This window comes from Roseovarius aestuarii (assembly GCF_019966515.1).
Taxonomy (GTDB): domain Bacteria; phylum Pseudomonadota; class Alphaproteobacteria; order Rhodobacterales; family Rhodobacteraceae; genus Roseovarius; species Roseovarius aestuarii.
In genome coordinates this window covers 399,744-456,242 of the sequence record NZ_JAIMIB010000001.1, presented here as the reverse complement: position 1 = coordinate 456,242, position 56,499 = coordinate 399,744, and the positions used below count along the sequence as shown (strand labels likewise).

Annotated in this window: 58 protein-coding genes (1 of these 58 cut by a window edge); 32 read left to right on the top strand and 26 right to left on the bottom strand. The window is 58.1% G+C overall.

Annotation, left to right across the window (positions count from 1 at the left end; genetic code table 11):
• The first annotated feature begins 236 nt into the window (after positions 1-236).
• The 4 genes from LC334_RS02200 to LC334_RS02185 are packed head-to-tail and all read left to right on the top strand — an operon-like array spanning position 237 to position 5,509.
• Entirely contained in the window at positions 237-1,229 is a 993-nt protein-coding gene (locus LC334_RS02200; protein ID WP_085798578.1) for a hypothetical protein, read from the top strand.
• On the top strand, positions 1,226-4,048 hold the full coding sequence (locus LC334_RS02195; RefSeq protein WP_085798577.1) for a CotH kinase family protein: 2,823 nt from the start codon (positions 1,226-1,228) through the stop codon (positions 4,046-4,048). Before LC334_RS02200 ends, LC334_RS02195 begins: the two co-directional genes overlap by 4 nt.
• A gap of 1 nt (position 4,049) precedes the next feature.
• On the top strand, positions 4,050-4,811 hold the full coding sequence (locus tag LC334_RS02190) for a polyphosphate polymerase domain-containing protein (RefSeq protein WP_176237597.1): 762 nt from the start codon (positions 4,050-4,052) through the stop codon (positions 4,809-4,811).
• 14 nt (positions 4,812-4,825) lie between these two features.
• On the top strand, positions 4,826-5,509 hold the full coding sequence (locus LC334_RS02185; RefSeq protein ID WP_085798575.1) for a DUF4956 domain-containing protein: 684 nt from the start codon (positions 4,826-4,828) through the stop codon (positions 5,507-5,509).
• Positions 5,510-5,590: 81 nt separating this feature from the next.
• Here LC334_RS02185 and LC334_RS02180 read toward each other — a convergent pair whose 3' ends face one another.
• Positions 5,591-7,387 (bottom strand): ABC transporter ATP-binding protein, encoded by a 1,797-nt coding sequence (locus LC334_RS02180; RefSeq protein WP_223412845.1) that lies wholly within the window; start codon positions 7,385-7,387, stop codon positions 5,591-5,593.
• 236 nt (positions 7,388-7,623) lie between these two features.
• Here LC334_RS02180 and LC334_RS02175 point away from each other — a divergent pair, with 236 nt between their 5' ends.
• Positions 7,624-9,303 (top strand): amidohydrolase, encoded by a 1,680-nt coding sequence (locus LC334_RS02175; protein ID WP_085798573.1) that lies wholly within the window; start codon positions 7,624-7,626, stop codon positions 9,301-9,303.
• Between the two features lie 37 nt (positions 9,304-9,340).
• Here LC334_RS02175 and LC334_RS02170 read toward each other — a convergent pair whose 3' ends face one another.
• From LC334_RS02170 to LC334_RS02110, 13 genes are all read right to left on the bottom strand, one after another.
• Positions 9,341-10,243 carry an ABC transporter permease gene (locus LC334_RS02170; protein WP_085798572.1) on the bottom strand — a complete coding sequence of 301 codons (903 nt, stop codon included), beginning with the start codon at positions 10,241-10,243 and terminating at the stop codon, positions 9,341-9,343.
• Positions 10,236-11,243, bottom strand: coding sequence for an ABC transporter permease (locus LC334_RS02165; protein WP_085798571.1), 1,008 nt, complete (start codon positions 11,241-11,243; stop codon positions 10,236-10,238). The genes LC334_RS02170 and LC334_RS02165 overlap by 8 nt, the downstream gene beginning before the upstream one ends.
• 469 nt (positions 11,244-11,712) lie before the next feature.
• A complete protein-coding gene (locus tag LC334_RS02160) occupies positions 11,713-11,943 on the bottom strand; it encodes a hypothetical protein (RefSeq protein WP_085798570.1) in 231 nt (76 codons plus the stop codon).
• 12 nt (positions 11,944-11,955) lie between these two features.
• Positions 11,956-13,395, bottom strand: coding sequence for an ammonium transporter (locus LC334_RS02155; protein WP_085798569.1), 1,440 nt, complete (start codon positions 13,393-13,395; stop codon positions 11,956-11,958).
• 307 nt (positions 13,396-13,702) lie between these two features.
• Positions 13,703-14,980: an aspartate aminotransferase family protein gene (locus LC334_RS02150; protein ID WP_085798568.1), complete on the bottom strand. Its 1,278-nt coding sequence runs from the start codon at positions 14,978-14,980 to the stop codon at positions 13,703-13,705.
• Between the two features lie 12 nt (positions 14,981-14,992).
• Positions 14,993-16,096, bottom strand: coding sequence for a mandelate racemase/muconate lactonizing enzyme family protein (locus LC334_RS02145; protein ID WP_085798567.1), 1,104 nt, complete (start codon positions 16,094-16,096; stop codon positions 14,993-14,995).
• 4 nt (positions 16,097-16,100) lie between these two features.
• On the bottom strand, positions 16,101-17,207 hold the full coding sequence (locus tag LC334_RS02140; protein ID WP_085798566.1) for a mandelate racemase/muconate lactonizing enzyme family protein: 1,107 nt from the start codon (positions 17,205-17,207) through the stop codon (positions 16,101-16,103).
• A complete protein-coding gene (locus tag LC334_RS02135; RefSeq protein ID WP_085798565.1) occupies positions 17,204-17,488 on the bottom strand; it encodes a cupin domain-containing protein in 285 nt (94 codons plus the stop codon). The genes LC334_RS02140 and LC334_RS02135 overlap by 4 nt, the downstream gene beginning before the upstream one ends.
• On the bottom strand, positions 17,485-18,597 hold the full coding sequence (locus LC334_RS02130) for a mandelate racemase/muconate lactonizing enzyme family protein (protein ID WP_085798564.1): 1,113 nt from the start codon (positions 18,595-18,597) through the stop codon (positions 17,485-17,487). Before LC334_RS02130 ends, LC334_RS02135 begins: the two co-directional genes overlap by 4 nt.
• Positions 18,594-19,724, bottom strand: a complete 1,131-nt coding sequence (locus tag LC334_RS02125; protein ID WP_085798563.1) for a mandelate racemase/muconate lactonizing enzyme family protein — start codon at positions 19,722-19,724, stop codon at positions 18,594-18,596. The genes LC334_RS02130 and LC334_RS02125 overlap by 4 nt, the downstream gene beginning before the upstream one ends.
• Positions 19,721-20,320, bottom strand: a complete 600-nt coding sequence (locus tag LC334_RS02120; RefSeq protein ID WP_085798562.1) for a dimethylsulfonioproprionate lyase family protein — start codon at positions 20,318-20,320, stop codon at positions 19,721-19,723. Before LC334_RS02120 ends, LC334_RS02125 begins: the two co-directional genes overlap by 4 nt.
• Positions 20,317-21,402, bottom strand: coding sequence for an alcohol dehydrogenase family protein (locus LC334_RS02115; RefSeq protein ID WP_217809095.1), 1,086 nt, complete (start codon positions 21,400-21,402; stop codon positions 20,317-20,319). The genes LC334_RS02120 and LC334_RS02115 overlap by 4 nt, the downstream gene beginning before the upstream one ends.
• Positions 21,399-23,861, bottom strand: a complete 2,463-nt coding sequence (locus LC334_RS02110; protein WP_085798561.1) for an FAD-dependent oxidoreductase — start codon at positions 23,859-23,861, stop codon at positions 21,399-21,401. The genes LC334_RS02115 and LC334_RS02110 overlap by 4 nt, the downstream gene beginning before the upstream one ends.
• Positions 23,862-23,932: 71 nt before the next feature.
• On the opposite strand from LC334_RS02110, the gene LC334_RS02105 reads away from it, so the two are divergent.
• From LC334_RS02105 to LC334_RS02025, 17 genes are all read left to right on the top strand, one after another.
• Positions 23,933-24,820: a MurR/RpiR family transcriptional regulator gene (locus LC334_RS02105; protein WP_085798560.1), complete on the top strand. Its 888-nt coding sequence runs from the start codon at positions 23,933-23,935 to the stop codon at positions 24,818-24,820.
• Entirely contained in the window at positions 24,817-25,899 is a 1,083-nt protein-coding gene (locus tag LC334_RS02100) for an aromatic ring-hydroxylating oxygenase subunit alpha (RefSeq protein WP_085798559.1), read from the top strand. Before LC334_RS02105 ends, LC334_RS02100 begins: the two co-directional genes overlap by 4 nt.
• Positions 25,889-26,542, top strand: a complete 654-nt coding sequence (locus LC334_RS02095; RefSeq protein ID WP_085798558.1) for a DsbA family protein — start codon at positions 25,889-25,891, stop codon at positions 26,540-26,542. The genes LC334_RS02100 and LC334_RS02095 overlap by 11 nt, the downstream gene beginning before the upstream one ends.
• Complete coding sequence (locus tag LC334_RS02090; RefSeq protein WP_139836269.1) at positions 26,536-27,354, top strand: aspartate racemase/maleate isomerase family protein; 819 nt, start codon at positions 26,536-26,538, stop codon at positions 27,352-27,354. The genes LC334_RS02095 and LC334_RS02090 overlap by 7 nt, the downstream gene beginning before the upstream one ends.
• Before the next feature lie 48 nt (positions 27,355-27,402).
• Positions 27,403-28,143 (top strand): sulfotransferase-like domain-containing protein, encoded by a 741-nt coding sequence (locus tag LC334_RS02085; RefSeq protein WP_085798557.1) that lies wholly within the window; start codon positions 27,403-27,405, stop codon positions 28,141-28,143.
• Between the two features lie 61 nt (positions 28,144-28,204).
• On the top strand, positions 28,205-29,647 hold the full coding sequence (locus tag LC334_RS02080; RefSeq protein WP_085798556.1) for an aldehyde dehydrogenase family protein: 1,443 nt from the start codon (positions 28,205-28,207) through the stop codon (positions 29,645-29,647).
• A 76-nt stretch (positions 29,648-29,723) separates the two neighbouring features.
• Complete coding sequence (gene ppk2 / locus LC334_RS02075) at positions 29,724-30,554, top strand: polyphosphate kinase 2 (protein WP_085798555.1); 831 nt, start codon at positions 29,724-29,726, stop codon at positions 30,552-30,554.
• Positions 30,555-30,639: 85 nt separating this feature from the next.
• Complete coding sequence (locus LC334_RS02070; RefSeq protein WP_085798554.1) at positions 30,640-31,029, top strand: carboxymuconolactone decarboxylase family protein; 390 nt, start codon at positions 30,640-30,642, stop codon at positions 31,027-31,029.
• A gap of 126 nt (positions 31,030-31,155) precedes the next feature.
• Positions 31,156-31,989 (top strand): BKACE family enzyme, encoded by an 834-nt coding sequence (locus LC334_RS02065; RefSeq protein WP_085798553.1) that lies wholly within the window; start codon positions 31,156-31,158, stop codon positions 31,987-31,989.
• 365 nt (positions 31,990-32,354) lie between these two features.
• On the top strand, positions 32,355-33,485 hold the full coding sequence (locus LC334_RS02060) for a porin (RefSeq protein ID WP_085798552.1): 1,131 nt from the start codon (positions 32,355-32,357) through the stop codon (positions 33,483-33,485).
• Positions 33,486-33,581: 96 nt separating this feature from the next.
• Positions 33,582-34,415 (top strand): sulfotransferase domain-containing protein, encoded by an 834-nt coding sequence (locus tag LC334_RS02055; RefSeq protein WP_085798551.1) that lies wholly within the window; start codon positions 33,582-33,584, stop codon positions 34,413-34,415.
• Positions 34,396-35,277 (top strand): sulfotransferase domain-containing protein, encoded by an 882-nt coding sequence (locus LC334_RS02050; RefSeq protein ID WP_317850387.1) that lies wholly within the window; start codon positions 34,396-34,398, stop codon positions 35,275-35,277. The genes LC334_RS02055 and LC334_RS02050 overlap by 20 nt, the downstream gene beginning before the upstream one ends.
• Positions 35,278-35,385: 108 nt before the next feature.
• Entirely contained in the window at positions 35,386-35,892 is a 507-nt protein-coding gene (locus tag LC334_RS02045; RefSeq protein ID WP_085798550.1) for a hypothetical protein, read from the top strand.
• Between the two features lie 598 nt (positions 35,893-36,490).
• Positions 36,491-36,748 (top strand): spike base protein, RCAP_Rcc01079 family, encoded by a 258-nt coding sequence (locus LC334_RS02040; RefSeq protein WP_085798549.1) that lies wholly within the window; start codon positions 36,491-36,493, stop codon positions 36,746-36,748.
• 122 nt (positions 36,749-36,870) lie between these two features.
• Entirely contained in the window at positions 36,871-37,188 is a 318-nt protein-coding gene (locus LC334_RS02035) for a hypothetical protein (RefSeq protein WP_139836268.1), read from the top strand.
• An 11-nt stretch (positions 37,189-37,199) separates the two neighbouring features.
• Positions 37,200-38,636: a hypothetical protein gene (locus tag LC334_RS02030; RefSeq protein WP_085798547.1), complete on the top strand. Its 1,437-nt coding sequence runs from the start codon at positions 37,200-37,202 to the stop codon at positions 38,634-38,636.
• Positions 38,636-39,409, top strand: a complete 774-nt coding sequence (locus tag LC334_RS02025) for a hypothetical protein (RefSeq protein WP_085798546.1) — start codon at positions 38,636-38,638, stop codon at positions 39,407-39,409. The genes LC334_RS02030 and LC334_RS02025 overlap by 1 nt, the downstream gene beginning before the upstream one ends.
• A 10-nt stretch (positions 39,410-39,419) precedes the next feature.
• On the opposite strand, the gene pcaD is transcribed toward LC334_RS02025, so the two are convergent.
• The 5 genes from pcaD to LC334_RS02000 are packed head-to-tail and all read right to left on the bottom strand — an operon-like array spanning position 39,420 to position 43,911.
• Entirely contained in the window at positions 39,420-40,211 is a 792-nt protein-coding gene (gene pcaD, locus LC334_RS02020; protein WP_085798545.1) for a 3-oxoadipate enol-lactonase, read from the bottom strand.
• Positions 40,211-41,413: an endonuclease/exonuclease/phosphatase family protein gene (locus tag LC334_RS02015; RefSeq protein ID WP_085798544.1), complete on the bottom strand. Its 1,203-nt coding sequence runs from the start codon at positions 41,411-41,413 to the stop codon at positions 40,211-40,213. The genes pcaD and LC334_RS02015 overlap by 1 nt, the downstream gene beginning before the upstream one ends.
• Entirely contained in the window at positions 41,410-42,396 is a 987-nt protein-coding gene (locus LC334_RS02010) for a threonine ammonia-lyase (protein WP_085798543.1), read from the bottom strand. Before LC334_RS02010 ends, LC334_RS02015 begins: the two co-directional genes overlap by 4 nt.
• A complete protein-coding gene (locus LC334_RS02005) occupies positions 42,393-43,226 on the bottom strand; it encodes an alpha/beta fold hydrolase (RefSeq protein ID WP_085798542.1) in 834 nt (277 codons plus the stop codon). The genes LC334_RS02010 and LC334_RS02005 overlap by 4 nt, the downstream gene beginning before the upstream one ends.
• Complete coding sequence (locus LC334_RS02000; RefSeq protein WP_085798787.1) at positions 43,219-43,911, bottom strand: haloacid dehalogenase type II; 693 nt, start codon at positions 43,909-43,911, stop codon at positions 43,219-43,221. Before LC334_RS02000 ends, LC334_RS02005 begins: the two co-directional genes overlap by 8 nt.
• A 203-nt stretch (positions 43,912-44,114) precedes the next feature.
• On the opposite strand from LC334_RS02000, the gene LC334_RS01995 reads away from it, so the two are divergent.
• A complete protein-coding gene (locus LC334_RS01995) occupies positions 44,115-44,543 on the top strand; it encodes an FKBP-type peptidyl-prolyl cis-trans isomerase (RefSeq protein ID WP_085798541.1) in 429 nt (142 codons plus the stop codon).
• A 166-nt stretch (positions 44,544-44,709) separates the two neighbouring features.
• Here the strand turns inward: LC334_RS01995 and LC334_RS01990 are convergent, their stop codons facing one another.
• The 3 genes from LC334_RS01990 to irrA all read right to left on the bottom strand — a co-directional run bounded on the left by LC334_RS01990 (position 44,710) and on the right by irrA (position 46,685).
• A complete protein-coding gene (locus tag LC334_RS01990) occupies positions 44,710-45,048 on the bottom strand; it encodes a hypothetical protein (RefSeq protein WP_139836267.1) in 339 nt (112 codons plus the stop codon).
• A gap of 181 nt (positions 45,049-45,229) precedes the next feature.
• Positions 45,230-46,219, bottom strand: a complete 990-nt coding sequence (locus tag LC334_RS01985) for an NADPH:quinone reductase (protein WP_085798539.1) — start codon at positions 46,217-46,219, stop codon at positions 45,230-45,232.
• A gap of 46 nt (positions 46,220-46,265) precedes the next feature.
• Positions 46,266-46,685 carry an iron response transcriptional regulator IrrA gene (gene irrA / locus LC334_RS01980; protein WP_139836266.1) on the bottom strand — a complete coding sequence of 140 codons (420 nt, stop codon included), beginning with the start codon at positions 46,683-46,685 and terminating at the stop codon, positions 46,266-46,268.
• A gap of 170 nt (positions 46,686-46,855) precedes the next feature.
• Between irrA and fabA the strand changes: the two genes are divergently transcribed.
• The 3 genes from fabA to LC334_RS01965 are packed head-to-tail and all read left to right on the top strand — an operon-like array spanning position 46,856 to position 49,417.
• Positions 46,856-47,365 carry a bifunctional 3-hydroxydecanoyl-ACP dehydratase/trans-2-decenoyl-ACP isomerase gene (fabA, locus tag LC334_RS01975; RefSeq protein ID WP_085798537.1) on the top strand — a complete coding sequence of 170 codons (510 nt, stop codon included), beginning with the start codon at positions 46,856-46,858 and terminating at the stop codon, positions 47,363-47,365.
• Between the two features lie 24 nt (positions 47,366-47,389).
• Positions 47,390-48,619 (top strand): beta-ketoacyl-ACP synthase I, encoded by a 1,230-nt coding sequence (fabB, locus tag LC334_RS01970; protein ID WP_085798536.1) that lies wholly within the window; start codon positions 47,390-47,392, stop codon positions 48,617-48,619.
• Between the two features lie 6 nt (positions 48,620-48,625).
• Complete coding sequence (locus LC334_RS01965) at positions 48,626-49,417, top strand: enoyl-ACP reductase FabI (RefSeq protein ID WP_085798535.1); 792 nt, start codon at positions 48,626-48,628, stop codon at positions 49,415-49,417.
• Between the two features lie 75 nt (positions 49,418-49,492).
• On the opposite strand, the gene LC334_RS01960 is transcribed toward LC334_RS01965, so the two are convergent.
• A complete protein-coding gene (locus LC334_RS01960; protein ID WP_085798534.1) occupies positions 49,493-49,996 on the bottom strand; it encodes a DUF4262 domain-containing protein in 504 nt (167 codons plus the stop codon).
• 140 nt (positions 49,997-50,136) lie between these two features.
• Here LC334_RS01960 and LC334_RS01955 point away from each other — a divergent pair, with 140 nt between their 5' ends.
• Positions 50,137-50,394, top strand: a complete 258-nt coding sequence (locus LC334_RS01955; RefSeq protein ID WP_085798533.1) for a hypothetical protein — start codon at positions 50,137-50,139, stop codon at positions 50,392-50,394.
• A 246-nt stretch (positions 50,395-50,640) separates the two neighbouring features.
• Positions 50,641-51,141 (top strand): MarR family winged helix-turn-helix transcriptional regulator, encoded by a 501-nt coding sequence (locus LC334_RS01950; RefSeq protein WP_085798532.1) that lies wholly within the window; start codon positions 50,641-50,643, stop codon positions 51,139-51,141.
• Between the two features lie 5 nt (positions 51,142-51,146).
• On the opposite strand, the gene LC334_RS01945 is transcribed toward LC334_RS01950, so the two are convergent.
• The 3 genes from LC334_RS01945 to LC334_RS01935 are packed head-to-tail and all read right to left on the bottom strand — an operon-like array spanning position 51,147 to position 53,019.
• Positions 51,147-51,887 carry a DUF1194 domain-containing protein gene (locus tag LC334_RS01945; RefSeq protein WP_085798786.1) on the bottom strand — a complete coding sequence of 247 codons (741 nt, stop codon included), beginning with the start codon at positions 51,885-51,887 and terminating at the stop codon, positions 51,147-51,149.
• Positions 51,887-52,594: a DUF1194 domain-containing protein gene (locus LC334_RS01940; protein WP_306372151.1), complete on the bottom strand. Its 708-nt coding sequence runs from the start codon at positions 52,592-52,594 to the stop codon at positions 51,887-51,889. Before LC334_RS01940 ends, LC334_RS01945 begins: the two co-directional genes overlap by 1 nt.
• The gene (locus LC334_RS01935; protein ID WP_085798785.1) at positions 52,591-53,019 is read right to left on the bottom strand and encodes a VOC family protein; all 429 of its coding nucleotides are present in this window, start codon (positions 53,017-53,019) and stop codon (positions 52,591-52,593) included. Before LC334_RS01935 ends, LC334_RS01940 begins: the two co-directional genes overlap by 4 nt.
• 197 nt (positions 53,020-53,216) lie before the next feature.
• Between LC334_RS01935 and thyX the strand changes: the two genes are divergently transcribed.
• The 4 genes from thyX to LC334_RS01915 all read left to right on the top strand — a co-directional run.
• Positions 53,217-54,122: an FAD-dependent thymidylate synthase gene (gene thyX, locus LC334_RS01930; protein ID WP_085798784.1), complete on the top strand. Its 906-nt coding sequence runs from the start codon at positions 53,217-53,219 to the stop codon at positions 54,120-54,122.
• Positions 54,123-54,562: 440 nt separating this feature from the next.
• Entirely contained in the window at positions 54,563-55,141 is a 579-nt protein-coding gene (locus tag LC334_RS01925; RefSeq protein WP_085798530.1) for a TIR domain-containing protein, read from the top strand.
• 498 nt (positions 55,142-55,639) lie between these two features.
• A complete protein-coding gene (locus LC334_RS01920) occupies positions 55,640-56,086 on the top strand; it encodes a CAP domain-containing protein (RefSeq protein ID WP_085798529.1) in 447 nt (148 codons plus the stop codon).
• 76 nt (positions 56,087-56,162) lie between these two features.
• Positions 56,163-56,499: the 5' portion of a ribokinase gene (locus LC334_RS01915; protein ID WP_085798528.1), read on the top strand. 530 nt of this gene lie beyond the right edge of the window; only the first 337 of its 867 coding nucleotides appear in the window; the start codon lies at positions 56,163-56,165; its stop codon lies beyond the right edge, outside the window.

The following is a 56,499-nucleotide window of genomic DNA, read 5'->3' as shown; positions in this document are numbered from 1 at the left end:
GCCCGATTTCGCCAGTGTCGACCGGGGCAGGTCAGGTGCCTTCAAACTCTCGTTGGTGAACGGATGCATCTCAGAACCGGCGCCTTCAGAGATAGCTGACATGCAAACGAATATGAGACCTGTAATCTCCATATTCCCGTTCATCGTAGGCTAAAATGCCCTGTTCAACCTCACTAAAGTGAGTTAGTAGCGGCAAATTAAATCCTGATCGTAAACCAATGTCTGGAAGAAATGAGATGGCCGTTAGCTTTAGGCGCCTGCTATTGATCGTCAATGGCATTCTTATTTTCACCGCTTTTGTTATTACACTGATTTTTGCCGTCGCATTTACGTATCCGGCGGGGCTTAAGGTTTTTGGAAAGTTCTACACGTCGACCTATATGAACATAGGTAGCTCGCGCGCGAACCGCGCGATTGATGCATTGCAGGACGGCAATACGCGAAAGGCTTTCGCGTTGCTTAGTAGCTGGGAAGACTATCGGGAAGGTGACCGGTATTTCGCCCTCAAGAGAAATGTCGCCCTTGCCCTTGCGCGAAACCTCGAAGCGAGCGGAGCCTATCAGGAAAGCGCCGATGTCATCGCACCTTTCGTAGAAGAAGATGACCGAGATCTAGTCTCGTTCATCGTCTGGGCCAACGCGGCGATGGAACTGGAAGACCTGAAGGAAGATGCGGCCGCCCGGATCACGGATTACTGGGCCCGCTTTCCCGCCAGCCAAAACCTCACCGAACTTTATTTTCGCAAGGTCTACGCGTGGGATGATCCCGCACACGCCCGCAGACTTGTTGACAGCCACGGATATCTGAACACGGCTGTCGGACGAGGCTGGGAGTTGTTCTGGGCAACCGATAAGGGGTTCTCGCCCAATAGCCGCAAGCAGCTTGAATTTGATCTGACCGGGTCGAAGATGACGACGACCATTGAGCTGCCGAAGGGAGTGTTGAAACTGCGCCTTGACGCGCCGCCCGGTCAGAAGCTGCAGATAAGCGACCTCAAAATCCACCTGCAGAATGACCCTTCAAAAGCGGTAGCGGAAAACAGCTTCGCATTTAATATGATAAGTTCCGAGGGTGGTGTTCTGAAAACAAGCGGTGGCAACGATCCCTTTATCGTCATTGATACAAGCGAGTTGGCCTCAGAGTCGCCCGATCCCATGACCCTGGTTATTTCGATGGACGTGGAAAACGTGTTTTCCGCCTGGCTGCGAAAGAGGGTGGAAGCACTATGAAACATTTGACCTTCCGCGACTGGGCCAAGAAAATTGTACTGTGGAGCTGGCTGGTTACGCTGCCCATCGTCGTCATCGGCGGCTACACCCTTCATCAGACATGGAAACGGTTTGATACATTTGATGTGCGCTATACGACACATCGCATGAGCATTCAGCTGCGCCCCTATCTGGAATATCAGATCGCCTCTGTTAAACGAAAGATCGGGTCAGTGTTTACGTCCGAGGCCGAGACCGAACTGCCCATCATTCAGCTATCAATCGAACGGCGTGCTTTCGCGACGCTTGAGAAGCACATGCCGCAATCGGGATTTGAGTATGTCAAAGGCACGCTGATGTACGAGGATGGGCCACGTACGGTAAAGGTCCGCTATCGCGGCGACACTGATTACCACTGGGCATTCTTGAAAAAGTCGTTCCGGGTAAAAACCAAGAAGGATGATTTGTTTCAGGGCATGCGGGCTTTCAACCTGATGGCGCCGAAGTTTCCCGAGCAGATGAATAACTATCTGGGCTATAAGCTTGCAGAGCAGATGGGACTTCTTGGTCCAACATCGTCGCTTGTGCGGGTTTTCGTAAACGGCCAGGATCGCGGTGTTCATGTTCTTGTCGAGCAATTGGAAGAGCTGACGCTGCGGCGGAATGCAAAAATGCCCGGCGACATCTATCGCGGGGAGCTTTTCGCCAAGGATCGATACCGCGGCATTGACGAATTGGAGCCGAACCTTTTCAAACATGTCGGCTATTGGGACAAGATTTCAATCAACAATCACTATCCCGACGCGTCGATGAAGCCCATGGAAGCGCTTATCCGACTGGTTCAGTCGCCTGACCGGGCGCAGGCGCAGGCCGAGCTTTCAGAGCTTCTGGATATGGAAGCCTGGGGTGTATACAGCGCCTACGAATCCCTGGTGCTGACATTTCACGTCGACGATGTTCATAACTGGCGCCTCTACTATGATCCGTGGACGCAGAAACTGGTGCCGGTGGTATGGGACCCGGTCGGGTGGCATGGTGTTTTGCGGCGGGCGGCCGCGAAAGAGCCTGCATTCATGCCTGTTATCCACACCGACTTTCGCAAGATGCTGTTCAAGAACGGTGATTTCCTGAGGGCTCGTGAGGCCGCGTTGTCGGAATACTTCGACTCGGGCAAGGCCGACCGGTTCCTTGCGATGAAGGATCGCGATTCTGCCACTGTCAAATCGGAGATCGAGACAGACCTGTATCTGCGACCTCAGGATCCCGAATTCGTCCGGATGAATATTGACCGGTTCAGCGCGTATATTGACGCGGTGTTTGCCGATGGGATGCGACAGAATGAAAAGACGGGGGATCATATCACATATGCCGACACTCCAGAGGGTATACGGTTGTCTGTGGGCGGTGCGCATAGTGTTAAGGGCGTGATGCTGAAATTTGCCGGTGACATATCCTGGACCAGGGAGTTGTCTGTCGCGTATCAAACCAGGAACCGAGACGGTAAAACACGCGCGCATCGCGTTGATATGGGCTCCGCGGTTCAGATGTCAGGATCGGAACTTACCCTGAACGCGGTCATGGTTCCCAATTCCAGCTTTGTCACAAACCCTTACATGGACCGAAAAGCAGCGCAGAAGCTGGAATACTCTCCTGGGGTTTATGACATTGCTTTTGACGTGGAACAGATGCCGGCATCGGTCTGGGTGGACCTCGGGGCAGGGTGGAAACGCATTGACCGGGTGGCGCAGCTGGCGCCGCGCACCTTCGACGATATTTTCGAACCGATAGAGAGCCCGCGTTCGACCGAAACGCTCGTGTGGCGCGGTATCAAGAAAATCTCGGGTGTCCACACCATCGAGCGGCCACTGATTATCGAGCCGGGCACCGTTGTCGATCTGGCAGCGGGCGCGTCGATCATTTTCAAAAACCAGGTTACTGCACTGGGGACAAAAGAACGCCCCATCAACTTTCGGCGCGCTGCCAGTTCCAATGAGCCGTGGGGCGCGATTGGACTGCTTGGCGAAGGCGCAAACGGCTCGATCTTTTCGCATTGCAGTTTTACCGGCGGCAGTGGGTACAAGGGCGACCTGTTCGAATATTCCGGCATGTTCTCTGCTCATGATGTGAAAGATCTGGTAGTGGAAGATTGCGAATTCGCGGACGGCACCGTGGTTGATGATATGGTCCACCTCGTTTACGCGACGGCGGAGTTCAACAGAACTGTCTTTAGGAATTCGTTTTCCGACGCCTTCGACATTGATATCTCCGAGGCGAAAATTTCGGAAAGCAGCTTTGAGAAAAGTGGTAACGATGCGGTTGATCTGATGTCCTCGGTCGCGACGATCGACCGTACGCAGTTCGTTGACAGTGGCGACAAGGGCGTGTCGGTGGGCGAGGGGAGCTTCCTGTTGGGCGTGAACAACACGTTGAAGAACAACGAAATAGGTGTTCAGTCGAAGGACGGATCGAACGCCATTTTGTACAACCAGAGTTTCGTCGGCAATCGGCAGGCCCTGCATGCGTATAAGAAGAACTGGCGCTATGGCGCGGGTGGCGAGATATTGTTGTTCAAATCCAGGCTTGCCGAAAACGACAAGAACATAACCGCCGAGCGCAAATCGAATATCGTGGTGTTCGACAGCTATGCCGACACGCCGGTGGATGCCACAAAACGGGTCAGTGCTTTTGCGGTCGATGACGATAGCGACAGCGATGCCAAACATGCCGGCAGCCAGCTGCCCGACGGCATGAGGCTGAACCAGCGCAACAATTCCATCATGCAGAGATTTGATCCCGCCGTTCTGCAGATGCGTGATCTGGACCGACGGGGAGCGATGTAGCGTGCTGAAGCAAATTGACCGCAACCTGACGACACCGCTCCATTTCGCCAGGTTTGAATTCAAATATGTCCTGCCGCTGCGCCGTCGCAATGATGTCGAAGCGCATTTGCGGTATTTTCTCGAACTGGATCCGTTTGTGCGGGATCGTCCGGATCACAAATACAGCGTCCGAAGCCTGTATTACGATACGGCGGTCTATAGCGCGTTTCACGACAAAATCGACGGACTTCATACCCGCAAGAAGTTCCGGGTTCGGACCTATAATGACGATGCCACGGGCGACGCCCCATATTTTCTTGAGGTAAAGGGGCGGCACAACAACCTGGTGTTTAAACACCGAACGGCGATCCCCGCAGGAGACTGGATCGCCAGCAGCGGCGACCGGCTGTCCTCTAACATCATCAACACGGCTGACAGAAGCAACGTACTGGATCAGTTCAGCTACGAGTATTTTCAGCGCCGCATCAGGCCGATTGCCTTGATCGACTACAAAAGGCGGCCCTATGTAAGCCGATACGATTCAAGCTTTCGACTGACCTTTGACGAACAGCTCACCTGCTTCAAGGCCAACAAGATCTTCCCCGAAGACGTGGCGCAGGAGCGCCATATCAAACCTGGTTACACGGTGATGGAAGTCAAATTCCATCACCATCTGCCGTCCTGGTTTCACCGGGTCATTCAGGCACATCAACTCAGACGCGTTTCGATATCCAAAATTTGCTCCGGAATGGAAGTATTGGGTATGGCGCATGACGAAGAATAAATCTGGAGCTAAATATGGAACAAGTACTCTCGCCCGTCACGACCGAACTGCTGACCTATTCGGTGACGGAAATGTCGGTCAACGTCATTCTGGCCATCTGTATCGGCTTCTGGCTCGCCTTCATCTATCAGCACACCCATAAGGGCCTGTCCTATTCGCAATCCTTCACCCAAACCCTGGTGTTCGTGACCCTGATCGTTGCGATCGTGATGATGGTGATCGGAGGCAGCCTGGCGCGGGCCTTTGCGCTTGTAGGTGCCATGTCGATCATTCGTTTCCGGACGGTGTTGAAAGACACCAAGGACCTATCCTACGTCTTCGCCGCGCTTTGCCTCGGCATGGCGGCAGGAACCAGCAACTACTTCCTTGCCGGTATCGGTACGTTTTTCCTGAGCGTGCTGATCTTCGTGCTCAAAGCCACGAATTTCGGATCGGTCTACAAAAGCGAGTTCATCCTGCGGTTCCGCTTCAATCAGAACGGCGACAGCAGCGCATTCCTGTCAGCGATCAAGGATTTCTGCCGTCGCTCGAACCTGCTGCATATCGAACCTTCGGGTGACGGCAACAGCCTGATGCAGACCTACGACATCGCGTTGCGCGATGACGTCGCGCATTCCAGCCTGATCGAGCGTCTGAGCGGGTTGCCCGATGTGTCCGAAGTCGTGCTGATCGCGTCCAAAAACGACGTTGACTACTAAGCAACAGCTCATCTGAAGCAACCTCTGACCGGGCGCCCTGAGATAGTATCAGCGGCGCCCGGATCGCCTTTTGGTGAGGCGTCAGAAGGTCGTGAGGCTACGAAAACTAGGGCAGTCTTGCTCAAGCTCCGCGCGTGTCCCAAACCCAGCAACACGCCCGTTTTCCAGAACTACGATCTGGTCGCAGATATCAAGGGTGCTCAGCCGATGGGCGATGATCAGGACGGTCTTTTCCTCAGGCAACGCGCGTAGCGCCGACATAACTTCTTCTTCGGTGCGACTGTCGAGCGCGTTCGTCGCCTCGTCGAAAACGATCAGGTCCGCGTCACGGTAGAGGGCGCGTGCAATCGCCAGACGTTGGCGTTGACCGCCGGACAGGCGCACGCCGCGCTCGCCGATGTGGGTGGCGTACCCCTCGGCCAGCGTATCGGTCACGAAGTTGTCGATCTGCGCGCGCCGGGCACTTTCGCGTACGCGGTGCATGTTGATTTCCTGCGGCGGCAGGCCGAGCGCGATGTTCTCTGACACGCTGGCATCGGCAAGAAAGATGTCCTGCGGCACTGACCCCACGCTGCGCAGCCACGCTCGCCGGGATTGATCGTCTACGGCATGGCCGTCGACCAGCAGCCGACCCGTACTCGTCGCGAGCAACCCCAGTGCGATATCGCCAAGCGTTGTCTTGCCCGCCCCGGACCGGCCAACGATCCCGAGTTTTGTACCGGCAGGAATGCGCAGGTTGATGTCCGACAAACCGGGGCTATCGGCACCGGGGTAGGCGTAGGAGACGTGCTCGAATGTCAACTCGCGTGCGAGTCTGATCCGCTCGCCATCGTCTGCATGCGTGATCGGGGCAAGGTCGGCAAGGTCAGCATGCAACCGCTCCATCGCGGGGATGCCGTATTGCAGCCGCATCAGGCTGTCGAGGATACGCTGCACCTCGGGCATCAACCGATGCGCCGCAACCGCAAGCACGCCAAGCGCGGGCCCGATATTGCCAAGCGCCTGGCCAGCCAGAAAATCGCTTTCGCGGACATATAGCAGTATAAAGAGAACACCCCCGACAAGTGCCGCAGCGCGCAATGCAAAGCCCGGTACGCTGGCGAGAAGTTGCGACGCGATGGCGGCTTCCCGCATCTCGTGCGATGCATGTTCAAAGCGCGCCAGATAGGTTTCTTCCCGGCCTAGAATCTTGATGCCCTTGACGCCTTGCAGGCTTTCACTGGCATTGCGGAACCGGCGGCGGTTGGCCTCGGCTCTTTGCTGTCCAAGCCGCCGGGCGCGGCGGCGCATGACCAGATAGGTCGCGCCATAAGTCACGAACACGCCGCCGCCCAGCAGAACGACTATCGTCGCGTTCATCAGCGCAAGGACCGCGATCACGGCGATGGTGGTCGGCAGAGCTGCGGCAAGCTGGATCATCGGCCGGTAGAAATTGCCCACTGCCGCTTCGGTTTCCGAAAGGATGTTGGTTGAAAGCGCGCTGGTGTGCTGATCAAGGAAGAATTCGTATGGTTGGTGGAGGTAGCAGGCCAGTAACCGATGACCAAGATGGTGATTTAACCCGGCGGTGAAGCTGGTCGCGGTTCGGGTCTGTAGAAGCTGCGCCAAAAAGACGCCAAGCGCGAGTAACGCGCAGCTTGCCCCGACCAGGATCAGAAGCGAATAGGACGCAGGTTCATCCAATTGACGGTCAAGCGCAGCGAGAAAACGGTTGTTGTCTACCGCGTTAGGGTCAGACAAAAGTTCGGTGAACGGGATCACCGACCAGACCATCAGGCTCGACACGATCGCCGATAGAAGGCTCGCTGCCACACTCTGCAAGGCCCGGCGCCGGTCTTGTGCAGTCAACAGCGTCATGCCACGGCGCAGTGTGGTCATGGCGCCGTTGCGCTGCGGCTGTTTTTTGGTCACATTCGATCCCTCGTTCACCCCGTAGAGATATCGGCGCTGCACCGATATTCAATTCCCTTGTCGCTTTATGCCAGAAGTTTATCGCCCGAAGCCGCCGTAAGATTTCTGTCCATGATCTGGACGCGGGCTTAGAAGTAGGATCATTATGGCGGAACAGCAGACCCGCCTGGGCAGGGCTGCACCCCATCTGCTTAAAGGTTGCCATGACACCCGACATTATCGTTCATAACGGCGCCCTGATGACTTTTGACGAGGATCAGCCAGAAGCGAGAGCACTTGCCATCGCCGACGGCATCATCATCGCCGTGGGTGATGACGAGAGCGTGTTTGCGATGGCAGGCTCAGATACGCAGATGATCGACGCGCAGAATGCAACCGTGCTGCCGGGTTTCATCGACAGCCATGTGCATTTGTTCGGCGGCTCGGTCGAGCTTGATTGCCTGAGCCTTTATGGTGTCGAAGGCCTTGCGGCGATGATTGACCTGATCCGCCCCTATGCGGCGAAGAACCCGGATGACGAGTTGGTGTTCTGCGTGATGGCTGATTACGGCATTCTGGGCACGGGCAAGACACTCACGCGCCACGATCTTGATCAGATTTTACCGGAGCGCCCACTGGCAATGTTTGCTCCCGACCATCACACGATCTGGGCCAATACCGCCGCTCTCAAAGCTGCCGGGTTGCTGCAAGGTGGCGAGGTCGACGCTGGGTCGGAAATCGTGATGGGAGAGGATGGGTTGGCATCCGGTGAGTTGCTGGAGCCGGGTGCCTACGGCCCTGTTATGGCGCTCACCCGTTACGCGGGGCGCGAATTGCTGGGCCTCACCACCGGCAAGGACCCGATGCCGCCGGCCACGCCCGAACAGCGCCGGATGGACAAGGACGTGATCGCCCGCGGTCTGCAGCACTGCGCCGAACAAGGCATCACCGGGCTGCATCTGATGGATGGCAACACCTATCAGCTGGAATTGCTCTCGGAGCTTGAGCAGGAAGGCCGCTTGCTATGCCGCTGCAATGTGCCATTCCACATGAAGGGTACCGACGCGCTTGAGCGGATGACCAACGAGGCCCCGGCCATGCGCGAACGGTTCCAGGGCGAAATGGTCCGGTGCAGCCATGTGAAAATGTTCATCGACGGCGTGATCGACAGTGGTACAGCCCTGATGCTGGAACCCTACCCGGGTGCGTTGGGGGCCGGTGGCAACACGGGTGATGAGGTGTTCACCCAAGAGCATCTGGTGGCTTGCTGTATCGAGGCCGATCGTCTGGGCTTTCAGATCGCGGTACATGCGATCGGGGACGCGGGGGTGCGCAGGACAATCGATGCCTATGAAGCGGCAATTGATGCAAATGGCCGACGCGATAGCCGCCACCGAATCGAGCATCTGGAGGTCATGCATCCCGATGATATTCCCCGCCTCGCTAAGCTGGGCATTGTGGCGTCGATCCAGCCCGGCCATGCGCCATTCGGGCATATCTTTGGTCCCAGTCAAATGGACGAGTCGCTGCATCCCCATCAGATCCCAAGTGCCTTTGCTTGGCAGACGATACGCGAGACCGGCGCGCGCGTGGTTTTTGCAACCGACTGGCCGGTCATTCCGGTTGACGTGATGCTTAATGTGAAATCGGCGATTGCGCCGCTTGATCTGGGGGCGCCCTGGGTCGATCAAACACAGAGCCTGACAAATACCCTTGCCAGCTACACGCTTGACAACGCTTGGGTCGAATTTCGTGAAGACAGTAAGGGCAAGCTCAAGGTGGGTATGATGGCGGATGTTGCGGTCATGAGCCGCGATCTGACAGCACTTTCACCGGACAAGATAACCGAGGCACACGCGGTTGCGACGATCTGCAACGGTACTGTGACGCACAGGCGAAACTAGTGGATGATCTGCGCCAACTCGATTTGCGCCGCCGGGATTACCTTCCGCGGATGCGCGGGTCGAGCGCATCGCGCAGCCCGTCGCCCATATAATTGACGCTGAGCACGGTGAGCGAAATCGCAAGGCCGGGCCAGATCACCCGCTCGGGGTAGTCCTGCAAATACACCGTGGCATCGTTTAGAAGCCGCCCCCAGGTGGGGAAATCGGGCGGGAAGCCAAGGCCGAGGAAGCTGAGCGCGCTTTCGGTGATGATCGCGTTGGCGATGCCCAGCGTGGCCGACACCATGATCGGGGACATCACGTTGGGCAGAATGTGTCGGGTGATCAGGTTCAGGTTCGAGGTGCCGATGGAGCGGGCGGCGAGGACAAATTCGCGCTCTTTCAGGGCCAGCACGTCGCCGCGCACGATCCGTGCGGTGGGCATCCAGCTGGTCACGCCGATGGCGACGACGATCAGGATGAAGATGCCGGTTTCGGGCCCGAACGTGGCGCTGAGTGCCTCGCGGAAGAGCATGACCATGACCAGCAGGAGCGGCAAGAGCGGCAGCGACAGGAACAGATCGGTCAGGCGCATCAGCGGCCCGTCGAGCCATCGGAAGAACCCAGCGATCACACCGACGAGGCTGCCCAGTACCAGCGCCAGAAGCATCGCCGTCAGCCCCACGGTGATCGAACTGCGTCCACCTGCCATCATCCGCGCCAGCGTGTCGCGGCCCAGCTGGTCGGTGCCGAAGGGATGCGCCCAGTTTGGTCCCTGATTGCGCGTCCGGATGTCGATGAAGGTGGGGTCGATGGTCCAGATCAGCGGGCCTGCAAAGACCGTGGCGATGATCAGCAGAAAGATCACCATGCCGATCAGCGCGCCGCGATGGGCGCGGAACTGGTGCCAGACATCGCGCCACTGGCTGCGGGGGGCGGCGGAGGGCAGGGGCTCAGTCATAGCGGATCCTCGGGTCCAGCAGGCCATAGAGCAGATCGGCGATGATGTTGAACAGCACGATCAGAACGGCAAGCATGAAGGTCACGGTCTGCACCATCGGCAAATCGTTGGCCTGAATCGCTGTGATCAGCAGCTGGCCCAGCCCGTTCACCTTGAAAATCTGCTCGGTAATGATCGCGCCGCCGAAGATCTGCGGCACGCCTAGGGCAATCACCGTCACCACCGGGATCATCGAGTTGCGCAGCACATGCACCAGCACCACCACGCTTTCGCTCAACCCCTTGGCGCGGGCTGTGCGCACGTAATCCTGCCCCAGATTGTCCAGCATCGAGGCGCGCATGAAGCGGCTGATCTGCGCGGTGGTCTGCAGCGCCAGCACCATCACCGGCATAACCATCTGTTTGAGCTGTATGACGAAGCTGTCCCAATCCACGACCTGATGGGTGGTGTCGTAGATCGACGGCAGCCAGCCCAGCTGGACCGAGAAGATCACGATCACCAGTACGCCGGAAAAGAACGGCGGGACGGAATAGCCCACCATGGTGATGAAGGTACCGACCTGATCGAAGACCGAATATTGCCGGTAGGCGGAATAAATGCCGATGGGCAGGGCGATCAGAATGCCCACCACATAGGACATCGCCACCACCCAGAGCGTTTGCGGCATGCGCTGGATCACGATATCCATCACCGGCGAACGGGTCTGCCAACTGATCACCCGCTGTTTACCGTCCGACAGCGCGGTGCCGAATGTGTTGTCCATCCAGACCGAGGGTTCGACGACGAAGAACTGGTAGAGCCACTTGCCAAAGCGGATATGGGTAGGCTCGCCCAGGCCAAGCGCCTCGCGCATCTGTTGCTTGACGTCCGGCGGCACGGTCAGCGGCACCTGCGCCATCGGGTCCCCGGGCGCGAGTTCCAGAAGCAGGAAAATCATCAGGGCAATAAAAAGCAGCGTCGGAACGGACAGAACCAGTCGTCGGACGGTATATGTCAGCATTCAGGCGACCACTTCTTGAAAACGCGTATATCCATGTATCTATTCTTGCAGTGGAAAAAGCAACGTGGACGTTGGCGCTGGATTGGCGGCTTCCGGGCGAAGTGGAGTTTGGATATGCTCGACTGCTTGCGCAGTAGACGGGTCGTGTTGGCGGCCTTGATTGGCGAAGTCGAGATATAAAAAACGGACAAAGCCCAACGACAAACCTGACGTCCGCGTTGCTTTTTTTGGGGCCGCGACCGTTTGCGGCAGCTCTTTCCTCTTTGCTGAAATAGCGCTACGCGAGGTGCCGCTCTTTACCATTGCGATGCATCGGGTTTCTAGGCCGTACCCGCGCTGTTGTTGGTCGTCGGGTCATCCACTTTAGAGAATTCAGACCTCGTAATGGACTCGCCGCTTGGTTGAAGATCCACACGAAAAACGGCCCCCGCGTTTGCAGGGGCCGTTTGAGATCGGTCTGAGGATCGGCCTATTCGGCGGCTTCCTCGGCAAAGACCCTCGCTAATCGCTCGGGGCTCTTCGCGGCGGCCTCGTCAGCCTCCATCTCTTTCTTCTCGATACCGGCCTGCATGAAGTGGAAGGCCAGCCAGAAGAGGACGCAGACGATGAAGAGAATGAACTCCATCCCAACCATCGGGTAGATGGGACCGATCTGCGACAGGTCGGCTCCGGCCCAGGTTTCTACTTGTGTCGTTGACATATGTGGTCCTCCTTAACTTATCAGACCAAGGCGCTTGGCCTCGGCGATGTCAGCTTCAGAAATGGCAATTGCGTCAGCTTCTTCTGCCATCTCTTCACTCATGTCGAGACCAACCAGTTCGACCGCTGGCGGCACGCGCAGCATGCCCATGCCCGAAAGGATTTTCGAGACGATGAAGGCAGGCAGGAAGCCCAGAACACCGAACATGATGATCGCGCCCGCAAGCTGACCCCACGGGGTGATATGCGCTGCCGGATCATGATAGGCCGCTGTCGCCGGATGACCCCAAAGCATGAAGCCACAGATGATCAGGCCGATGAAACCGGCATAACCATGTACGGCAATCGCGCCAACAGGATCGTCGATCTTGAACTTGCGCTCGACCCAGAAGTGCAGCTTGTAGGCACAATATGCGCCAACCGCACCGATGAGCATGGCCTGATACGGATGGTAGAGGTCATTGCCTGCAGACGCGGTGATGACCCCGGCAAGACCAGCCGAATAGGTCCAGAATGCCTCGCCCCTGGACACGATGTAACCCATGATCAGACCGCCTGACAGAGACATCAGGAAGTTGAACACGATGGCCGAAAGCGTCGTCGGTGTGAGGTAGATGGTGGTCGCTGTGAAGTTCACTACGCCTTCGGCGCCGCCCAGAGTACCGTGATCGATGATCGGCACGTTGCAGGCGACATAAAAGCCCCAGAAGCCGCAATAGATCAGGAAGAGGCCGATGGTCACCAGCCACTTGTTATGCGGGTTGATGTTGCGCGGGGTGCCGTCGGGGGCGAACTTGCCGATCCGTGGCCCCAGCACACAAACCACACCAAGCGCAAAGCCACCGGCAATGGCATGGATCACACCCGATGCATAGGCATCGTGATAGCCCAACTGCGTGACCATCCAGCCATCGGGGTGCCAGCCCCAAGCAGCGTCAATGATCCAGGTGAACGAACCGATGACAACGGCCAGAATCCAGAAGGCCGAGGGGCGGATACGCTCAATAGTGGCGCCCGAGACGATCGAGGCCGCTGTCCATGAGAACAGCAGGAAGGCTGCCCAGAACACACCGTTGATGCGGGCCCAGAAGCTGTTACCCAGCTCGACCCCATAGCCCATCACCGGATCCTGGCTGGCGATGCCGGGTCCGCCCAGATGGGTACCCATCAGTTCGCCCCATGGAACCGCGTTGTCGGATTGGGTGAGGCCACCGGTGATGCCCGGTCCATTGGGGAAGGCGAAGTAGATCCACCATCCGAAGAAGAAGAAGGTCACGGTCACCAGCGGGATGAGCATGGTGTTTTTCATCAGCGTGTGAACGTGGTTTTTGTGGCGGGTTGCCCCAACCTCATACATGCAGAAGCCTACATGGATCAGGAACATGAGCGGTACAGTCACCCAGTAATAGAACTCGGTGAAAATCACCGTCAAAGCACCGATATCGGTATCCATTCAGTTGTCCTCCCGTTTGGACAGTTGCTTTTTTGCGGGGCTCTTTTTGCGCGTGGCCCCTTCGTTTTGGTTTAGTATTGGTCCATCAGTGGTTCGGATGGTACACCAATGTTACCACTAACTCGACTCTTTTCATTGCAAAAGAGCCGTGTCGCAAACAGGTTAGCATGCGTCGTGTTTCCTGTCAGGTAAAATTTATTCCTGAAAACCCGCACTATATGTGGTATCTATGCTTTAGGGTAGGTATATACCTGCCGTGATTCCACGGTCTGCCCCCGCACCCTTCACAGATCACCCTGGCCTGATTCTAGCTGGCGATGGCCAGGGCCGCGCGTTGGTATGCGGTTCGGGTTTGGGTCAGATCCTCATCACTTAGGGCGAGGCAGGGATAGGTCTTGCCGGCCGATTTAAAAAGCCCTTCCTGCCGCAATATCGTGTTGAAACGCGCGGTGCGCGCCATGTCCGAGTGCAGCACGTCGCGGTAGTTTGTCACGCCGTTGTCGGTAAACACGATTTCGAAAAGCGTGCGGTCGCCGACGATCCGATGCGGGATGGCATGGGCATCGAGCGCCTCGGTCGCCATGGCCATGATCTGCTGACCCAACCCGCGAAGCCGGTCATATTGGCCGTCCCGGCGCAGGATTTCCATCGTCTTTAGGCCCGCAACGGCCGCCACCGGATTGCCCGACAGGGTGCCCAGCTGCATCAGCCAATTATCGGCACCCACCGCTGCCTTGTCGAAATGCGCCATGATGTCGGTGCGCCCGGCGATGGCTGCCAGCGGGAACCCCCCGCCGATGATCTTGCCCAGGGTACAGATGTCGGGGGCGACACCGTAAAGCTCCTGCGCGCCGCCATAGGAAAATCGGAAACCGGTGACGACTTCATCGTAGATCAGCACGATGCCGTATTTGTCGGCCTCGTCGCGCAGAAGCTGCAGGAAACCGGGGGCGGGCGGGATGATGCGCTGCAGCGGCTCGACGATGATGCCCGCTACCTGATCGCCCCATTCAGCGAGCAATGAGCGGATGTAGTCAGGATCGTTGAATGGCGCGATCAGCATTTCGGCGGCCACTGATTGCGGGATACCGGCGCTGTCGGGCACCGCTTGCGGAAAATTGGCCAGCCGCGTGGGCGCGAGGCTCATCTGCGCCTCCGCGGACATGCCGTGGTAGCCGCCTTCGAATTTCACGATCTTGTCGCGGCCGGTAAAGGCGCGCGCCAGCCGGATAGCGTACATATCAGCCTCGCCGCCCGAGGAGACGTAGCGAATCTGCTCGGCGCAGGGTACGGCGCGGCAAATCTCCTCGGCCAGCTCAATCGCGGGTGCGTTGTTGGCGAAGAACGTCATGCCGCGGGGCAGTTGTTCGAACACAGCCTCCTGCACCTCGGGGTGGCCGTGGCCTAATAGCATCGGGCCCGAGCCGATCAGGTAGTCGATATATTCGTTGCCATCCTCGTCCCAGACGCGGGCGCCTTTACCCTCGCGGATGAAAATGCCGGGGTCGAAGTTGCCGAGGCCACCTGCGGGGAGAACCTCCTGCGCGCGGGCGATCCATTCGTCCTGGGTACGGGTCTTGAGCATGGCTGTTACCTCCTAGTCGAGAACCAGATCAGGTTGTCTGAGGATATCCGGATCAGGGGTGATGCCGAGGCCGGGGCCGTCGGGTGGGGCAATGCGGCCAATTTGCCGGGTGGGGCAATCGGGCGCAAGGTGAGGTGTAACGTAATGGTTGAGATCACAGGTATTCATCAAACCACGCGCCGGGGTCGCGGCGGCCAGATGCAGGATTGCGGCGGTGACGATATCGCTGCCCCAGGTGCACTCGACGCACATCTGCGTGCCGAGCGTCAGGCAGAGATCGCGGGCGCGTCTGGTTGCGGAAAGCCCGCCGAATTTCGACAGTTTCAGGGCGACTGCATCCATGCAGCCTTTGGCGTGGCCCTCAAGCAGCGTGGGGATGTCAAAAGCGTTTTCATCAAGTTTCACCGGCAGGCCCGTCGCGGCGCGCACGGCAGCGCATTCGTCGATCGTGGCGCAGGGCTGTTCAAGCATCACATCCAGGTGCGCCACGGCACGGCCCACGCGGGTTGCGGTCAATCTGTCCGCGCCGCAGTTCCAGTCGCCATAGACCAGCGGGCCGGGCCCTAGGGCTTCGCGCACTTTTGTCAGGCGAGCGACATCGGCCTGCCAGTCATCATCTGCACCCAGCTTGACCTGAAACTGGCGCATGCCCTGTACCTGAGCGTCTTTGGCCATGCGTGCCATCTCGTCCGGGGTGACGCAGGTGATCGAATGATAAAGCGGCATGTCCGCCACTGCGCGCCCGCCGAGCAAGGTGTAGAGTGGGAGATTGGCTGCTTTACCGGTCAGATCCCATAGCGCGATGTCGAGAGCGGATTTGGCATAAACGTGACCTTGCAGATGATGATCCAGCCGCTCCATCAGCGTTTCGGGGCCCACGGGATCGGCGCCCAGCAACACCGGCGCCATCTCGGTGATCGCCGGGATGACCCCTTGGGCGTAGGCGGGCAGGTAATGCGGGATCGAACAAACCTCGCCCCAGCCTTGCAGGCCGGTATTGGTGTCGAGCCGGACGATGACCGAGATGGTCTCGTCGCAGGTTTTGCCGTCGGCCATGTAATAGGTCTCATGCGCGGTCAGTAGCACCTGCCAGAGGGATATGCGGGTCAGTTTCATGGCGCTACTCGTAGATTGCGACGGGTTTGCCCAGAAGATCAGGGTCTGGTGCAACGCCTAGCCCCGGTGTTTCATCCACATGGAGGTGACCGTTGACGTTGCGGCTGCCGCGATCGAGAGCGATGTCGACGGACAGCATGTCTTGGCAGGACCAGGTGCCAAGGCGAAACTCTGCAGGGATGCTCTGGGCGATATGGGCGGCTTCGGTATCGGCGAGGACAGTGCCGCCAGTGGCCATGACATAGCACTGAATGCCGTGCGCCAGTGCCAGGTCGCGAATGCGCCGTGCCTTGGAGGGGCCACCGACACGGTTGACCTTTATGTTGACGACCTCGGCGATGTTTTCGCGGGCGATGCGGGCCATGTCCTGCAACGTGTCGAGCCGTTCGTCCACGCTGATCGGGCAGGTGGTCCGTGCCCGGATTGCGGCGATATCATCCAGCGTTTCGCCGGGCTGTTCCACGGTCACGCCCAGATCGGCCACGGCGTTCATCACGATCATCGCCTCGCGGCGGGTCCAGGCGCGGTTGACGTCGTAAAGGATGCGTTCGTCCGGCAGTCGGTGAGCTTCAAGATGGCGGATGCGTTCAATGTCCAACTCGGTATTCGCGCCGACCTTGACGGAATGCACGCAGTAGCCCCTGGCCCGGTAGGATTCGATATTGTCGAGCATGGCCTCGGGCGTGTCAGTCGAGATTGACGAGGCGATGGGCGTGGGATCGTCGAAACGCCCGCCCAGCATGTCGGCCATCGGCAATCCGGCGGCCTGCCCCGCGATATCCCAGCAGGCCATGTCGATGGGTGCCTTGGCGTAGAGATGCCCGGGCAGTTCCAGATCCATCGCGCGTTCCACATGGCCGGTCTGGCGGGGATCAAGCCCGAGGATGGCGGGCGCCATCGTTTTGATCGCGGCGCGGATGCCGGGGCCATGAGCGGGCAGGTAGGTATGGCCCCATGGGCAGCCCTCGCCCCAGCCGCTGATCCCGTCATCGGTGTCGATACGGACGAACGTGCTGTCGAGTACATCAAACCGTAAGCGGCCACCCGAAAGCCAGTAGGGTTCCGTCAGTGGCAGATCGAGTTGCCAGACAGTGAGCCGCGTGATCTTCATTTCAATTCGACCTCGACAAAGGACATCGGCGCGTCGCCTGCGTTGATCACATTATGCTCGACACCCTCGTTGCGGCGATAGGCGGTGCCCGCCGGGATGATAACGTCACTGGTTTCGCCCCCCGGCAGTTCGAGGCGCATGTTGCATTCGGTGAGTGTGGTGATCACATAGTCGAAACCGTGGGTGTGCCAGCCGGTTTCCTGGCCGGGTTCAAAATCAAAACGGGTGACACGGGTGCGGGCGTCGTCGATCAACTGGGTGGCGGTGCAGGCGTTGGTCATGGGGTCTCTCCGTAGCTGGTGATCGCAGGGCCGAGGCTATCCCAATCGGGCGTTACGCCAAGCCCCGGCATGTCACTGGCATAGAGTTTTCCCGAACTGGTCTTAGGGCCGCCAATGCCGGTATTGCGGGTGTTGTAATTCATCAGATCGGTAGAATTAATTAGGTATTCCTCTGGCGTGGAGGCGGCGAAATGAGCGACGGCAGCAGAGGTGATCTGTCCGCCCCAGGTATCCTCGGACACGACCGGAATGCGGTTTTCGACCAGAAAGTCGCGCACGCGACGGGCTTTTGAAAGGCCGCCGAGATTGGATATCTTGAGGCAGCAGATCTCGGCGCCGCGATCCTGTACGATGCGTTGAGCAGCGTGAAGGCCGGTCACGCATTCATCAAGTTTCATTGGCTGGGTAGCGACGCGGCGGACTTGGCAACATTCCTCATAGGTCTTGCAAGGTTGTTCGAGGACATAATCGAGATCAGCGGTGGCGCGGGCCACACGAATGGCATCGTCGACACGCCAGCCCTGATTGGCGTCGGCCATGGCTTTTTCTCCCGGTTGCAGTAGCGGGACGGTAGTGCGGATACGCTCGATATCTGAGGCCCAGTCGCCGCCCACCTTGATCTGGAACTGGCGGTAGCCGCTGGCGCGGTGGCGATCCATCTCGGTCACGGTTTCCGGAATCGACCGTTGCGGGGCAACCCGGTACATCGGCGCGCCATCGGTTAGTTTGCCACCCAGCAACATCCAGACTGGCTGGCCGGTGGCCTGGCCCAGAATATCCCAGCAGGCCGCATCAAACGGTGCCTTGGCATAGCCGTGGCCCTGCACGAGGGCGTCCATCAATCGTTCGATACGGGCCACTTGCCGCGGGTCTTCTCCAATGAGATGCGGGGCGACAAGGCGAGCCAGGGCCTCGACCCCTTCAGAATGGGCCACCATGTAGTTTTCACCGCAAGGGGTGAATTCACCACAGCCCTGCAGACCGACATCCGTGTCGATCACCACAACCGCGGCCTTCGCAACAGAAATCGCGTTGCCAGCGCCCCAGACATAAGCGCCATCGACGTACGGCAGGTCGGTTTTGAAAACGCGGATGCGGGTGATTTTCATGGATCACCCCAGTAGCTTGCGATCGGCTCCCCCAAGCAGGTCAGGTCCGGCGTGATGCCCAGACCAGGGAAGCTGGGGGCTTCAGCGCCTCCGTTGACGATCGGCGCATCGAGTGTCGCGATGCTGATATCCACCATGGCGCGCGGATCGAGAGCGCAGCGCAGCAGTCTGCGCGGCGTGGACTGTGCGATGTGCAGGATCGTGGCGCAGGAGATTTCGCTGCCGACAGTATCCTGGATCGACATCACCATGCCAGCAGCAGCCGCGATGTTGCGCTGGCGGATCATCGGGGTGATGCCGCCCTGTTTTGAGACCTTTAGACCCACGCCATCGCATGTGTCGTGGTCGATTGCTTGGATCAGGTCGGCCTCGGACTGGATCAACTCGTCGATCAGAAGCGGTAAGGAACAGCGCGCGCGGAGAGACTGGGTTTCGCGCCACGTCGCACAAGGCGCTTCGAGCACGAAATCCAGGCCATCGGGCAAAAGCGCCAGCATTCTGAGGGCATGTTCCGGGGAAAGGCCATTATTGGCATCCGCCAGGTACCACTCGCCAGGCTGGCGATCTGCCAGGCAGGCGCGGATTCGTTCGGCGTCGAGGGCCGGACCGCCTTGGGCTTCGGACGCGCCGATCTTGATCGAATGTCCCATGAAACCTTGATTGCGGTGGGCGACGACCTTGGCGCGCATTGCCTCGGGCGTGTCACCGCCGATCGAAGAGATCACCGGCACGGACCCGGAGACGCGCCCGCCCAGCATGTCGCAGAGCGGCAGACCCGCCGCCTGTGCGGCGATGTCCCAGCAAGCCACGTCGAGCGCGGTACGGGCATCCCGGTGGCCGCTCAGTGTGGATTGCATCCGCTCCCAGATCCGGTCGTACTGGCGCGGATCCATGCCGATCAGCGCGGGTGCCAGCAGCTCAATCGCCGCGCGGGTGCCGGTCGCATGAGCCGCGACATAGGTTGCGCCAAAAGGCGTGCTTTCGCCCCAGCCGATGCGCCCGCAATCGGTGGTGATGCGCGCGATTGTGCAGTCAAAACTGGTATATTCGCGTTCGCCCGACAGGCGGTAGACGCCGCCTTTAACCGGAAGATCGACCTGGAAAACCTCTATCTGCGCGATCTTCATGACAGTTCTTTGTCTGAAGTCAGAACCGGGGGGACGTCGAATTGATTTCGCCATATCACATAGGCCAGTACCGCACCGCCTTCTGTTTCCATGGCGTGGGGCTGATTGCTTTGATGCTGCGAAACCTGGCCCGCGCTCAGAACCTCGGGCGTTTCGTCTTGGCGGAAAAACCGGGCGCTGCCGGCGATCACCATATACATTTCTTCCGCAGGGTGATGGTGCCAGGTGTAGTGCAGGTTGGGTGGCATATAGACCATCCAGGCGCGCATGGTTTCGCTGATGAATGGTGCCTCGGGTCCGATCACGCAATAGCAGCCAAACCGGTCCATGAAGTCCTGCCCGATGTTCGTGCCCTTGTAGGTTTCACGCCAATGGGCATAGGGCGCGGCCTCCCGCAGGGCGCTGAAAAACGTCGAATAAGGCGTATCGCCAAAGCAGGGTTCATTGGTGAAAAGCTCGGCAGCGGGGATGTCGAAGGGCGCAACCGGCTGCGCAGTAATGTCTTCCGGGAACGGGCAGAATTCCGAGAGCTGCGCGTGGTCTTGATGGGTCTCACGCGCCGCGTCCAGAAGCGTATCCCAGACGGCGCGCGTCACGGCAGGACCACGATGTTGCCGGTATGGCGTTTTTCGATGAACGCGGCCTGTGCCTCTCGCAGGTCTTTCAAAGGATAGGTCGCGGCCAGCATCGGCTTGATCTCGCCGCGTTCGATATAGCTCACCACGTCGCGGAACACATGCTGGGGCAGGATGGTCGAGCCGCTGAAGGTCAGATCGCGCAGATAGAAGGTGCGCAGATCCAGCTCGACCATGGGGCCGGCGATGGCGCCGGAGCAGACATAGCGCCCGCCGCGTTCAAGGATGTCGATCAGCGTCGGCCAATAGTCGCCCCCGACGATATCGGCGACAACAGTGATCTTCTCATCTCCCAGAGCGGTGCGCAGGTTCGCAGGCGCGCGGGGCAATATCCTGTCCGGACCGGAGAGTGACACATCCGCATGTTTCGACTCTGACGCCAGCGCAATGACTCTCGCGCCCCGGCGTTTGGCCAGTTGAATAAGCGCGCCGCCCACACCCCCGGACGCGCCGGTGATCAGAACCGTGTCGTCCGCGCCAACGTTGGTGCGCACCAGCATACCCTCGGCGGTAGTGTAACTGCACTGAAACGTGGCCAGTTCGGCATCGCTGAGGTCGCTTTCTACCACAGCCACGTCGCGCCGATCGGCACTGACATATTGCGCATAACCGCCATCACGCTCGGAGCCGAAATAACCGGTCTTGTCCATGTTGTCCGGATCGGACCAGTCGCGCTGCCAGCCATCGATCATCACCCGCTTGTCCAAAAGGCTCTGGTCGGCATTGGCCCCGACCGCCACAACACGCCCGACCGGGTCCGCCCCCTGAATGCGCGGGAAGGTCAAAGGTCTGCCGCCCCAGGTCGGATCATGGTCATCGGCCGCTGCGAACGCCCCGCCGGTGGTCGCATCTTCGACAGCTTTGGAATACCAGCCCGAGCGGGTGTTGACGTCAGTGTTGTTCAACCCGCAGGCGCCGACCCGGATCAGCACGTCATCCGCGCCAACCTCGGGCATCGGCCAGTCTTCGTGCCATTCATAAGCATCCAGATCGCCATGGCCGGTCAGCACCATCGCCTGCATTGTCTTGGGAAGTTCTGTCATCCGTCCGTCCTTGGTCTGTGGCTTTCGGGGTCATAGGCGGGGGCGGTCAGGATGCGCCCTTTGCGCGGCTCACCCGCGATCACCACGTCGATTTCCGTGCCTGCCACGTTGGCGTGGGGTCTGACATAAGCAAAGGCCAGGATCTTGCCGATTGTATGCCCATAGGCGACAGAAGCTGTCGATCCGACGACCTTGCCAGCCAGCAATACCGCTTCTCCGCCGTGGCCGTCGTTGATACCGTCGGGCTCAATCTCAAGATAGGAACAGACCCACGGCATCATACCGTCCTCGGCCTGCGCGGCGCTTTTGCGGGTTGCCTCGACCCCCAGATACTCCTTGTCGAGCCGGGCGAAACGCATCACATCAGCTTCGGGCAGCGTGACCTCATTGGTCAATTCGCCCGCACCCTTGAACATCTTTTCCATCCTCAGGGTATTCATTGCGAATGATCCGGTGTCGGTCAAACCATGCGCCACGCCCGCTTGGCAAAGTGCCGTGTAGACCGGCGCCAGATGCGCCATCGGCATGTGCATTTCCCAGCCCAGTTCACCGGCGTAAGACATACGCATCGCCTGCACCGATTGTCCCGCCAAGGCGATGTCCTGCGAGGTCAACCACGGGAAGGCGGCGTTGGACAGGTCCGTTTCGGTCAGTTGGCGCAGGATGTCACGTGCGTTCGGGCCCTGTAGCGCCAGCGCGCCGTACTCAGACGACTGGTTGTGCAGGGTTACGTCTGAGCCTTCAGGAATATGCCGGGTGAGCCAGTCCATGACCCGCTGCTCAAAGAAGGCGGCGCAGGTGAGGTAGAACCAATTCTCCGCCAGTCGGACGATTGTAACCTCAGCCTCAATACGTCCTCTGTGATTGAGCAGGTGGGTCAGGATGATGCGGCCGTCCTTGGACGGCAGGCGATTGGCAACCATCCCATCTAGGAAGGTTGCCGCATCCGCGCCTGCAATCTCGATCTTGGCGAAGGAGGAGATGTCCATGACCCCCGCCGTCTCGCGGATGGCGCGGCATTCCCCGGCCACGATGTCATGCACCGACGTGCGGCGAAAGGAATAATGGTCGCGCTGTTCTACGTCGTCGCGGGCAAACCAGCGGGGTCGCTCCCAGCCATAGACCTCTTCATGCACCGCACCCTTGTCCTTGAGCGTTTCATAGATGCCTGACGTCTTGATCGGGCGCCCTGCGAGGCGGTTGAAATGCGGAAAGGGAATTTCGTGCCGCAGGCAATAGTCTTCTTTTGCCTTAATTACTTGCCAGTCTTTCTTCGCGTATCTTCCAAAGCGGCGCGGGTCATAGTCGCGCATCGAAATATCGGCCGTGCCATGCACCATCCAGCGCGCCAGTTCGCGGGTCAGGCCGGGGCCCCAGCCGATGCCGATCTGGGTACCGCAGCAGCACCAGTAATTGCGCACACCCGGTGCCGGGCCGATCAGCGGGTTGCCATCCGGCGGGTGGCTGATCGCGCCATGCACTTCGCGGGTAATGCCAAGCTCGGCAAAGATCGGCATCCGGCTCATCGCGTTTTCCAGCCAGGGCATGATGCGGTCGTAATCAGCAGCAAAAAGCTCGTTCTCGGCCTCCCAGGGGCAGTGATCCTCCCAGACGGTGTTGGGGTTTTCTTTCTCGTAGATGCCGATGAGTCCGCGCTGCTGCTCCATCCGGATGTAACCAGACACCAGCCTGTCATCACGTATCACTGGAAGTTCACGCTCCAAATTTTTGAATTCAGGAACATTTTCGGTAACAAAATAATGATGCGTCATTGAGGTCATCGGCAATTGCAGACCGGACCATTCGCCCATCTGCCGGGCATAGGTGCCGCCTGCATTGACCACGTGTTCGCAGGTGATCGTGCCCTCATCGGTCTCGACATGCCACTCGCCGGTCGGGGCCTGCGTTATGTTCGTCGCCCGGCAACGGCGGATGACCCGTACGCCCAGTTTCCGCGCCCCGGCAGCCATCGCCATGGTCACGCCTGAGGGGTCCACATGGCCGTCATCGGGCGTGTGAAGCGCGCCCAGCACACCGTCGAGATTGTAGAACGGATGCAGTTCGGCAATCCGGTCTTTGCCCACCAGCTCGATGTTGAACCCCAGCGAGCGTCCGACGGAAAGTGTATGCCGCAGCCAGTCCATCTCGTCCGTCGTATAGGCCAGCCGGAATGATCCGCAGCCATGCCAGGTCACCGCCTGTCCGGTCTCGGCCTTCAGCCCTCCGGCATAAAGCCCGATATTGTAATCGACGCATTTGCCCAGGCCGAAGGAACTGGTCGAATGGGTGATCTGCCCCGCCGCATGCCAGGTCGACCCGCTGGTCAGCTCTGCCTTTTCCAACAGCACCACCTCCGGTCCCCAGCCCTCATGCGCAAGGTGATAAGCCAGCCCCACCCCCATGACGCCACCGCCGACGATGACTACGCGGGCGCTGCTGGGGAATGGTGTGTCGGACATGTCGAATTTCCTGTGATCCGAGTCGAATTTTTCCTCGACAGGCTAATCGCACATATGTACCATCGTCAATCATGAATGATACAAATGTACAATCAACCGTGCTGGAGCGCCTGACCGAAGAGTGGTCGGCGCTGACGCCCGAGGCACAGAAGGCCGCGCGCTACGTGTTGGAGAACCCGCGCGATGTGGGCGTGTCGACCGTGCGCGAAATTGCCGAGGCGGCCCGCGTCAAGCCCAACACCTTCGTGCGCATGGCCCGGCAGGTGGGGTTCGAAGGTTACGATGATTTCCGCGAACCCTTCCGCGAGGCGATCAGGCGCGGGCAGGTCAGTTACCCGGACCGGGTGCGATGGCTACAGGAAGTGCGCCGCTCGGGTGATCTGGGCGGGCTCTACGCTGATCAGGTCGCCGCCGCGATCAGCAATATCGAGGAAACCTTCGCCGGGATCAGTGCCGAGGCATTGAAATCGGCGGCGGACGCCATCTGGAACTGCCGGCAGGTCTTTGTGATGGGGGTGGGCGTCAACAACGCCAATGCCCGCAACTTCACCTATCTCGCCTCGACCGGCATGACCCGGTTCCACACCATCCCGCGCGCCGGGTCGGTGGCGACGGACGATCTGGCCTGGGCCGACAATCGCGATGTGCTGATCGCCATCACCTGCAACCCCTATAGATCCGAGGTGATCGACGCGGTGCGCATCGCGCGCGAACAGGGGGTCAAGGTGGTCGCCATCTCCGACAGCCCCGTCAGCCCGATCATCCTCGGCGCGCAGCACGGCTTTGTCGTCGCCGCCGACACACCGCAGTTCTTTCCATCCTCGGTCTCGACCATTGCCCTGCTCGAAACACTGCTCAGTTTCGTCATTGCCGTCTCCAGCGAGGAAATCGTCGAACGGGTCGAGACATTTCACAAGCGCCGCCACCAGTTGGGCATCTATCAGGAGGAGCCTCGATGAGCGCACCCATCCGTTCGCTCGATGCGCGCTACTATACCGACCCGGCAGTGTTCGAGGCCGAGCGCGCCGGTCTGCTGGCCTGCACATGGCAATTCGCCGGCCATGCCAGCCTGCTTGAAAAGCCGGGCGACTATTTCACCGTCGATCTGGGCGGCGAAAGCCTGTTTTGCGTGCGTGGCCGCGACGGTGAGGTCCGCACCTTCTACAATGTCTGCCAGCACCGCGCCCATCAGCTTGTGCAGGGCAGCGGGAGCACCCGCGTCGTGGTCTGCCCCTATCACGCCTGGACCTATGAGCTGACCGGAGAATTACGCGCGGGGCCGAACATCAACGCGGTCGAAGGTTTTGATAAATCAGGCATTTGCCTCACATCAGTGCGTACGGAAATCTTCCTCGGCTTTATCTTCGTCAATCTTGATCCTGATGCGGACCCGATGGACACATGGTTCCCGAATGCCCGTGCCGAACTGGAAGATTTTGTGCCCAACTGGGCCGATCTCAGGCCGCTGGAATGGGTCGAAATACCGGAACACTGTAACTGGAAGGTCTCGGTCGAGAACTATTCGGAATGCTATCATTGCAGTCTCAACCACCCGACCTTCTCCACCGGGGTGATCAAGCCTGAAACCTACGATATCCAGCCGCAGGGCTATTGCCTGCGTCACACCACCGATTGCAATGCTCTGGACCAGATGACTTACGACATCAACTCCGGGTTCGCCCATAATGAGGAATATTCAAGCTGGTTCCTCTGGCCGATGTTCAGCTTCCAAGTCTATCCTGGCAATCTGCTCAACACCTATCACTGGCGTGCGGTTGACGCCGATCACGTGGTAGTCTGGCGTGGCTGGTATTCGGTGGGTGGTGAAGAGAATGAGACCGTCCGCCAGATGGCGGTACAGGATCGTGCCACCACGGTCGAGGAGGATATCCACCTGGTCGAATCCGTCCAACGCGGTTTGAAATCAAGAGGTTACAAACCCGGCCCGCTGGTGCTCGACCCAAAATGCGGAGTGAATTCCGAACACTCGGTGATGCATCTGCAACGTTGGATGCGGGAGGCGGTGGATGGCAGATGAGGCCGCACAGGTCGAGGTTTTTTATTCGCTGCAAAGCGATTACTGCTACTTCCTGCTCGACCGGCTGATCGGACTGCGGGAGAGGCGGGTTCGTGTTGTCATCCGCCCGGTTCTGGGCGGCGTGATCAGACTGCCGGAACGCTACAAAAATCGCGACAGGCTGGAGCATCGCTACTTTGAAACCGATACCGCGCGCACGGCCGCCTATCTGGATTTACCCTACGCGTACCCCGATCCGTCGCCCATTTCTTTTAAGCCCGAATCGCTCTGGCTGGCAGAAGAAAATCAGCCGCTGAATGAATATCTCTATCGCCTCTATGTCGGATCCGAACGCGCGGGCAAAGCACTGGAATTTCTCGATAAAGTGGGCCGTATGTTGTGGGACGGATCGGTCGCCAACTGGGATAAGGGTGATCATCTGGCCACGGCAATGTCGGCTGCCGGGCTGGACCTGGAGGTGGTATCGGACGCCACCTCCTGGAAGGATGCAGAGGCCGATCTGGGGGCCAATGCGCAGGCCATGCTGGCATCAGGTCATTGGGGCGTGCCGCTGATGATCTACGACCATGAGCCCTTTTATGGCCAGGACAGGTACGACCAGCTGGTCTGGCGGATGCGAAGCAAAGGAGATTTGCCATGTTGATGCCAGAGGAATGGCGGCCAGAGCACAAGCTCTTTCCGCATCAGGTGGGTTTCACCTGCCCACCATTTGATTATTGCGCCGGGCCAACGGATTTTCTGCGTATGGCGCCGGAAACCGTGGGCGTGCATGGCTGGATGCTGCATGTGCCGGACTATGCGCACGGTCTCGATCAGCGAAAGCAGAATTTCGGCATGATGGAGGATTTCGTGCATTGCATGGCCCGCAATGGCGTCGACGCGGCGGGGCAGGTGGGCTCGAATTGGGTGCATGCCAGCGGTCTGGGCGTCGAAGGCATCCGCCAGCATTGCGAAAACCTGTCCGAAAAATACGGAGTACGCTTCCATATGGCAGGCTACGCAATGGTCGAGGCGCTGCGGGCGATGAACGTCGAAAAAGTCGCGCTCAACGCTGCCTATCACTGGCCGGAATGGTGGCAAGGCACGGTCGACTTTCTGAAAGAGGCCGGGTTTGACGTGCTGTGGGCGGGAAATTTCCACGATCAGGGCTGGTTTGACAGTCAGGAAGAGGTCAATGATCACCGCTGGGTGTTCGAGGGCGATCTGGCGCTGAAGAGCTTTGAATATGTGGCCGAGCGGGCACCCGAGGCAGATGCCTATCTAATCAATGGCATGTGCAATTTCCGATCTGGCTCGGACGGCGTGCCGCAACGCCCTCTACAACTGACCCGGATGCTCGAAGACAAGCTGGACAAGCCCGTGATCGGCCATGACACCGCGCTTTATTGGCGCATCTTCAAGTCGCTTGGTCTCGCGCCAACCTCATCGCAGGGCCGATTGCTGGACAGTCTTTGACTAACCCGCCGCTTCATCTTTCCTAATATACTCCCGCCGGAGGCAAACATGCATAAGATCATCGCTCTTTGGGCAGTTCCCCGCTCTACCTCGACCGCGTTTGAATGGATGATGCGCCAGCGCGGCGATCTGGATTGCCTGCACGAACCCTTCGGCGAGGCGTGGTATCAGGGTGAGGAGCCGCTTTGGCACCGGTTCAATCCCGGTGATGTTACGACGCCTGGGCTGACACTGGAAAGCGTCTGGCAGGGTATCCAGGATCGCGCCGCGAAAGGCCCAGTCTTTCTCAAAGATTTTCCGCATTACATCAATCATATGTGGGATGATGACTTTCTTTCGCATTTCACCCACGCCTTCCTGATCCGTGACCCGGCCAAGACCATCACATCGATGCACCACAAGTGGCCAGATTTCCACGAGGGCGAAGTGGGCTTTCCTGAACAGCGCGCGCTCTTTGACCTGCTTTGGGCGCTGAACGGCGCAGCCCCGCCGGTGATCGACAGTGATGATCTGCTGGAAAACCCCCATGATCTGACCCGCGCTTTCTGCGGCGCCGTGGACATCCCGTTTATTGCAGACGCGCTTAGCTGGGAGCCGGGCGGGGATCCGTCGGCGCATAGCTGGTGGGATGGCGGATCGTTCCACGCCAATCTGGCGAATTCGACCGGCCTTAAACCGCAGAAGCGAAAATATGTGTCTCTCGAAGAAACGCCGGCCCGGGTCCAACAGGTTTACCGACGCATGAAGCCCCATTATGACCGGCTTCATAAGTGGCGACTTAAAGCCTGAGATCGTTGGATAGAGCGAGGCCGGTATCGATTTTCGAAATCCAGCCTGAAACCGAGGAAAAATGAAGGACTATTTTCAGAACTACATCAACGGCGAATGGGTAGATGGCGATGCAGGGCGCGTTGACGTGATCAACCCCGGCACCGGCGAGAAACTGGCCGAACACGCGCTGGCGGATGAGGCGGATGTGGATCGTGCGGTGCAGGCGGCCAAACGCGTACATCTTTCGGGCGTTCTGACTGCGATGCGGCCCATCGAGCGTGGACGGATGGTGCAGGCGATGGGACGCCATCTGATTGACCGAATTGACGAAATAGCACCTCTCTTATGCCTTGAACAGGGCAAGCCCTTGTGGGAAGCCGAACGGGAAGTACGCGGCGCAGCGCTTTATTTTGAATATTATGGCAATCAGGCCTCGACGGTTGAGGGTCGCTCGATTCCGCTGGGCGATGGTTTCTTCGATTTCACCCATAACGAGCCCTATGGCGTGTCAGCCCAGATCATCCCGTGGAACTACCCGCTTGAAATGACCGCGCGATCGCTCTCCGCCGGGCTAACCACGGGAAATGCCTGTGTAATCAAAACACCCGAGCTGACACCTTGCTCCAATTGGGTTTTTGCCGATGCCGCACAGGCTGTGGGTTGGCCTCCGGGGGCGGTTAATATCCTCTGTGGCTGGGGCCATCAGGCGGGTGCTGCGCTGAGCGAACATCGAGACGTCAATCAGATTGTCTTTACCGGTTCTGTCAAAACCGGCATTGCCATTGCCACTGCGGCGGCCGCCAACGTGGTGCATTGTGTGTTGGAGCTTGGCGGCAAATCCGCAGCAGTCGTGCATGACGATGCCGATCTGGATGCGTTTGAGAGTGACATTCGCTGGGGAATTTACCTCAATGCCGGGCAGGTGTGCTCGGCGATGAGCCGGGTGATTGCACATGAATCGTGCCATGACGAAGTGGTTGAACGAGCTGTTAACATTGCGAAATCTCTGTCGGTCGGGCCGGGAATAGACCGTGCTGAACCCGGTGCGAATATGGGTGCGATGGTGTCCGAAGCGCAACGCGACCGCGCGGCCGGCATGGTTGTCGAGGCTGAGGCCCAAGGCGCCAGGGTAGTCACGGGCGGGCGCAAGATGAACATCCCCGGTGCGTTTCTGGAACCCACGGTTCTGACCGATGTGACACCTGAAATGACCATTGCGCAGGAGGAGGTGTTCGGCCCGGTTCTGTCGGTGATGACATTCCGTGACGAGGCTGATGCGATCCGGATCGCCAACGGTACGCAATACGGTCTGGTGGGCGGCGTCTTTACCCGCGACCTCGATCGTGCCACCCGCGCCGCACGACAGATGCGCGCCGGACAGGTCTTTGTGAACCAGTGGTTTGCGGGTGGCGTAGAGACACCCTTTGGCGGTTACGGCAAGTCGGGCTATGGCCGCGAGAAAGGGCGCGAGGCGTTGTGGAATTACGTGCAAACAAAAAATGTCGCTATTTCGTTGCGCTAAACGCTTTCTTGCGTGAACGGTCCGATCTGGTGTTCAATCCCCGGATCACGCGCTGAAAATATGGGGAGGGGTGACGATGACAGAGGAATTTTCCGAAGAAACGCACACGAAAACAAAGAAAATCTCGAATAAGAAATACAATGCCGCCATGGCCGATATGCAGGTTGAACTGGTCAAGCTGCAGGAATGGGTCAAGCAGGAGGGGCTGCGGGTCGCGGTGATCTTCGAGGGGCGCGATGCTGCTGGAAAGGGCGGGACGATCAAGCGCCTGACCCAATCTCTGAGCCCGCGGGTGGCAAGGATAGTTGCCTTGCCAGCCCCGACTGAGCGTGAGAAGACCCAATGGTATTTCCAGCGCTACCTCACGCATTTGCCAGCTGCCGGAGAAATCGTGATTTTTGACCGGTCCTGGTATAATCGGGCAGGGGTAGAACGGGTGATGGGGTTCTGCACTGACGATGAATATGAAGAGTTCTTCACCTCGGTTGTGGAGCTGGAACGAATGTTGGTGCGATCGGGTATTGTCCTGATCAAATACTGGTTCTCCGTCAGTGACTCCGAGCAGGAAAAGCGGTTCCAATCGCGACTGACCGACCCGCTGAAACGGTGGAAATTGTCTCCGATGGATTTGGAATCGCGCAAGAAATGGGTCGATTATTCCAAGGCCAAGGACGAAATGATGGCCCGATCGGACATCCCCGAGGCGCGCTGGCATGTGGTGAACGCGGATGTGAAAAAACACGCGCGGCTAAACTGCATAGCGCATTTTCTCACGCAGATACCCTATAAGGATACGACGCCCCAGCATATCGAATTCGATGAGCGCCCAGAGCATCCCGAGTATGAACGCCCACCGTTTTCAACACAGAACATCGTGCCCGAGCCGTTTACACCGTCGGCAAAATAGTTTTTTGTTTCATAGCATTAGATGTGATTACAGCAACACCTTGCGGGTGAGGCTGCCGCGAATATCAACAAGGAAAGGCACAAGAATGAGTACATTTGACGAAGATCTGTTTTTGAAAGGTCTTGAGCAGCGCAAAGCCACTTTAGGCGCTGAATATGTCGAAAAGAACCTGGCTGCGGCGGATGAATTCACGCGCCCCTTTCAGGAAGCGATGACCGCCTGGTGCTGGGGGTTCGGTTGGGGGGATGATGTGATCGAACCAAAGACGCGCAGTATGATGAACCTCACCATGCTTGGCGCATTGGGCAAGATGCATGAATGGGAAATCCACTGTCGCGGAGCCATCACCAATGGCGTCAGCGTCGAGGAAATCCGCGCCATCGTGCATGTTGTCGCAATCTATTGTGGCGTGCCGCAGGGTATCGAATGCTTTCGCTCGGCTCGCAAGGTATTGGACGAGCAGGGGTTACTCTGATTTCTTCTTTGCCATTGAAATTTTGCGCGCGCAGTCGATGCGCCGCTCGAACTCCAGCGCCTCGGATGGCTACTTCGTCCGCCAATCCGCGATAGGAGCCGCGCGTTTGCTGTGCTAGTCTGAGATATGGCCACTCCCTGCATCATCTGTGTCGCGATTACCGGGTCGGTCCCGACCAAGGCTGATAACCCGGCGGTACCGGTCACGGTCGAAGAGCAGATTGAAAGCACCCATGCGGCTTTTGAAGCGGGCGCGTCTATTGCGCATTGTCATGTCCGTGACGATGATGGCTTGCCCTGTTCTGACCCTGATCGGTTCTCGCGTCTGGGCGAAGGCATTCGAAAGCATTGCCCCGGGATGATCATCCAGTATTCCACTGGTGGACGCTCGGGGGCCGGGGCAGAGCGGGGCGGCATGCTGTCGCTCAGGCCGGATATGGCTTCGCTTTCGGTCGGATCGAACAATTTTCCGACCCGGGTTTATGAAAATCCGCCTGATCTTGTTCAATGGCTGGCGACAGAGATGCACAGGTTTCATGTTACCCCCGAGATCGAAGCGTTCGATCTGAGCCATATTCTGCATGCCATTCGGCTGCACCGGGAAGGTGTCCTTTATGGCAGGCTTTATGTGCAGTTCGTGATGGGGGTGAAGAACGCTATGCCTGCCGATCGCGACGTGTTTGATTTCTATGTTCGGATCATGAAGGAACGCGCCGCTGAAGCGCAATGGTGTGCGGCCGGGGTCGGTCCGAACCAGATCGTGGTCAATGAGTGGTCGATTGCAGCCGGCGGCCATACCCGAACCGGGCTTGAAGATAATATCCGGCTAGACCGCAACACACTGGCGCCGTCCAATGCAGCATTAGTCGCGCGCTGCGCTGCATTATGCGAAAAATACGAGCGACCGGTAGCAACGGTGGACCAGGCACGGGCAATCCTGGGGCTGTCGGCGACCGATTAGATGGAATCGGCAACGCCCATAGCGATTCTCTGGCGCAAGCCTGGTGTGTGGCGAAACCGCAACGTTAAAACCTTTGCTGAGCGCAAAATCAAAACGTGACCACGGTGCCACGGTGAGTCAGGTCACCGGTCGAAAATCCTTACAAAAAGCCAATAAAATAAGGCGAATTGGGGTGGGCGCCGCAAACCGCCCCGGAATAGGCGTTCTGGGGTGTGTGATTTAAACGCCACAACGCCGGTAACAACGGTTTGGCAGCGGGGGCATTCGTTGACAGTCGGGGGGTATTTGCAGCATTCCATCATCCAAGTCGTGTCCACGTTGGGGGCGGCGAAACTTTAATCACTTGCTTATGAGGAGGGACACCCTTGAAAAAGCAACTTCTTAGCACCAGCGCGATCGCACTCGGCGTTGCCGCTGCTGCTCCGGCTTCGGCCCAGAGCTGGGATCTGGACTGGGGCGGGTTTATCAACTCGCACGTCGCGATCGTCGACCACAGCGCCGGCGCCGCAACAGCGGGCTCGGACTTTGACGGTCTGAAGCAATTCTCCACCGGTGAGATCATCTTCTCGCCCAGCATCACTCTGGACAATGGCCTGACCTTCGGTGCCAACGTACAGTTTGAAGCGCAAAACAACGTTGGTGGCGCGGCTAACAACGTCGACGAATCCTACATCGAAATCAAGAGCGACACATTCGGTCGCGTTGTGCTTGGTGCGGAAAACTCGGCTGGTTACCTGTTGTCAACCGGTGCGTCGGCTGTTTCTTCGCTGTTCATCAACTCACCTTCGATCTCGGCCTTCCTGCCGCTTTCGGGTGTTGTACCTTTCAACTTCCGTCAGGCCGGCATCTCGTCGTTCACTGAAGTTGCAGGTAACAACGACGTGAACCGCATCAGCTACTTCACACCGAACTTCAACGGTCTGGTTGTTGGTTTCTCGTATGCGCCGAACAACAACGGCAACGCGTCGCAGGGCTTTGCTCCTGGTCAGATCGCCAACAACACCACAGCTACTCTTGAAGATATCTGGGACATCGGTGTTAACTACTCCGGCAACCTGGGTGCAGCAAGTGTTACTGCAAGCGCTCGTTACGGTGAAGGCAGCGGTGTAGCTGCTGGCGCACCTGACGCAGACGTATGGGCCGTTGGCCTTAACGTCGGCATCGGCGACTTCGGTTTTGGTGCTAGCTATGCCGAAAACGACAACGGCAACGGCGCGTTTGGTGTTGACCAAGACGGTTGGAGCCTCGGTGTAACCTACGACGCACCTGGCCCCTGGTCCTTCGGTTTCGAAACCTATCAGGGTAACTACGACAACTCCGGTACCCTCGGTGCGGACGAAGAGTACGAAGCATATGCAATCGCCGCCAGCCGTGACCTCGGCCCAGGTGTTGATTGGGATATCTACCTTGTCTACGCAGAAGCGTCCGACAACGGTAACGCCGCAAACGACGACGACGGTACAGTCTTCGGTACTGCGATCAACCTGAGCTTCTAAGCTTAAGGTAAAATCTGATAGCAAGGGGGAGTTTACTCTTCCTTGCTATTTTTTTTGTTGGTACTACGCGGGTGTGTCACCGCGGGGAAATCGACCATGAAGAACAGTATCGTCTGGCTGGCCTCTTATCCAAAGTCGGGCAATACTTGGACGCGGGCTTTCCTATCCAACTATTTGATAAATCCCGAACAACCCATCCCGATTAACCAGATGAATCGTTTTGGCATGGGGGATTCGATCGCGAAAACCTATCATATGGTCGCCGGGCGAGAGATCAATATGGGAGATCTAGGTCTTGTATTGTCTCTCAGAGAAAAGGTCTTGCGCGGCATTGTCGCCAACAATGCAGATATAAATTTCGCCAAGACTCACAACATCAAGAGCATTGCTCAGGGTGTAGAACTGATACCCGACCGGTTTACGCGTTCTGCCATCTATATTTTGCGCAATCCTCTGGACATGGTGCTGTCCTATGCGCGCCATTATGGCATGTCTGCGGAGCAGGCCACAAAGATGATTGGCAGCAAGGACAATGCCAGTGCGCCCAGCAAGACAAATGCGGCAGATTATTTAGGTACATGGTCCGCTCATGTGGAAAGCTGGACCGCAGCGGCGAATTATCCAGTGCTTGTTCTGCGATATGAGGACCTTCTTGAGGATCCGGAAACGCATTTCGCCAAGGCGGTTGAGCATGTTGGCCTTCCCGTGGATGAGAAACGCCTGAAAAAGGCGATCAAGTTCTCAAGCTTCAAGGAATTATCGAAGCAGGAGAAGAAGGGCGGATTTGTTGAGAAGTCTGAGCAGGCCAAGACATTCTTTACCAAAGGAACCAGCGGGTATTGGAAGGACGAGTTAGACAAAGATCTGGTTCGCCGGATACGCCGGGACCATCGTATCGTCATGAAACGTTATGGTTACTATGATGACTAACCTTCAGCGGATAATCTGGCTTGCATCCTTTCCCAAGTCCGGCAACACATGGGTTCGCGTACTTCTGGCCAATTACTTCATGCCCAGGACCAAGGCGCCGGATATCAACAGCCTTAGCAAATTTACGACTGGCGATATTCGCAAAGACTTCTTCGATCGGGCCTTGGGGCACCCCTATAGTGCTTCGTCGATCGAAGAATGGCTTGAGGTTCGCCAAAAAGCACTGCGGCTGATTGCAGCGTCGAAGCCCAATCATCATTTTGTCAAAACGCACTGCCAGACCACGCGGATACACGACATGGATGTGATCCCACCCGAAGTGACGGCAGCGGCGGTCTATGTCATGCGTAACCCGTTTGACCTGGCGCCTTCCTTTGCCCGGCATCAATCGGCGGATATCGATACGACGATCGAGCGGATGTGCTCGACAAGGAATATTATGGCCACGGATACGGGCATGTACGAACCACTTGGCCGCTGGGATGATCATGTGAATACCTGGACACAGGCGCCGGGATTGCCGCTATATGTCATTCGTTATGAGGACATGCTGGCAAATCCGGGCAAGACCGTGTCGGCCATGCTTGAGAAGTTCATGAAGGTCAAAGTTGACCGTCCCAAGCTGGCCTATGCAGTGAAACAGGCAAGCTTTAAGTCATTGCAAAAACAGGAAAAAGAGATTGGTTTTTCTGAAAAGCCAGCGACCATGAAGAGCTTCTTTACCAAAGGAAAAGCGGGGGCGTGGCGCGACGACCTTACCCCGGCACAGGTCGGACGACTTCGCAGCGAATTTGAAGACACGCTAAAAAAATGGTACCCAGAAATGCTTGAGGAAACAGGCAGTTTTGCGTCAACCGCTTGAGCGCAGGGTGCCTGTGTGGATGACAGAATGTGATGCGTCGTTGCCTTGATATAGCTCGAAGTTGTCGCAAATTGATATGAGCAACACCCACAACTGAAAGGTCGTGCCATGAAATTGATCTGGATGATATTGGCGTCGGCATCGACTGTCGCTTCGTGCACTTCATATCTCGATCCGATCCGGACATCACAGCTGGGCGATGACCCTGTGGTCGACGGGGGGACGTATACCTCGGGTGGCGGGCTGACAATTGCCGCTGACATACGCGAAAACGATGGTCATACGCTTTTATGCGGGGCATGGGCGGAAAGTGCTGAACAGTCGATTCTGACAAAAGGTAAATCGCGCGATGTCGTTGCGAGCGGGGCCGCTTACCTTGGTCGCGAACGAATTGCGCAAAACCTTCTGTTTATGGCCAGGGTTGCACCGACGGCGGATTACGGCGGCAGTGTCGCCAATTGCCGGCTTGTGGAGCGTGAATGGCGTCTGACGGATCACGCCAAGGCTATCACAATTCGTATTCCTCGACAGGTCGTCTATCGCGATGTCGACGGGCCAAGCGGTGGTGCATTTGTCTATTTCCATCAGACCGGTCCGGGTGCCGGCGAGGGCTGAAGGGAGCGATGGCTAGAAAACCAGAAACGGTTTTTGCCTTAGGACATCGCGAACAAACGATAAGCTAGAGCTCTGCTCGTGATGGAGAAATCAGAGACTATGCTTTAAGCTCAACGCTCGAGCGATATGGCATATATTGCCCAAAATCGCGTTCCTTGTTGTAAAGCGATGGCAATATTTTCTTGCGCGAAAAATAAATCAAATATCTGACTTTAATGGAATTTCTAAGCATCGCACTGTGCTGCGCAGTTGATTTTCTGGCCCGAACGTGAGCTGCGGACTGTTGGTACACCAATTCTTCACCCGGCCAGTGAGACCTTTCGCACGTACAATTCTAACAGTGTAAGAATGGGCGGCATCTTGGGAAATTCGGATTTTCGTTACCGGTCGGGTCGGAGCGACGCGATATGCGTCGCGACAAGAACTCCTGCCGCATCCGCCGCTAAGTCGCGCGCTTCGGCAATCTTATGGCGCGGTGGTAAGCAATTCTTTGGTGTCCGCAGGCCGTGTCGGACATCGTTCGGCTGACTAGCCAACGCCTTTGGCCCTTAACCCTGGGCGATTTCCACGCATCCCAGCATCTTGAAAGGAAAAGCACATGACAGATAATTTCGCAGGGTTTGCGGCCAGTCTTATATCGCCGGGAGAACTGCATTATCCGGTCGTTCCGTCAGATACCAGTGATCTGAATCCTCGGCCGCGCGCATTGAAGTGCATTGCGGCGGGTAATGTCGCTGTTCGTGATATTGCGGGTACCGATATCACCTACCCGGTGGAGGTTGGCGAGGTGCTGGAATTCCGTGCTATTCGTGTGTTGGCAACTGGGACGACTGCGGTCGTGGTGGCCTGGGAATGATCGGGATCTTTGTTGGGCCCAGACGCCGAACGCTGAAATTAGCTCCGTCTGGGCAGGCTGACAGTATACCACCCGTGCTTTCGAACCTCTCGATCGACCAAAGCCTGCAAAGGTTTTCGTTCATGAACAACGAGGTAGGCGCCTGTCATTGGATGCTGGGTAGCGCTGTTGGCTTCGTGAACGCGGCGGCGTTGATTGCGGCGAAATCAGCAGCGGTGGCGTCGGGAAGCGTGGCGGCTACTTTGGGGGCAAACACGCACAATATTGACAGCAATGGCGTGGCGCCTGGTGCCTGGCGCTTGCACGTTGGTGTGATCGACGCGGCGGGCAATGCATCGAACGTCCTAAGCGGTGATTTCATCATCGCCGCCGGAGTGTTGGCAATGAACGCTAGCCCGCTTGTCTGGAATGGGGACGATCTAATCTTTAACACGGCGTGAGGAGTTAGAGCATGACAACAGAATTCAATACTGGAACTGACGCCTCGCTGAATGAGGCGGTGAAAAGCCGTTACGAGGCGAACGGTGATACCAACGCATTCACGGATGCAGAAAAAAGCAAGCTAGCTGGTCTGCCTTTCGGTGCTGAGCCCAATGCAGTCGATAGTGTGAATGGTCAGCTTGGCGCCGTTTCGCTTAATGCTGACGATATCGATGACGACACGACCGCCCATAAATTTGCGACGGCGGCGCAACTCAGCAAGGTCGACAGCGTCGAAACCGGTGCGACCGCAGATCAATCGGGTTCTGAGATTGTGTCTGCCATCAACACCGAACTGGGAGGAGCGGCCTGGCAATCTGGTGGCGGTGGGGGCGGCGGATCGACCGATGTTGTTTTAAACGTTGCGCAGGATCGCATATTGGGTCGTATTTCGACTGGAAGTGGGGACAGCGAAGAGCTGACAGCGGCAAATGTCCGGTCCCTTCTGAACGTCGAAGATGGCGCGACCGCCGATCAGACCGGTGCAGAGATCAAGGCACTTTATGAGAGCGAAAATGACACAAACGCGCTGACCGATGCTGAGAAATCAAAACTCGCGGGGGTTGCGAATGGTGCCACGGCGAACACTGGCGCCTTGGCGGATGCCGATACCGTAGATACCGCGCAGATTGAAGACGGTGCGGTCACGCTATCTAAGATGGGGCAGATCGCAGCTGACAGGTTTTTGGGGCGCGGCAGTGCCGGGACAGGTGATGTCGAGGTTCTGAGCACCGCGAGCGCTCGTGCGATCCTGAACGTTCTTGCATCGACCACGCTTGCGTCGGCTGCTGTGGGGGAGGGCGCGTCGCTTGTCGGGATATCAGATGCTGGGGGCTTCACTGCGCAGGCAGATGTAGAAGGCGCGCTGCAGGAAATCTTTGGCATGCTCGGCGCTCACGGCGATATCGTCACGCAAGATACTGCAACATTCGTCCTGAAAAGCGAGCGCGACGTTATCGTCTTTGATGCCGGTGGATCAAACGTTGCGGCGCGGCCAACCCAGGCTAGCAACAAGACGGTAATATGGTTTAATCACGGGTCTCAACCACCTGATAATATGGATGTATTTGATATTGCGATGGGTCAGGGGTTTGGCGTCGCAAATATCAATTTGCAGGCTGGTGCTGCCTATACGCTCGCGTTGGGTGATCAAGGCTATAATGTAGATATGACTCATGCGTCGGCCAACACGGTCACGATCCCGACAAACGCGTCAGTAGGGTTTGCCATTGGCACGGTGATCTCGGTGACGCAGCTTGGAGCGGGCGTCACGACCGTGTCGGGCGATGCTGGTGTATCCGTGAACGGTGTTAGCGTTGGAAGTGTCAGCATCAACGCTCAGTATGCAGGCGTTGTCCTGCGCAAGGTCGCCACGGATGATTGGATTGCACAAGGGGCGATCACCTGATGCACAATGCAGCTTTCGACCTGATCGCACGCGGAATAACTCAGTCGGCGCCAATCACTACAACCTACTCCGAAAGTGGCGCGGCGACCGGTGGCAGCGGCTGGCTTACATTCCCGGCCCCACTTCCCAGCAGCCCTGAACATTTGTGGTTTTTTTCGTACCGGTCTTCGCAGGATGCCAGAAAATTGCTGCTTGGCTTCAAGGACACAACCAACCGGCATGGGCTATCGCTGGACTGGAGCAAATCGGGGGACGGCGCCCAGAGACCAAGGCTGAAAATTATAGTCAATTCTGGAACGTTTGAATATTCGATGCCGCTACAGGCCTTGGGCGACAGGCTTCATTTGTTGGTGTCGCAACAAATTGTCGGCGGTAACGCCCGGACCATAGCCTATCTCTGGAACGAAAGTTCGAGTTCCTGGGCGGAGGTGATCAATGCGACGGCTGGCGGCGGCTCAGCAACAACTTTCGCGTATGGCACGCAGAGCGGTACTTCGCTCTTCGCGGCGCTCGGCGGCCAGCGGCGGGCTACGCTGACATCCTATCGGGCGGCGTTTTGGACTGCGGCAGAACTAAGTAGTGGGCTGCCGGATATTACGCAGCCTACTGTGCAAGACAGTTTTACCAGCGGCTTGCATTTGGCGGATCCTGCGACAAGTCATGCGACGTTCGGAACACCGCTTTATGATATTCACGGTCCGGTGTCGGTTTATAACGCGGGCACGAACCTCGGCTCAGGCGGTGATTTCACGGTCAATGGTAGCTTTACCTAACGTCCGGATGTTATCGCAGATGACCTGTCTTCTGCAGAAATCCATTTAGCACGCGCGCATATTCCGCTGGTTGATCGACACAGGGAAGGTGGCCGGCGCTGCGGATCAGTTGGAAATCTGAACCAGGGATCAGTTGAGCCGTCTCGCGCACCAGATCCGGCGGGGTCGATCCGTCATCTGATCCGGCAATACCAAGTGCGGGCAGGCGCAGCCCGCTTGTGGGCGTGTAGAAATCAGTGCCTGAGATTGCATGCATGCACCCGATGAACCCCTCGGGTTTCTGTGCGGTCATCATGTTACGCCAAAATACCAATTCCTCGGAAGCCCGGAAGGCACGGGTAAACCACCGATCCATCGTGGCATCGGCCAGAGCTTCAATACCGCCAGCGCGTGCGGCTTCGATACGGTCTGCCCACATTGCCGGCTGGCCGATCTTTGCGGCTGTGTTTGACAGCACCAGCGCACGCACCTGATCTAATCGCTTCACCGCCAGCCCCTGTGCGACCAGGCCCCCGATCGAGAGGCCGACAAAAACACTGTCGCGAATGTTAAGATGATCCAGCAACATTTCGGCATCGCGGACCAACTGGTCCATCGAGTAGGGGGCGGGCGGGCAATCCGAGCCGCCGTGTCCGCGCATATCGTAGCGGACGATCCGGAGCCCTTTGGGCAAGAGTGGCACGACCTTGTCCCAGAGCCTCAGATCGGTCCCGAGCGAGTTGGCGAAGACCAACGGCGCGCCTTCAGGGTCGCCATCCTCACGGACCTCGAGTGCAATATCGCCCAGATCGACCCGCGCCATTAGCGCAATCTCATATGCGCCACGATCTGTCCGTGATCCGATGCCAGTTTGTTATAGGGAGCTTCCGGGTGGGAGCCATCGGTCAGGTGGTCGTTCAGCGCGCTGAAATAGGTCATTTCGCCGATGCGGGCCTCGTTGTCCGGGTGAAAATGGCGTGACAGGAAAATCTGGTCGATGGATTCGAACGCGCCGCCAAAGGCCGAAGTATAGACCATGTCGCGCAGGGATTTCCGGACAAAGAGCTTTTCCGCGGAATGAAGGCGGACCTGTTCGATATCGGCGGTGATTTGTTGGCTTTGTTCGCTGGAATAGCGGTCATTGGCGGCCTTGGCGTCATGGCGCAGCATCCAGGCATAGTTCTTGAACGGCACTTCGCCCGAGATGATTTCCGAGCTGACCGCGTGTTCGCCATCGTTGAAATCGCCCATCACGGCCACCGCGTTTCCGGCCTTGAGCTCTTTCACGATTTCACCGCGCAGTACCCAGGCTTCGGCCATCCGGCGAATAGCTGAGCGCAAGCTGCCAAGCGCACGGCCCACGGGGTCATACTTGGTCAGATCCTCTTCTGGCGCATAGTCCGCGCCTTCGGATTTAAAGTGCTCGCCCAGTTTGGATTTGAGGTGGCAGTTGAAGATGGTGATGACCTCTTCGCCGATGGGGATACGCACCTTGAGGATCGGGCGCGAAAGACGGCGCAGGCGGTAAAATCCGGCCTCTTGCGGGCCTTCCAGGCCGCGCAACGGCTGAAACGGAATTTCAAGCGGCTCGGGCAGATCCTGAATTATCTCGGGCGCGCCTTTGAACCCGAAGCGGGACAGTACTGCCACGCCAGGACGGCGCTGACCGGCGATGCCCTGATCGGCCACGTTCGGGGCGAAGGCCAGCGCGGCATCGGTATAGGGGTCGACCTCAAGCTTGCGAAAGATCACCTTGCGGCGATAGCTTTTTGAACGGTCCGGCACGGTGGCTGCGTTAAGCGCGTCGGCGCGGGCGTCGGTTTCGTCGATGACGCTTCGCAGGGCCTCCTCTTCGAAGATCTCCTGAAACCCGATGATATCGGCATTCATTGTCAGTAGCTGGTTCGCCATCCAATCCTGTTTCCAGGCGTATTCCTCGGGCGTGTATTTCTGGAATTCGTAATATTCCTTGTCCGGCCCGATCAGATTCTTGACGTTGAAACTGGCGATGGTGAAATCAGTCATACCTTTTTCCCATATTTCTCAAGGGCGGCCTGAAACATCGCGGTATCGACATTCCCGCCTGAGATGGTGGCGATGACGGCGGTCCCTTCGATCTGATCCTTGTGAAACAGCGCTGCGGCGAGGGCGACGGCCCCTCCGGGTTCGGCGACCACCTTTAGTCGTGCCCAGGCAATAGCGACGGCGCGCAGACACTCGTCCTCGCTGACTACAAGACCCGGGCCGCAGAGCCGCTGCAGGATTGGAAAGGTGATCTGGCCCGGCGCCGGGGTCAAGATTGCATCGCAGATATTGCCGGATTGCTGGTTGTTAGTCTCAATATGGCCCGACCTCAGCGAGCGGGCAACATCATCGAACCCCTTGGGTTCAACTGGGCGCGGGCGCAGAGTTGGTGCATCCGCCTCCAGCGCAAGCGCAATGCCCGAGGTCAGTCCACCGCCGCCGCAACAGATCAGAACATCAGCATTCTCGATCCCTATTGCGTTGGCGTCCTCGGCAATCTCAAGCCCCGTGGTGCCCTGGCCGGCGATCACCTGCGGCTCGTCATAGGGGCGGATCAGTGTCAATCCGCGCTCAGCAGTCAGCTTGTCGCCCAAGGCCTCGCGGCTTTCGCCGCCTGCACGGTCATAAAGCACCACCTCGGCCCCCAAAGCACGGGTATTATCGATCTTCACCTGCGGCGCGTCGGCGGGCATAATGATGACGGCAGGCACACCAAATTCGCGCGCGGCCAACGCGACGCCCTGTGCGTGATTTCCGCTGGAAAAGGCAATTACGCCGCGGGCACGGGTGTCGGCATCAAGCGCCGAGACCGCAGAGCGCCCACCGCGATATTTGAAGCTGCCGGTATGCTGCAGGCATTCCGGCTTTATGTAGACCTGTCGCCCGGCGATCTCGTCGATGAAGGGTGAATTCAGCAGCGGCGTGCGGCGGGCGTGGCCTTTCAGCCGTTCGGCAGCGGCACGGATCATGGTGATATCGCTCATCTGCAACGCTCCAGCAATGCGGTGATGGCGGCAAGCGCCCGAGGTTCATCAAGAAAGGGCACATGGCCGCGGTCGGGGATGGTGGCGGTGATCATGCCGGGGTGGCGATCTTCCATTTTTGCCAGTGTTTCGGCGCTCAGCAGGTCGGAATTCTCCCCCCGGATGGTGGCGAGGTTGTGGTTTTCGAGACCATCAAACAGCGTCCACAGGTCCGGCACCTCGCCTGCGCCCGCCTGACCGATCAGCGCATCCCGCAGCTTGGCGTCATAGCGCAGGGCCAACCCACCGCCGTCTTTTTCAGACCACATGAATTCGGCCTGTTGCCGCCAGCGGCCCAGAGGCACATCGGGAAAATCATCCTCATGCCCCAGTTTCAATGCTTCGGCGGCGGCTTTGAGATCGGGCAGTTCCGGGGTGCGACCGACATAGGCCATGATCCGTTCCAGCCCCGAAGGTGCGACCTCGGGTCCGATATCATTCAGCACCACACCCGTCATCCGATCAGCGTGTTCCTGGCTCAGCGCCATGGCAATAAGCCCGCCACGTGAGGTGCCGATCACCACCGCCTCAGGCAAATCGAGGTGATCGAGTAATTCGATGGCATCAAGACCTTCGCGCAGGATATTGTAGTTCATGAAATCCGGGTCATAGTCGGATTTACTACGCCCGCGATAGTCCGGTCGGATGACACGGTGTTCGGGCAAGTGCGGCAGCAGGTATTCGAAATCTGTGCTGTTGCGGGTCAGTCCGGCCAGGCAGAGAATCGGCACGCCCTCGCCATCGTCTTCATAATGTAGCTTCAACCCGTCGGAGGAGGTAAACTCAGGCATCGCCACCCGCCAGTCCGGGGATGCCCGTCAGATCGCCGAGGATATGCGCGGGGCGTGCGGGCAGGCGGTCCACCGGGTCGCCGGCGCGATTGACCCAGGCGGTGGTGAACCCGTAACCAGCCGCGGCGGCGGCATCCCAGCCATTGGATGAGACAAACAGCACCTCGTCATTCGCACACCCAAAGCGCTGTCCCACCAGATCATAAACCACCCCGGCGGGTTTGAAGATGCCGACGCTTTCAACTGACAGTACATCATCAAGCACCTCACCGATGCCAGCCGACTGCACAGCGCCATCCAGCATCGGCGGAGAGCCGTTGGACAGGATCGCGGTATTCATGCCCTTGTGTTTCAGCGCCTGCAACATCTTGGGTACTTCCGGATAGGCCTCAAGCTCCCAGTAAAGCTGCAGCAAGCGTTCGCGCAGTTCCGGGTCGCCGTCATGGCCGCTGGCATCAAGCGCCCAGTCCAGCCCATCCTGCGTCACCTGCCAGAAATCGGTGTGATCGCCGGTGACGGCGCGTAGCCACGTGTATTGCAACTGCTTCAGGCGCCAATGGTCGGCAATCCGGGACCAGTCGGCGGCAAAAGCGTCCCGCCCGGGTTCAGCGGCGGCGTTTCGCGCGGCTGCGCCGACATCGAAGAGCGTGCCGTAGGCGTCGAAAATGCAGGTGGTGATGGGCATGGCATTCTCCGCTGGGTTGGTGGCCGCAGACTGGCATGGATGTGCGGGAGGGGGAAGATCAATCTGGTCTGTTGATTGCGCGATCGCCGCCGCCGGATTTGCATTCAGCGCCTGCAGGCGGTAGCCTTGCGTATTCGTGTTCAAGCACCCGCGCGACGAGCTGCGGCCTTGCAAACCCATCCCACTAACAGATTGGATATTTCATGACTCAGGTCAAAGCCGGGGATACCGTGCGCATTCACTATACCGGCACCTTGGAGGACGGCTCCGAATTCGATAGCAGCTCGGGCCGCGAACCGTTGGAGTTCACCGTGGGTTCGGGCCAGATCATACCGGGGCTCGACCAGGCGATTCCGGGCATGGTCGTGGGCGACAAGAAAACTGTCGAGGTGGCCGCAGATCAGGCCTATGGCCAACCGCATGAGAACGCCCGTCAGGATGTGCCCCGCGCCGACATTCCCGACAACATACCTCTCGAAATCGGCATCCAGTTGCAGATGCAGGCGCCGGACGGGCAGGCGATTCCGGTACGTGTCGTGGCCGTGACCGAAGACAGCGTGACATTGGATGCCAATCATCCGCTGGCCGGGAAGGCGCTGACCTTTGCGATCGAACTGATGTCGATCGCCTGACCCTTGGAGGCAGAGCCTGCTAAGCTGCTGATGTATCAGATCGTCGTGGTTCAGATGCGGTGATGACCCGCAGTCAGCCCGATCTACGGGCTGCTGCCAATTGCTGCGGGGATGCCAGCGGATGGCGCACGCCAAACCGGCTTTCTGGGCCTGATTGCTGGCTCGTTTATTGGCCGGTGGTTTCGACGCAGGTGCCCTTGCCGAAACCGGATTTGCTACCCGAGGCGGAATAATCGTAGGTGCCTTTTTCGGGGTGTACGTTGTAGTTCAACGTATATCCGTCGCCAATATAGAGAAACGTAAGCGTATCAAGCCCGGGATAGACGTCAACATCCTTGTCGATCTCTGCGATGGTGATATGGCCTTTGTCCTGGTCTTCGTATTTGATCAGATGTGCTTCCATTTCGGGATGGGCAGCATCCGGTGCCTCGCAATCAAAGCTGCGAGCTTCTGCGATAACACTGCCTGGCGCCACAAGCGCCATACACAACAATACATATTTCATGGGATCTCCAATTGGTTACGATGTGTCTCAGACAGGTCCCTTAGATCGGGTTTTAGGCATGAAAATGATCCGAATATGAGGCGCGTGCGACGACACGTTTCTGCATTCCGAATAATTATAATTTTATATAACTTTTAGTTAACATAGGTGCCGGCGAACATAGAGCGGGCCTCGGAACGTCTTAGTCAAGATCTAGCAATACGGCACCGGCACGGCCCGCGCTCATCACCGCTTCGTGGGCGTCGGCACAGTCAACCAGTGGATAGGTCGTATGGATGGCGGGTGTCAGGGCGCCATCTTTCAGGGCGGCATGCAGGCGCGTGATAGCAGCATCGCGTTTGGGTTCTGGCAGGATATAGATCAGCGTGATGTCGATCTTGAGCGCCTTGAAAAGGTACGGCCCAAACGGCAGTTCGGGCGTCATATCGATAAAGGAACCGTAGGCAGCGATCGTGCCGTTGGGGGCCATAACTTCGGCCAGAAGCGCCGCGTTAACGCCGAACTCGACCTCGACCGCCCGGTTGATTCCCGCGCCACTGGTGGCATCGGTAATCTGCGCCGCCAGATCTGGATCGGCGTAGTTGAACACATGATCGGCACCTGCGTCACGTACCCTCTGCGCCGCCTGGTCCGAGCAGGTGGCGATGACCGTCGCGCCGCCTGATTTGGCCAGTTGCACCGCATTATGGCCGACGGCACCGGCACCGCCGCTGATCAGCATGGTCTGCCCGGCCACATCGCCGCCGCCAAAGACCGTGTGCGCGGCTGTCAGTCCGGGGATGCCAAGGGTTGCGCCGATATCGAATGAAATTCCGTCTGGCAGGGGGATCGCCTGTGCCGCGGGCAGGGCGATGTATTCGGCCGCGGTGCCAAAGGCGCGCTGCCACTGACCGTTCCAGATCCAGACGCGCTGACCGATACGGGTGGCATCAACACCATCTCCAACGGTCTCGATTACGCCTGCACCATCCGAATGCGGAATGATCTGATCGAAGGCAGGTTTGGTGACGCCCGGTCGTGCCCCGGCGCGGGCCTTGGCGTCAGATGGGTTGACGCCCGATTTGCGCAGCCGCACCAGAACCTCGCCGGTGGCGGGAGAGGGGGTGGGCAGATTGGTCAGCGACAGAACATCGCTCGCGGGACCGAATGAGGAATAGGTGATAGCGCGCATGAATGGCCTCGCATGGCATAAGGTTCAGCGGCCAGAATGACGAAATTCAGGTGCGGCGCAAGCGGATGATCACATCGACCTTGGCAATCTCGGTGCCATCAGGTGCCAGGGGCAGGCTGGCGATGTTCAACTGGTCGGCGGGCGCATCCGACAACTGGTTGTCATCTTCCCAGAAGAAATGCGGGTGATCATGGGTATTGGTATCGAAATAGCTGCGCGAGCCGTCGACCGTCACCTCCTGCACCAGCCCGGCGTCGGAAAAGGCGCGCAGCGTGTTATAGACCGTTGCGAGCGAGACGCTTTCGCCCATTTTCTGGACATCGGCAAAAAGGCTCTCTGCGGTGACATGGCGATGCTGACCGTCGCCCACCAGCAACGTCGCCAGCGCCACGCGTTGGCGGGTAGGGCGCAATCCTGCACCCGTGAGCCAATTCGAGCCTCGTGTTATCTCTGCTTTGGTCGCCACATCTGCCTTCCCGTTGACTGCCCTTAATATATGTCCGCCGGGCCCAGGATTTCAAACAAATTCATGCGCTTTCACAAGTCATCGTGCCGCACGCGGGCTTGCATGGGGCTTTTGCCGGGTGCTACAGGGGAAGTAACGGAATATTGCAGAATTGAAAGGGGTCGCCTCACATGGCCGATTACCCAACCAGCTTCGACCGGGATGACCTGCTAAGATGCGCCAGGGGCGAGCTTTTTGGTCCCGGCAACGCCCAATTGCCTGAACCACCCATGCTGATGATGGATCGGATCACAGAATGCAGTGGCGATGGCGGCGAACATGGCAAGGGCCATGTGGTGGCGGAATTCGATATCAAGCCGGATCTGTGGTTTTTTGGCTGCCATTTTCCTGGCAATCCGATCATGCCTGGCTGCCTCGGCCTCGATGGCTTGTGGCAACTGACCGGTTTCAACCTCGGCTGGCGCGGCTGGCAGGGGCGTGGCTATGCGCTGGGCGTGGGCGAGGTCAAACTTACCGGCATGGTCCGGCCAGACCGCACGATGCTGACCTATTACGTCAACTTCACCAAAGCCGTGCAAACCCGCCGTTTGACGATGGGCGTGGCCGATGGCCGGGTTGAGGCCGACGGCGAGGTCATCTATCAAGTCAAGGACATGAAGGTTGCGCTGTCCGAAAGCTGACCCCCTGAACAAAGGAGATCGCTAATGCGTCGTGTCGTGGTCACCGGACTGGGTATCGTCTCGAGCATCGGGAATAATGCCAGTGAGGTTCTCAGCTCTTTGAAAGAAGGGCGTTCCGGCATCACCGCCAATGCGGCGATGGCCGAACATGGTTTCCGCTCTCAGGTAGCGGGTGCGCTTGATATAGATGTAACGGAGCATGTGGACAAACGCACGTTGCGATTCATGGGGCCGGGCGCAGCCTATGCCCATATCGCGATGGGGCAGGCGGTTGCCGATGCGGGGCTCGACGAGGCGGACATCGTTAATCCGCGCACCGGTCTGGTCGCAGGCTCGGGCGGACCGTCAACCAGCGCCATGCTGGCGGCGCATCAGGTGGTTCTGAATACCGGTGCCACCAAGCGGATCGGCCCCTTTGCTGTGCCGAAAACCATGTGTTCGACGATTTCGGCCAATCTCAGCACCGCCTACAAGATCAAGGGCATTAACTATTCCATCACCTCGGCCTGTTCGACGTCGCTGCATTGCATCGGCAACGCGGCGGAGCAGATCATGATGGGTAAGCAGGATGTGATGTTCGCGGGCGGTGGTGAGGAACTGGACTGGACGCTTTCCTGCCTCTTCGACGCGATGGGTGCGATGAGCAGCAAATATAATGATACGCCCGAAAAGGCGAGCCGTGCCTTTGACGCCGATCGTGACGGGTTCGTGATTTCTGGGGGCGGGGGTATCGTCGTGCTGGAGGAACTCGACCGCGCCGTTGCCCGTGGCGCCAAAATTTACGCCGAGGTGACAGGCTATGGCGCCACCTCGGACGGCGCTGATATGGTGGCCCCGTCTGGCGAGGGCGGCGAACGTGCCATGCGGCTGGCGCTGGACGGCCTGCCGGAAGATCGCAGCGTAAGCTATATCAACGCCCACGGCACCTCGACCCCGGTGGGCGATGTGGGCGAGGTCGAGGCGGTGCGCCGTGTCTTCGGACAGGGCAACACGCCGCCGATCTCTTCAACCAAGTCCATGACCGGTCACAGTCAGGGTGCTACCGGAGCACAGGAGGCGATCTATTGCCTGTTGGCGTTGCATCACGATTTCATCATCCCCTCGATCAATGTAGAGACGCTCGATCCGGCGCTCGATCCGGCCGAAATCGCCACCACACGTGTGGACGATGCCGGACTTGATACGGTGATGACCAACTCTTTTGGCTTTGGCGGCACGAATGGATCGATGCTGCTGAGCAAATATAACGGATAAGCACATATGAATGATGCGATGAAGGGCAAACGCGGGCTGATCATGGGGGTGGCCAATGACCGCTCGATCGCCTGGGGCGTGGCCAGGGCGATGCACGAGGCCGGGGCGGAACTGGCGTTTTCCTATCAGGGAGAGGCGTTTGGCAAACGGGTCGAGCCGCTGGCGGCATCGCTGGGCTCGGATCTGTTGCTGGATGTGGATGTCTGCGATGACGCCTCGCTGGACGCCTGTTTCGAAACGCTGGCCGGGCGCTGGCCGACGATTGATTTTGTGGTTCACGCCATTGCTTATTCTGACAAATCAGAGCTGACCGGGCGGTTCCTGAACACCAGCCGGGCCAATTTCAAGAACTCGATGGATATCTCAGCTTATTCCTTCATCGAAGTTGCCCGTCGCGCCCATCCGATGATGACCGAAAACGGCGGCACGCTTTTGACGATGACCTATCAGGGCTCGAACCGGGTGGTGCCGAATTACAATGTCATGGGCGTGGCCAAGGCCGCGCTTGAGGCGACAACCCGTTATCTGGCCAATGATCTTGGCCCCGATGGCATCCGGGTGAACGCGATTTCCCCGGGTCCGATGAAAACGCTTGCAGGTGCGGTGATCGGTGGCGCGCGCAAAACCTACAAGCATACCGATGCAAATGCTCCGTTGCGCAGTAACGCCACGCTTGAGGCGATTGGCGGTACAGCGGTGTATCTGGCCTCGGATGCTGGCGTCTGCACGACGGGCGAGATTATCCGTGTCGATGGCGGCTACCACGTACTGGGCATGCCGCAGCCCGAATTCCTCTAGGCGATCATTTTCTGCAACGATGCGAATGCGTGGATGGGATCGGATATTTCCTTCAGCGTTGAATCTTCACGGCTGTTACTGGCTCCAGCCTTCATCGGAAAGGTCTAACTGTCGGCCAGACAATCTGTTGTCGAATCCGGTTTGCCACGGGAACAAGCCATTCGAATCCGGCCAGACGAGTTGAAGGCAAGGCACTTGCGCGCCCTTGTAGAACCAAATGCTGGATACCAGATATTCTGGAGCAGCAGATTGCCGGACAGGCAACAGAACCACCTCCTCATTTGCAAGGATGCCCTTGGTTGGCAGCCCGGTCCGCAAGTCGCGGCCGCCTTGTATTTCTCGAAAGATTTGCCCCAACACGTCATGCGCCAATGTTCCCGGGAAGTCGAAGATGATGATTTCGGGCGCTTGGAGCGTTAGCCAGAAGCCCGTGGAATAGGTAAAGGAGGGCGATGCCTCCTCCTTGGTCTGAACATGGGTCGAGCGCCATCCGAATTCACGCACCTGCGCCACCAACTCGCGCTCATAGTCGTTCTGATCGTCCGCAGGGTCGCTGAGTGCTGTCTGTTCCGGTTTCATATCAATAGTTTACGTGATCTTTCAGGAGGTCACAATCGTAGCGGTCGATGAAGGCCCATCTGGAGAAACTGATCGCATTTATCAGCATTTAGCCAAATCGTTGCCCCAAAAAAGCCACGAGCGCCGGACATTTTGCGGAAATGCAATATGCTTACGCGAAACGAGAAGCGCGACGCGAGCGCTATAAACTACGGGCCAGAACGGCGCGTTTTTATGCGCGTCTTGTCATGCTTGCCCTGCTTGTGACAATTGCTGCCGCTGCCTGGCAGGACGAAACCTATGGCCCGCAAATGAGGCAATACGCCCTCATCGCCATGGAAAAATTCGAAGAAGCAACAGATGAAGGCAGCGCTGGTCGCAAACTGGTGCAAACCGCCATCAGCAAGCTCGAACTCTAAAATTACAATCTCAGGTCAGTTTTCCTTCTTCGGATGAGAAGGGTAGTTTGTCGCTCGGGCAAATCCCTATGCGATCGCCCCGCTGGCTTTTGCTATATCCGGTTTAAAATAGGCAAGACGGGTGAGTGTTAGTTGCACTTTGAGCCCTAACTAGATTGCATTTTAGAAGCTATTATCTGCGTTTAACAGATTATTCGGCATTTTCACCTTATGTTCCTTACTGAGCAGTATGTTACGGAGACGAATATGAGTTTGCACACATCGATCCCCGCCGCCGTAGGGGGCAAGGAATTCATGACCGGCTATCTAGATGCGCTGGCCTTGGTTGAACGCCTGCATCGTCTGTTGCTTGACGTGGTCAAGGATGAGTTTGAGCGTGTCGGCATTCTGGAAATCAATGCGGTTCAGGCCCTGTTGTTGTTTAATATCGGCGACAACGAAGTGACCGCGGGTGAGTTGAAAACGCGCGGTTACTATCAGGGCAGCAATGTCAGCTACAATCTGAAAAAGCTGGTTGAAATGGGCTTTATGCACCATCAACGCTGCGAAATTGACCGTCGGTCGGTTCGCGTGCGCCTGACCGAAAAAGGCCGCAACATCCGCGATGTTGTTGGTGGTTTGTTCGAGCGCCACGCTGATGGATTGAAAGGTAAGGGAGTACTCGGTGATGACGGCATCGATCAGATCACCTCGTCCCTGCGCCGGGTGGAGCGGTATTGGACTGATCAGATCCGTTACATCTACTAAGGCTTTTAAAATCCTGCGGGTGTGATTCTCGCGGGGGCCTGAGATATGGTTGCGCCCGCAAGCTCCCGTAACAGCTTGCGGGTCATCGCATTTTCGAAATCCTCGAAATCATCTGCGGCCTCGACAAACGCGCCGGGGCCGCGAATGACGTTTGTCTGATAGTAGTCGATCAGAGTCTTCACATTGCGAAGGTTCTTGGTGGTGTTGGCGCGCGACGAGGGCACGATCACCAACCCGTTTATGGTGGTGCTGCCCACGACTGCGTTGGGAACGAGCCCAGGGGCCAGACCCGCATTGGCCGGTCCGTCTCCCGACAGGTCCAGGGTATGTTGCCAGCAGTTCTGACGTTGCTCCAGCAGCCCCGCGCCGAAAACCATTGCTGCGCCAATGGCAGTCGACGGATCCGTATAGCTTCCATAGGTGCCGCGCAGCCGCGATGAGATGGCCTTGAGTTTTCCTGCATCGGACACGCGTGTCCAATCCACGAGCAGGCGGTGCTGGTTCAATCCACTCCACTCGAAAATCGCCAACTCAACCGGAGCCTGAGGCATGCCCAGAAACGCTTCCTGCACGGCAGGGCTCACCAACGCCGCTGCCAGCCCGTCGAGTTGCAGGCGGTATTCTTCTTCATCGACGGAGCCGGAGACATCAAGACCCAAGGCCAGCGCTTGTCGGCACATGCCGTCTTGCGCGGTCACGGCGTTTCCACAGCAGACGTAAGCCAGCAGCGCAACGGCGCGTAGCATCATCCTTTCGGCCTTGTATCCAGCAGGGCAGGCAATGGCGCACCGATGGCCAGATCGCTGATCTCACGGTAGAGTTTGCGGGTCATCGCGGCCTCGAAATCGTGAAATCCGTTAGCCACCTCGACAAACGCGGCGGGCCCGTGCTTGACCTGATTGTGGTAAAACTCCACCACGCCGCTGGGACCACCGGTAATCACCAGACCATTGACCGTCACGTCCTTCATCGGAAAGTGGCGGTAGGCGGTGCGCGGCCCGTAACCGTGATTGTTCATCCCGTCGCCCGAGACGTCGATCACCCGCCGTGTGCATTTCGGGGCCTTCTCCAGCAGCAATGCCCCGTAGGCGACGCCGTGCCCGAGCGCGGTCGGAAACTCGTCATGGCTGCGTGTCATCCCTGCCAATGTCACCACCGCCCGGTCAATTTCCGCTGCACTGCGCAGGGGCAGCCAGTCGAGGTGCAGTTTCTGTTGTGTCCGCCCGCTCCATTCATAGACGGCCAGTACCACCTCGCCCGGTGCGCCGCGCAGGATCGCATGTCTGACATCTTCGGAATCCAGCGCCGCCGCCAACCCGCGTCGCTGCAGATCGTATTCGTACTGGTTGACGGACGAGGACACATCCAGCGCCAGTGCCAGTGCCAGACGGCATTGCGCCTGCGCCGCGCTCGCGCCCCCTAGCGCCAACAGAAGACTGAGCGCAATTCTCACCAATGCCCCGTATTCTCCATGCTGGCCCAGGGTTCCTGCGGCGCCAGCGCCTCACCATCCTGCAACAGTTCGACCGAGATGTTGTCAGGGCTGCGCACAAAGGCCATGCGCCCGTCGCGCGGCGGGCGGTTGATCACCACGCCATTATCCATCAGATGCTGGCACATCTCGTAAATATTCCCGACGCTATAGGCCAGATGCCCGAAATGTCGGCTGTCGCTGGGCAGCCCTTCATCGCCATCCCAGTTCCAGGTCAGTTCCAACGGGCAGTCATCCTGCCCCTCGGGCGCCATGAATATCAGCGAAAAACGCCCGGCTTCACTATCCATCCGCCTCGTTTCCCTAAGCCCCAGAAGTCCGTAGAAGGCCATCGAAGCCTCCAGATCCTTGACCCGGACCATCGTGTGCAGATACCTGACTTTCATGCGCCGCTCCCTTGTTGCCGTTGGGTCAAAGATAGCCTGCGCCACGCCCATGTCGACCCCCAAGGTTGTTGCCACCTACAGAATTAACCAAAACACTGTTGCTCTGCGCGAATCCCTTGATATTGTCTGTACCCTCAGTACTTCCCACCAGATATAGTGGAAACCGAGTCGCGCGTCAGATGAAAGGACCCCTTGCCATGCCCCTCAGCCCTGAACAGCAGGCCGAAATCGACGATCAGCGCAGCGCCAGCCACCAGACGCTCCGCGCCACAGCGCCGGGGATGGAACAGCATCTTTATACCGCCTATCCGGTGCTTGATCACGGCTTTGTCCGCGTCATCGACTACATGGGCGACGACAACGCCATCACGCAGGCCGCGCGGGTCAGCTATGGCAAGGGCACCAAATCGGTGCAGAATGACGAGGGGCTCATTCGCTACCTGATGCGCCACTGGCATTCGACGCCCTTCGAGATGTGCGAGGTCAAGCTGCATGTCAAACTGCCCGTTTTCGTCGCCCGCCAGTGGATTCGTCACCGCACCGCCAATGTGAACGAATATTCGGCACGCTATTCCATTCTGGACCGCGAGTTCTACATCCCCGCGCCGGATGCGCTGAACGCCCAATCAGTGATCAACAATCAGGGTCGGGGCGAGGCGCTTTCGGGGGAAGAGGCCGACCGTGTGCTGAAATACCTGACCGATGACGCGATGCGCTGCTATGACCACTATGAAGAGATGATCAGCGATGACGGCCAGCAGGGTCTGGCCCGAGAGCTTGCCCGCATGAACCTGCCCGCCAATGTCTATACGCAATGGTACTGGAAGGTCGATCTGCACAACCTGCTGCATTTCCTGCGCCTGCGCGCCGACGCCCACGCCCAATACGAAATCCGCGTCTATGCCGACGCCATCTGCAAGATCACCGCCGACTGGGTGCCGTTTGCCTACAAGGCGTTCGAGGATTACCGCATGGGCGGCGCCACCCTCTCCTCCACCGCGCTGGACTGCGTGCGGCGGATGCTGAAAGGTGAGGCCGTCACGCAGGAAAACTCCGGCATGTCCAAAGGCGAATGGCGGGAGTTCGAGGGAGTGCTTGGGTGATGGCCACCTCCCGGTATGTAGTGAAGGAGGCATATATTGGTTGCCCGGTTTGCGGAGGTGAAGATCAAGAACATTGCCAAAAAATGATGGTTTCTGGGGATGTTGAAGGGTTTGATTGCTTCGTCTGTGGAAAGTTTCGAGTTTCCGGAACAGCAGCAGCCGACTGCACAGCTAGCCACATCTTTAAGCTGGAACCAATCGCACGCGCTTTATTGAGCCATAGGCTTCGAACAGCGAATGACGTCACAGCTTAAGAGCCTTCAGAGGCTCCGCTAATTACTACCGACACGATCCGAAAACTTATCGATTCTACCGATCAACTCCCTCTAATAACTGAACAATTGAGAAATCTAGTCAGAGAGATAGGGCATGAAAGTATCGGATCGAAGGAGAGAACTTTTCCAAACGGTCAACACCGTGCTCGTGTTGGTTGCCTTTCGATGGACCATTTGCTGCGCCTATTCGACGCTGGAGTGGACAGTGGAAAAATTAAAAAGATCCGAGATACAAGCAGACCGAACTCTCGGAAGCAGACTGTTCGTGGAGGTGAATATGATCTGACAATTTCCGGTTGGGAGGAGTACGAAGCCGCATTGTCAGGTCTGAGGCCGGGCCGTCATGGGTTTATCGCGATGAAGTACCATGATGCTGATCTAGAAGAATTTGTCCGAGACGTAGTTAAGCCAGCAACTAAAAATGGTATTGGTTTTGAATTGATAGACTTGAGGGACGTTGCCCGCGCCGGTGTAATCGACAACATAATGCGGCAACAAATTCGAGATTCCGCATTTGTCATCGCCGACCTAACGCATGATAATCTGGGGGCTTATTGGGAAGCAGGATATGCAGAAGGTTTGGGAAAGCCCGTAATCTACATTTGTGAAAAGGAAAAGTTTGAAGATAGCAAGACTCATTTTGATACCAATCATTGCACCACAGTGATCTGGCAGAAAAACGAGGCCGAAAAGTTCGAAGTGGAGTTGGTCGCGACTCTGAGGCGCTCACTAAATCTATTTTAGGAAAGTATTGGGGCACGAAAAACTCTCCTGATAATGGCCCGATGCCCTGACTAGAGGTTAGTCAATGCACATCTTTCATTGGGGCTACCGGCCGACCCGCCCCGTCACGCCGGAGGCGTGCCTACAACAAACGGCGCACCTTTGGTGCGACGGCTGGCGATTGGAGAGGCCAGCGCGACGTATCCAGGTTCTTCTGACTTGGCTGGGATAAAGTGACAGCCACAAAGGGCGGGTCGCCACCCCGCAGTCTGGCGGTAGCGTGGCTTGTGACCCTACTGATAAGATGTGGTTCACCCGCCTGACATCAGCAACGATCCTCCTGCAGAGGTCGGCGAAGTTCGTCTGTGCAAATTCACGACCAAAGAGCGCCATAAATCCGCCGCCATCGCCTCTCACATTTCTGTCACGCGCCCCGGTTTGGGGCCGGGCGCGGCCTTCAGGGTGTGCTGGCACGGCATATCCCGGCGGGTTTGCTGCCATCCGTGCCGGAGATGTCTGATGCGTTCTGTCCTGATTTTCTGTCTCGCCCTGTTTTTCGCGCCCGCCGCGCAGGCCGTGAGCAAGGTTGAAAATGTCAGTGATCCGGCCAGTGCTGCGGTGAATGCGATCCGGGCGCGGCACGGGCTTCCGGCGTTGCGGTCCGAGGCGCGGCTGAGCAATGCGGCGGCGGCGCATGCGGCGGATATGATCCGCAAGCGGTTCTTCTCTCATACCGGTTCGGACGGGTCGAGCATCGGCGAACGGGCGCGCGGTCAGGATTACCGGTTTTGCATGATCAGCGAAAATATCGCCAAGGGGCACCCCCGGCTGGAACAGGTTCTTGCCGCCTGGATGCGATCGCCGGGTCATCGGCGCAATATCCTGCATGCTGACGCCAGGGATTTCGCCCTGGTGCGTGGCAGCGGCAATGTCTGGGTCATGATGCTGGGCGGGGCGGGCTGCTAGACAGGCGTTGATTTCGGGTCGCAACTTGGCTTTTGCCTCGGTAAGCTGCGTTTAAATCCCCGTAGGGTGCGCAGCGATGATCCTCAATTTCGGTTCTATCAATCTTGATCTGGTCTACCGGGTGCCGCATCTTCCGGCACCGGGCGAGACGTTGGCGAGCAGCTCTTTCATGCGTTATCTGGGCGGTAAGGGGATCAACCAGTCGATCGCGGTGGCACGGGCCGGCGGGACGGTGCACCATATCGGCTGTCTGGGCCCCGATGGTGGCTGGTTGCGCGAGCAGATCGCCGGGTTCGGCCTGTCGCTGGACGGTATCGCAACGGTGGATGTGCCAACCGGTCATGCGGTGATTTTTGTCGATGAGGCGGCCGAGAACCAGATCGTGCTTTTTGGCGGCTCGAACCACGCCTTCA

Bases quoted from the DNA above. Each gene is read 5' to 3' on its own strand.
- LC334_RS02200 (WP_085798578.1), top strand. From the start codon at position 237: ATGGCCGTTAGCTTTAGGCGCCTGCTATTGATCGTCAATGGCATTCTT.
- LC334_RS02195 (WP_085798577.1), top strand. From the start codon at position 1,226: ATGAAACATTTGACCTTCCGCGACTGGGCCAAGAAAATTGTACTGTGG.
- LC334_RS02185 (WP_085798575.1), top strand. From the start codon at position 4,826: ATGGAACAAGTACTCTCGCCCGTCACGACCGAACTGCTGACCTATTCG.
- LC334_RS02180 (WP_223412845.1), bottom strand. From the start codon at position 7,387: ATGACCACACTGCGCCGTGGCATGACGCTGTTGACTGCACAAGACCGG.
- LC334_RS02175 (WP_085798573.1), top strand. From the start codon at position 7,624: ATGACACCCGACATTATCGTTCATAACGGCGCCCTGATGACTTTTGAC.
- LC334_RS02170 (WP_085798572.1), bottom strand. From the start codon at position 10,243: ATGACTGAGCCCCTGCCCTCCGCCGCCCCCCGCAGCCAGTGGCGCGAT.
- LC334_RS02165 (WP_085798571.1), bottom strand. From the start codon at position 11,243: ATGCTGACATATACCGTCCGACGACTGGTTCTGTCCGTTCCGACGCTG.
- LC334_RS02160 (WP_085798570.1), bottom strand. From the start codon at position 11,943: ATGTCAACGACACAAGTAGAAACCTGGGCCGGAGCCGACCTGTCGCAG.
- LC334_RS02155 (WP_085798569.1), bottom strand. From the start codon at position 13,395: ATGGATACCGATATCGGTGCTTTGACGGTGATTTTCACCGAGTTCTAT.
- LC334_RS02150 (WP_085798568.1), bottom strand. From the start codon at position 14,980: ATGCTCAAGACCCGTACCCAGGACGAATGGATCGCCCGCGCGCAGGAG.
- LC334_RS02145 (WP_085798567.1), bottom strand. From the start codon at position 16,096: ATGAAACTGACCCGCATATCCCTCTGGCAGGTGCTACTGACCGCGCAT.
- LC334_RS02140 (WP_085798566.1), bottom strand. From the start codon at position 17,207: ATGAAGATCACGCGGCTCACTGTCTGGCAACTCGATCTGCCACTGACG.
- LC334_RS02135 (WP_085798565.1), bottom strand. From the start codon at position 17,488: ATGACCAACGCCTGCACCGCCACCCAGTTGATCGACGACGCCCGCACC.
- LC334_RS02130 (WP_085798564.1), bottom strand. From the start codon at position 18,597: ATGAAAATCACCCGCATCCGCGTTTTCAAAACCGACCTGCCGTACGTC.
- LC334_RS02125 (WP_085798563.1), bottom strand. From the start codon at position 19,724: ATGAAGATCGCGCAGATAGAGGTTTTCCAGGTCGATCTTCCGGTTAAA.
- LC334_RS02115 (WP_217809095.1), bottom strand. From the start codon at position 21,402: ATGACAGAACTTCCCAAGACAATGCAGGCGATGGTGCTGACCGGCCAT.
- LC334_RS02110 (WP_085798561.1), bottom strand. From the start codon at position 23,861: ATGTCCGACACACCATTCCCCAGCAGCGCCCGCGTAGTCATCGTCGGC.
- LC334_RS02105 (WP_085798560.1), top strand. From the start codon at position 23,933: ATGAATGATACAAATGTACAATCAACCGTGCTGGAGCGCCTGACCGAA.
- LC334_RS02100 (WP_085798559.1), top strand. From the start codon at position 24,817: ATGAGCGCACCCATCCGTTCGCTCGATGCGCGCTACTATACCGACCCG.
- LC334_RS02095 (WP_085798558.1), top strand. From the start codon at position 25,889: ATGGCAGATGAGGCCGCACAGGTCGAGGTTTTTTATTCGCTGCAAAGC.
- LC334_RS02090 (WP_139836269.1), top strand. From the start codon at position 26,536: ATGTTGATGCCAGAGGAATGGCGGCCAGAGCACAAGCTCTTTCCGCAT.
- LC334_RS02085 (WP_085798557.1), top strand. From the start codon at position 27,403: ATGCATAAGATCATCGCTCTTTGGGCAGTTCCCCGCTCTACCTCGACC.
- LC334_RS02080 (WP_085798556.1), top strand. From the start codon at position 28,205: ATGAAGGACTATTTTCAGAACTACATCAACGGCGAATGGGTAGATGGC.
- ppk2 (WP_085798555.1), top strand. From the start codon at position 29,724: ATGACAGAGGAATTTTCCGAAGAAACGCACACGAAAACAAAGAAAATC.
- LC334_RS02070 (WP_085798554.1), top strand. From the start codon at position 30,640: ATGAGTACATTTGACGAAGATCTGTTTTTGAAAGGTCTTGAGCAGCGC.
- LC334_RS02065 (WP_085798553.1), top strand. From the start codon at position 31,156: ATGGCCACTCCCTGCATCATCTGTGTCGCGATTACCGGGTCGGTCCCG.
- LC334_RS02055 (WP_085798551.1), top strand. From the start codon at position 33,582: ATGAAGAACAGTATCGTCTGGCTGGCCTCTTATCCAAAGTCGGGCAAT.
- LC334_RS02050 (WP_317850387.1), top strand. From the start codon at position 34,396: ATGGTTACTATGATGACTAACCTTCAGCGGATAATCTGGCTTGCATCC.
- LC334_RS02045 (WP_085798550.1), top strand. From the start codon at position 35,386: ATGAAATTGATCTGGATGATATTGGCGTCGGCATCGACTGTCGCTTCG.
- LC334_RS02040 (WP_085798549.1), top strand. From the start codon at position 36,491: ATGACAGATAATTTCGCAGGGTTTGCGGCCAGTCTTATATCGCCGGGA.
- LC334_RS02035 (WP_139836268.1), top strand. From the start codon at position 36,871: ATGAACAACGAGGTAGGCGCCTGTCATTGGATGCTGGGTAGCGCTGTT.
- LC334_RS02030 (WP_085798547.1), top strand. From the start codon at position 37,200: ATGACAACAGAATTCAATACTGGAACTGACGCCTCGCTGAATGAGGCG.
- LC334_RS02025 (WP_085798546.1), top strand. From the start codon at position 38,636: ATGCACAATGCAGCTTTCGACCTGATCGCACGCGGAATAACTCAGTCG.
- pcaD (WP_085798545.1), bottom strand. From the start codon at position 40,211: ATGGCGCGGGTCGATCTGGGCGATATTGCACTCGAGGTCCGTGAGGAT.
- LC334_RS02015 (WP_085798544.1), bottom strand. From the start codon at position 41,413: ATGACTGATTTCACCATCGCCAGTTTCAACGTCAAGAATCTGATCGGG.
- LC334_RS02010 (WP_085798543.1), bottom strand. From the start codon at position 42,396: ATGAGCGATATCACCATGATCCGTGCCGCTGCCGAACGGCTGAAAGGC.
- LC334_RS02005 (WP_085798542.1), bottom strand. From the start codon at position 43,226: ATGCCTGAGTTTACCTCCTCCGACGGGTTGAAGCTACATTATGAAGAC.
- LC334_RS02000 (WP_085798787.1), bottom strand. From the start codon at position 43,911: ATGCCCATCACCACCTGCATTTTCGACGCCTACGGCACGCTCTTCGAT.
- LC334_RS01995 (WP_085798541.1), top strand. From the start codon at position 44,115: ATGACTCAGGTCAAAGCCGGGGATACCGTGCGCATTCACTATACCGGC.
- LC334_RS01990 (WP_139836267.1), bottom strand. From the start codon at position 45,048: ATGAAATATGTATTGTTGTGTATGGCGCTTGTGGCGCCAGGCAGTGTT.
- LC334_RS01985 (WP_085798539.1), bottom strand. From the start codon at position 46,219: ATGCGCGCTATCACCTATTCCTCATTCGGTCCCGCGAGCGATGTTCTG.
- fabA (WP_085798537.1), top strand. From the start codon at position 46,856: ATGGCCGATTACCCAACCAGCTTCGACCGGGATGACCTGCTAAGATGC.
- fabB (WP_085798536.1), top strand. From the start codon at position 47,390: ATGCGTCGTGTCGTGGTCACCGGACTGGGTATCGTCTCGAGCATCGGG.
- LC334_RS01965 (WP_085798535.1), top strand. From the start codon at position 48,626: ATGAATGATGCGATGAAGGGCAAACGCGGGCTGATCATGGGGGTGGCC.
- LC334_RS01960 (WP_085798534.1), bottom strand. From the start codon at position 49,996: ATGAAACCGGAACAGACAGCACTCAGCGACCCTGCGGACGATCAGAAC.
- LC334_RS01955 (WP_085798533.1), top strand. From the start codon at position 50,137: ATGCAATATGCTTACGCGAAACGAGAAGCGCGACGCGAGCGCTATAAA.
- LC334_RS01950 (WP_085798532.1), top strand. From the start codon at position 50,641: ATGAGTTTGCACACATCGATCCCCGCCGCCGTAGGGGGCAAGGAATTC.
- LC334_RS01945 (WP_085798786.1), bottom strand. From the start codon at position 51,887: ATGCTACGCGCCGTTGCGCTGCTGGCTTACGTCTGCTGTGGAAACGCC.
- LC334_RS01935 (WP_085798785.1), bottom strand. From the start codon at position 53,019: ATGAAAGTCAGGTATCTGCACACGATGGTCCGGGTCAAGGATCTGGAG.
- thyX (WP_085798784.1), top strand. From the start codon at position 53,217: ATGCCCCTCAGCCCTGAACAGCAGGCCGAAATCGACGATCAGCGCAGC.
- LC334_RS01925 (WP_085798530.1), top strand. From the start codon at position 54,563: ATGGACCATTTGCTGCGCCTATTCGACGCTGGAGTGGACAGTGGAAAA.
- LC334_RS01920 (WP_085798529.1), top strand. From the start codon at position 55,640: ATGCGTTCTGTCCTGATTTTCTGTCTCGCCCTGTTTTTCGCGCCCGCC.